General features: G+C 38.3%; 37 protein-coding genes and 1 tRNA gene. 13 read left to right on the forward strand and 25 right to left on the reverse strand.

The annotated features are described in order from the left end of the window. From QXL17_03220 to QXL17_03240, 5 genes are all read right to left on the reverse strand, one after another. Positions 1 to 437 (reverse strand): transposase family protein (locus QXL17_03220; protein MEM4258146.1); only part of this gene is annotated, 437 nt, incomplete at its 3' end. 93 nt (positions 438 to 530) lie between these two features. Continuing rightward, entirely contained in the window at positions 531 to 719 is a 189-nt protein-coding gene (locus QXL17_03225; GenBank protein ID MEM4258147.1) for a hypothetical protein, read from the reverse strand. A gap of 83 nt (positions 720 to 802) precedes the next feature. Next, positions 803 to 940, reverse strand: a complete 138-nt coding sequence (locus QXL17_03230) for a YegP family protein (protein ID MEM4258148.1) — start codon at positions 938 to 940, stop codon at positions 803 to 805. A 139-nt stretch (positions 941 to 1,079) separates the two neighbouring features. Further along, positions 1,080 to 4,178 (reverse strand): phosphate ABC transporter permease subunit PstC, encoded by a 3,099-nt coding sequence (pstC, locus tag QXL17_03235; GenBank protein MEM4258149.1) that lies wholly within the window; start codon positions 4,176 to 4,178, stop codon positions 1,080 to 1,082. A gap of 322 nt (positions 4,179 to 4,500) precedes the next feature. Continuing rightward, entirely contained in the window at positions 4,501 to 5,661 is a 1,161-nt protein-coding gene (locus tag QXL17_03240; protein MEM4258150.1) for a substrate-binding domain-containing protein, read from the reverse strand. Positions 5,662 to 5,991: 330 nt separating this feature from the next. On the opposite strand from QXL17_03240, the gene QXL17_03245 reads away from it, so the two are divergent. Genes QXL17_03245 through QXL17_03255 form a run of 3 tightly spaced genes read left to right on the forward strand, consistent with a single transcriptional unit; the run spans position 5,992 to position 10,097 of the window. Then, positions 5,992 to 7,761 carry a type II/IV secretion system ATPase subunit gene (locus tag QXL17_03245; GenBank protein MEM4258151.1) on the forward strand — a complete coding sequence of 590 codons (1,770 nt, stop codon included), beginning with the start codon at positions 5,992 to 5,994 and terminating at the stop codon, positions 7,759 to 7,761. A gap of 8 nt (positions 7,762 to 7,769) precedes the next feature. Further along, positions 7,770 to 8,696 (forward strand): type II secretion system F family protein, encoded by a 927-nt coding sequence (locus QXL17_03250; protein MEM4258152.1) that lies wholly within the window; start codon positions 7,770 to 7,772, stop codon positions 8,694 to 8,696. Positions 8,697 to 8,702: 6 nt separating this feature from the next. Continuing rightward, positions 8,703 to 10,097 (forward strand): type II secretion system F family protein, encoded by a 1,395-nt coding sequence (locus tag QXL17_03255; GenBank protein ID MEM4258153.1) that lies wholly within the window; start codon positions 8,703 to 8,705, stop codon positions 10,095 to 10,097. Positions 10,098 to 10,134: 37 nt separating this feature from the next. On the opposite strand, the gene QXL17_03260 is transcribed toward QXL17_03255, so the two are convergent. Both QXL17_03260 and QXL17_03265 read right to left on the reverse strand, forming a co-directional pair. After that, positions 10,135 to 11,421 (reverse strand): hypothetical protein, encoded by a 1,287-nt coding sequence (locus QXL17_03260; protein ID MEM4258154.1) that lies wholly within the window; start codon positions 11,419 to 11,421, stop codon positions 10,135 to 10,137. A gap of 16 nt (positions 11,422 to 11,437) precedes the next feature. Beyond that, positions 11,438 to 12,052, reverse strand: coding sequence for a hypothetical protein (locus QXL17_03265; GenBank protein MEM4258155.1), 615 nt, complete (start codon positions 12,050 to 12,052; stop codon positions 11,438 to 11,440). A 157-nt stretch (positions 12,053 to 12,209) separates the two neighbouring features. Here QXL17_03265 and QXL17_03270 point away from each other — a divergent pair, with 157 nt between their 5' ends. Genes QXL17_03270 through QXL17_03280 form a run of 3 tightly spaced genes read left to right on the forward strand, consistent with a single transcriptional unit; the run spans position 12,210 to position 14,891 of the window. Next, on the forward strand, positions 12,210 to 13,370 hold the full coding sequence (locus tag QXL17_03270; protein ID MEM4258156.1) for a hypothetical protein: 1,161 nt from the start codon (positions 12,210 to 12,212) through the stop codon (positions 13,368 to 13,370). Between the two features lie 24 nt (positions 13,371 to 13,394). Continuing rightward, a complete protein-coding gene (pstB, locus tag QXL17_03275) occupies positions 13,395 to 14,162 on the forward strand; it encodes a phosphate ABC transporter ATP-binding protein PstB (protein ID MEM4258157.1) in 768 nt (255 codons plus the stop codon). Positions 14,163 to 14,165: 3 nt separating this feature from the next. After that, positions 14,166 to 14,891, forward strand: coding sequence for a SpoIIE family protein phosphatase (locus tag QXL17_03280; GenBank protein ID MEM4258158.1), 726 nt, complete (start codon positions 14,166 to 14,168; stop codon positions 14,889 to 14,891). On the opposite strand, the gene QXL17_03285 is transcribed toward QXL17_03280, so the two are convergent. The 6 genes from QXL17_03285 to QXL17_03310 all read right to left on the reverse strand — a co-directional run bounded on the left by QXL17_03285 (position 14,888) and on the right by QXL17_03310 (position 23,185). Next, on the reverse strand, positions 14,888 to 15,118 hold the full coding sequence (locus QXL17_03285) for a YegP family protein (protein MEM4258159.1): 231 nt from the start codon (positions 15,116 to 15,118) through the stop codon (positions 14,888 to 14,890). The two genes, QXL17_03280 and QXL17_03285, sit on opposite strands and share 4 nt — an antisense overlap. A gap of 253 nt (positions 15,119 to 15,371) precedes the next feature. Further along, positions 15,372 to 16,943 (reverse strand): Ppx/GppA phosphatase family protein, encoded by a 1,572-nt coding sequence (locus QXL17_03290; GenBank protein MEM4258160.1) that lies wholly within the window; start codon positions 16,941 to 16,943, stop codon positions 15,372 to 15,374. Next, the gene (locus QXL17_03295) at positions 16,889 to 19,318 is read right to left on the reverse strand and encodes a CHAD domain-containing protein (protein MEM4258161.1); all 2,430 of its coding nucleotides are present in this window, start codon (positions 19,316 to 19,318) and stop codon (positions 16,889 to 16,891) included. Before QXL17_03295 ends, QXL17_03290 begins: the two co-directional genes overlap by 55 nt. Further along, complete coding sequence (gene ppk1, locus QXL17_03300; GenBank protein ID MEM4258162.1) at positions 19,305 to 21,518, reverse strand: polyphosphate kinase 1; 2,214 nt, start codon at positions 21,516 to 21,518, stop codon at positions 19,305 to 19,307. Before ppk1 ends, QXL17_03295 begins: the two co-directional genes overlap by 14 nt. A 56-nt stretch (positions 21,519 to 21,574) precedes the next feature. Next, the gene (gene cyaB, locus QXL17_03305) at positions 21,575 to 22,129 is read right to left on the reverse strand and encodes a class IV adenylate cyclase (GenBank protein ID MEM4258163.1); all 555 of its coding nucleotides are present in this window, start codon (positions 22,127 to 22,129) and stop codon (positions 21,575 to 21,577) included. Between the two features lie 48 nt (positions 22,130 to 22,177). Further along, positions 22,178 to 23,185, reverse strand: coding sequence for a PhoU domain-containing protein (locus QXL17_03310; GenBank protein ID MEM4258164.1), 1,008 nt, complete (start codon positions 23,183 to 23,185; stop codon positions 22,178 to 22,180). A gap of 172 nt (positions 23,186 to 23,357) precedes the next feature. On the opposite strand from QXL17_03310, the gene QXL17_03315 reads away from it, so the two are divergent. From QXL17_03315 to QXL17_03335, 5 genes are all read left to right on the forward strand, one after another. Then, entirely contained in the window at positions 23,358 to 24,215 is an 858-nt protein-coding gene (locus QXL17_03315; GenBank protein ID MEM4258165.1) for a substrate-binding domain-containing protein, read from the forward strand. Between the two features lie 96 nt (positions 24,216 to 24,311). Next, complete coding sequence (gene pstA, locus QXL17_03320) at positions 24,312 to 26,249, forward strand: phosphate ABC transporter permease PstA (protein ID MEM4258166.1); 1,938 nt, start codon at positions 24,312 to 24,314, stop codon at positions 26,247 to 26,249. A gap of 8 nt (positions 26,250 to 26,257) precedes the next feature. Then, positions 26,258 to 27,019 carry a phosphate ABC transporter ATP-binding protein PstB gene (pstB, locus tag QXL17_03325; protein MEM4258167.1) on the forward strand — a complete coding sequence of 254 codons (762 nt, stop codon included), beginning with the start codon at positions 26,258 to 26,260 and terminating at the stop codon, positions 27,017 to 27,019. Positions 27,020 to 27,029: 10 nt separating this feature from the next. Then, positions 27,030 to 27,731 (forward strand): phosphate signaling complex protein PhoU, encoded by a 702-nt coding sequence (phoU, locus tag QXL17_03330; GenBank protein ID MEM4258168.1) that lies wholly within the window; start codon positions 27,030 to 27,032, stop codon positions 27,729 to 27,731. Next, the gene (locus tag QXL17_03335) at positions 27,724 to 28,164 is read left to right on the forward strand and encodes an arsenate reductase ArsC (GenBank protein ID MEM4258169.1); all 441 of its coding nucleotides are present in this window, start codon (positions 27,724 to 27,726) and stop codon (positions 28,162 to 28,164) included. Before phoU ends, QXL17_03335 begins: the two co-directional genes overlap by 8 nt. Here the strand turns inward: QXL17_03335 and QXL17_03340 are convergent. From QXL17_03340 to QXL17_03365, 6 genes are all read right to left on the reverse strand, one after another. Continuing rightward, complete coding sequence (locus tag QXL17_03340; GenBank protein MEM4258170.1) at positions 28,159 to 28,932, reverse strand: metallophosphoesterase; 774 nt, start codon at positions 28,930 to 28,932, stop codon at positions 28,159 to 28,161. The genes QXL17_03335 and QXL17_03340 overlap by 6 nt on opposite strands. Before the next feature lie 55 nt (positions 28,933 to 28,987). Further along, positions 28,988 to 29,584, reverse strand: a complete 597-nt coding sequence (gene scpB, locus QXL17_03345) for an SMC-Scp complex subunit ScpB (protein MEM4258171.1) — start codon at positions 29,582 to 29,584, stop codon at positions 28,988 to 28,990. 18 nt (positions 29,585 to 29,602) lie between these two features. Then, entirely contained in the window at positions 29,603 to 30,472 is an 870-nt protein-coding gene (locus QXL17_03350) for a hypothetical protein (GenBank protein MEM4258172.1), read from the reverse strand. Beyond that, a complete protein-coding gene (smc, locus tag QXL17_03355; GenBank protein MEM4258173.1) occupies positions 30,462 to 34,085 on the reverse strand; it encodes a chromosome segregation protein SMC in 3,624 nt (1,207 codons plus the stop codon). The genes QXL17_03350 and smc overlap by 11 nt, the downstream gene beginning before the upstream one ends. A gap of 164 nt (positions 34,086 to 34,249) precedes the next feature. Continuing rightward, a tRNA-Phe gene (locus QXL17_03360) sits at positions 34,250 to 34,323 on the reverse strand. Positions 34,324 to 34,348: 25 nt separating this feature from the next. Beyond that, positions 34,349 to 34,669: a hypothetical protein gene (locus QXL17_03365; GenBank protein ID MEM4258174.1), complete on the reverse strand. Its 321-nt coding sequence runs from the start codon at positions 34,667 to 34,669 to the stop codon at positions 34,349 to 34,351. A gap of 157 nt (positions 34,670 to 34,826) precedes the next feature. Between QXL17_03365 and QXL17_03370 the strand changes: the two genes are divergently transcribed. Further along, positions 34,827 to 35,702: a hypothetical protein gene (locus tag QXL17_03370; protein ID MEM4258175.1), complete on the forward strand. Its 876-nt coding sequence runs from the start codon at positions 34,827 to 34,829 to the stop codon at positions 35,700 to 35,702. Between the two features lie 19 nt (positions 35,703 to 35,721). Here QXL17_03370 and QXL17_03375 read toward each other — a convergent pair whose 3' ends face one another. The 3 genes from QXL17_03375 to QXL17_03385 form a co-directional block, all read right to left on the reverse strand. Then, on the reverse strand, positions 35,722 to 35,967 hold the full coding sequence (locus QXL17_03375) for a hypothetical protein (GenBank protein MEM4258176.1): 246 nt from the start codon (positions 35,965 to 35,967) through the stop codon (positions 35,722 to 35,724). A 101-nt stretch (positions 35,968 to 36,068) separates the two neighbouring features. Continuing rightward, positions 36,069 to 36,305: an RNA repair domain-containing protein gene (locus QXL17_03380; GenBank protein MEM4258177.1), complete on the reverse strand. Its 237-nt coding sequence runs from the start codon at positions 36,303 to 36,305 to the stop codon at positions 36,069 to 36,071. 8 nt (positions 36,306 to 36,313) lie between these two features. Further along, complete coding sequence (locus tag QXL17_03385) at positions 36,314 to 36,964, reverse strand: MBL fold metallo-hydrolase (protein ID MEM4258178.1); 651 nt, start codon at positions 36,962 to 36,964, stop codon at positions 36,314 to 36,316. A gap of 140 nt (positions 36,965 to 37,104) precedes the next feature. On the opposite strand from QXL17_03385, the gene QXL17_03390 reads away from it, so the two are divergent. Next, positions 37,105 to 38,172: a hypothetical protein gene (locus QXL17_03390; protein MEM4258179.1), complete on the forward strand. Its 1,068-nt coding sequence runs from the start codon at positions 37,105 to 37,107 to the stop codon at positions 38,170 to 38,172. Positions 38,173 to 38,300: 128 nt separating this feature from the next. Here QXL17_03390 and QXL17_03395 read toward each other — a convergent pair whose 3' ends face one another. From QXL17_03395 to QXL17_03405, 3 genes are all read right to left on the reverse strand, one after another. After that, positions 38,301 to 40,211: a C25 family cysteine peptidase gene (locus QXL17_03395; GenBank protein MEM4258180.1), complete on the reverse strand. Its 1,911-nt coding sequence runs from the start codon at positions 40,209 to 40,211 to the stop codon at positions 38,301 to 38,303. 238 nt (positions 40,212 to 40,449) lie between these two features. Beyond that, positions 40,450 to 42,234, reverse strand: a complete 1,785-nt coding sequence (locus tag QXL17_03400; GenBank protein ID MEM4258181.1) for a hypothetical protein — start codon at positions 42,232 to 42,234, stop codon at positions 40,450 to 40,452. A 159-nt stretch (positions 42,235 to 42,393) separates the two neighbouring features. Beyond that, complete coding sequence (locus QXL17_03405) at positions 42,394 to 44,055, reverse strand: sialidase family protein (GenBank protein ID MEM4258182.1); 1,662 nt, start codon at positions 44,053 to 44,055, stop codon at positions 42,394 to 42,396. Positions 44,056 to 44,212: the final 157 nt, after the last annotated feature.

Genomic DNA, 44,212 nt, shown 5'->3' on the forward strand with positions numbered 1-44,212 from the left:
ATCTCCTGTTCTGTTGCATCAAGAAATGCTTTCATTTCAGGATATAACTCAAGCAGCTCTTCTAGTGTTCCTATTCTTCGTGTTCTTTTTGTCATCTTTTCTGGTATCGGAATGCAGGTTTTAAGCACTGGTTCAATGAGAGCAATGTCTCGGTAGACATTGCTTTGGTCCAGATCAAAGAGATATTCAAGGAGACTGTAGGTAATGTACAGTCGATAGTACATCAACAGCATCAGGGCTCGTTCCTTGAGTGGGAGTTTATAGGGTCTTCCTGCACCGATTGCTCGTTTTCTCTTTCTTCGGGTTAATCGTTTCTGTTCATACTGAGTATATCGCTGTTCCAGTTGCGTGTATATTTTGTCAAATTCCTTAGGTGTTAGCCCGGTGAATGTGTGGAACATCCCGGGCTTTCTTGATAATTTTTCATAGGTCAGCATCTCTACATCCCATCCGATGTAGAAGATATATGCTAGGGGTTAAAAATTGCTATTTCGCAAGAGGTCTAGTATCTATCTGGTATATGATCTGGGTTAATATCCATGAAAAATGAGAACAAGTTGTTCGATGATGTTTTCTAGAGTATACTGTGCGAAATTTCCACTGGAGTAAAGTTCTCGGAGGAACTGGAGTTGGCGTTCCCGGATCTCTGTCCATTGGTTGTTACAGCGATCATTTTCGAGTTGGATGAGTTTTTGTTCGATCCATTCGTGATGTACCATGATGTTCAATCCTCTTTGGTTTTTTATGAGCATGATACCATATGCTGAGGCGATACAACAGCTAGTTCCGCGTATTGTTTTAGTTATTCAATACCTATAAGGCAATCTTCTTCGCTTTGATATCCTACGCTTTGGACGATAATGCCGTCGTAGGGTGCTTTGAGGTGAAAATACCACTGTCCGTCTTCTTCAGATTGCCAGTATTCAATGAGCGCTACCATAGATCATTCCTTCCGTGCAGATGAACAAAAGAGCTGTTGTGATATAAAGTATTTCTCAATAAAACATGAAATCTACAGAAATCTATAGAGGCTATAATTTTTCAGTTTCTGCTTTTTATAATAGTGATGTCTTAAGTGTTTAATGTTTCATCATTCGGGATGCTCTATATGCGATTATTTTTGCGATTGAATTTAATAAAAGGACAAGAAGGATAAGGAGGAATGCTGCTGCATAGACTTTTTCAGCAAGAGCAGGGTATTTTGTTCCAAGCTGGAAGTAATTGTAAATGAGATTTGGCATGGATGCCGCAGGAGCGAGAAACGAGGTGACAATATGCGCCGTGTAACCAGCGGTGAACATGACCGCAGCAGTTTCACCGATCGCTCGGCCAATAGAGATGATAATGCCGCTAGAAATCATCGGGGAGGCTGGCGGTAGTATAATATGCTGGATAGTTTGCCATTTCGTTGCACCGAGAGCGTAGGATCCTTCACGATAGTCATTTGGTATACTTTTCAGTGCTTCAATACTACTTCTCAGCATGAGTGGAATGATCATTATCCCTAGTGTTAGACCACCAGCAAGTAAAGAGAATCCGAATCGCAGATATAAGACAAAAAAGATAAAGCCGAATGCGCCGTAGACAATTGATGGTGTACTTGCGAGGGTGTCTGATGCAAAGAGAACTATTTTTGTGAGTTTGTTTTTTGAACTAACGTACTCTTGTGTGTAGATTGCTGCCCCGAGTGCTAGTGGTGTTGCAAATCCAATCGCGATTCCTACGAGAAGAAGAGACCCTATAAATGCGTTTGCAAAACCACCTGAACCCAAGGGTTGGTGGATTTCTCTTTGGATAAGGTACTCAAAGCGTAACGATGCACCACCTTTTACTATGACGTCACCTATGATGAAAAAAAAGAATGATGCGACGAATATAACCGCACCTACAAGTACTATTATTATGATTTTTTCTTGTTGTAGTGCTTTCTTACTTGAGGTCGTAATTGTTTTTGAAAAAAGTGATGGTTTCTTATTTTTTTCCTTTTGTAAAGGCGTATTAATATATTCGATAATGGTAAATTGGTTCTTTTTTTGTGATGCGGTAGTTTTTTCTTTTTTCCTTGTCTCGTAGAGTTGAATAATTTTTTGTTTTATTTCTTGAAGGCATCGCATTTTTCTTGATTTTTGGTTCTTTTCTTTTTGTATGATGTAGATGATGATGTTGAGTAAAAAAATCATGATAAATAGGATAAGGGCAACGGTGAATAGGGCATGTCGTATTACATCAGAGTTGAATCCCCATCCAAGGGTGCTTGCGATGACTGATGACATGGTTCCTGATGGTTCTAAGATTGAATGTGGCATTTTTGTCACGGGTCCCATAATCATGAGTACCGCCATAGTTTCTCCTATCGCTCTTCCTAGTGCAAGAATAATGGAAGCAATGATACCTGATTTTGCTCCAGGGAGAATGATGCGTCTTATGGTTTGCCATCGTGTTGCTCCTAGTGCGTATGATCCTTCTTTTAATTCATTTTTGACTGCTTGAATGGAATCTTGAGATAGCGTAAGAATTATTGGTAGGATCATGATGCTCAGAATGATCGATGCGGTGAGGATAGATTCTCCGAAGAGCGATTCCTGACCGAAGAAGGGAAATATATGATTTCCTAAGATAGGTCCTAGAACTAAAAACCCCCACAGACCATAGATCACTGAAGGTATGCCTGCGAGGAGTTCAAAGAGTGATCTAAGGAATTGCGCTATTCTTTTACGGCAGTATACTGAAAGGTAGATGGCGCAGGCAAGTGCTAATGGGACTGCAAAGAAGATGGCAAGAAAACTTGTTGCAAGTGTTCCAACAATAAATGGTAGTATCCCAAATACGGGTTGTGTCCCAGATCGAAGTAGAGTTATAGTGAGGTTTTGGCGATCACCGGTTACTGCAGTATCTGTCGCTGTTACTGTTAAGAAAAGATTGATTTGTTCGCTTGTATTTGTTTCTATCTCTACAGTTCCTTCCCCAGTGAGTAGTGTTGTGTTTTGATTATGAAATCTTGTGGAAAAACGTGGATTGATGCCTTGTATCTGGAGTTGTAAAGTTTCATCTGAAAGTGTTTTTATGTTTAATCTATATGTTATACTGTTGTTTTTGGATATATATTTTATTGGTGTGTCTATATCGAAAATATTTGGGGCGTCATGGTAAATAAATGTGAAGATGTTTGTATCTTTTATCTCTGGATGAAGTTGGGAGGTTATCGTGGTTATGAGTATGTATGCTCCCTCTATTTCTTTTCCAGTATATGAAAGTCGTGGTGTGAGTATGGCTGTGATGGTTTCATTTGATTGAAGGGTTAGTTGACATGATGAGGTAGTATAGTTCCATTCAATACCTTCTGCTTCTATTGAGGGAGTAAAAATATCTGGTGATTGTATAGTGATTAGGTAGGTGTCTTGTGTTGTCCCTGTATTTTTTATGGTGAGTTGTGGACGTATAGTATCTGCATCTTGGCTGTGCCCATGATGTAGGATATTATCTGGTGTTATGTCGACCCCATGTTGTGTGCAGGTGATGTTTAACATGAACGTGATGTTTTGCGCTGTTGCTAATGAGGTAATAGTGACTGGGCAACTGACTGTTGTTTCTATGGTAGATGTTATTGAAAGGGTTATTTGTTGTGATTCTGATGTGTTTAGAAGGAAATATACTGGTTGTACCTTGATGCTCATTGTTGGTATATCTGGAATGTGTACCTGGTAGTGGTCTGTGGATCCACCGCTGTTTTTTGCATATATGTGAACATGTTTTGTGGTATATGGTTGGATGTAGAGGTCTGTTTCGTTGGTGGATACTGTGAGGTGGTATGGTTGGACTTCGGTGACGAGAGTGATTGTGTTGAAAAGGTCTTCCTGGTAGTATGGTTTCCATTCTGTTCCGGTGATGAAGTCAACAGGGTTGGTATGGGAGAATGTGTGCATTCCTTCATTTGCAACAAAAGCGATGATGAGCATAACGAGGATTGTGGTTGAAATCGAAAAAAATAACAGGATTTTTTTGATTACTCGTTCACCGAGGAAGAAGTATAACAGAAATATGGCTTCAATGATGAGAAGGATGACGAGGAAAAATGCTACAGTGATGGGTTGAGGTTCTTTAGTGAGTTGAAACGTGCTTTTAAATTGGAACAAAAGCATGAGCAGTATTATAAGGAAGAGTTGGAGTTCCCAGAGCATGTAGAAATATCTTCTTGGTTTTTTGGTGAGAATCGGGAGAAATGTTAATGTTTCGAGTAAAAGAAAAATGATGATGAGGAGGAATGAATTAAAACTCAATACAGAGGGGAGAATGATGAAGAAAAAGCTAAGAATTTGTATAACAATTAGTAAAGGTAGTCTTATCTGAATGTTTTTTACCTTCATCTGTAGAGGTGACGTGTTCGTTTTTATATAAAGAAATCACACATAATCTATAATAATCTATATAGAGCATATAGATAAAAAAAAGAGATTTGGACCTCTGAGGAGGTCCATTGTTGTTGTATTTTTGTTATGGTGTCTAGTATTTGCTGATGTATCCGCCTGCTTTGCAGATCTGTGAGTTCATCTCAGGTGCAAGGCAGAAGTCGATGAAGACTTTGATGTCGTTCTGTGGTTGGCCGACGGTGATGAAGTAGAGTTTCTTGGCGCATTCTGTCTGTAAGTTCTTTGCTTGGGTGACAAAGTTGGATGAGGTTGGGTCAACATCGATAGAATCTGCGCTGAGGCGCATTATTGGCATGCGGATACCGCTGGCTGCTTTTGCTACACCATATGCAGCGAATCCAATGCTGTTTCCATCAGCTGCGATTGTGGTAACCATAACCTGGTTGCTTTCAACATGGTTTGCAGTGATTCCAGCTTCTTCAAGAGTCTCTTTGCCGGTGTCAAGGAAGTGTTTTGAGAAGGTGTCTTCGGTCCCTGATACATCAGATCGATCATATATCTTTACTACAGTATTACCTGTGCAGAAATCAGCTGCTTGGTAAGTGTAACCAGAAACAATGACTTCATTGTATTTGGCAATACTTATCGGTACTTCATTCCACTGAATTTTCCCATCAGCAGATTGACCAGTTACTATACCATCTAACTTGGTTATTACATCTGAATATTTCTGTGGTATTGACGTTGTCGTTGCTCCTCCATTCTTATAATAGATCGCACCGATAACATTTTCGTGGATGCTGACGAGTTCAGTTCTGGTAGATGGAACAATGATAACAACCGCATCATATGCTACAACTGTCTCTACGAGTTCTTTTCCGATATCTTTTTGACCATCATTGTTCAGATCAGGGTATTTGGTCTTATCACTGGCTGATAATGGTTTTGAGGACATACCAATATCAATTGCACCGGTCCCGACCGCTGCGATACCAGCACCAGAACCACCTTTCTGAACATTTACCTTATAGTTTGGATTGGCGCCTTGGAAGTACTGAGCAGCGACTGCTCCGAACTCATACACGGTTGTACTACCACCAATGATTAATGATGCCTGTAACTCGCCGGCACCACCGGTTTTTGATTGCACATCTTTCTGCCAGCCGCTCTGCCAGACATAGAACGCACCAGCTGCCCCTACTGCAACGAGTACGAGCATCAAGGTGGCTATGATCGGCGAGACCGCCTGGGCGTTTCGCACTACCCTTTTCATGATTTGTTGTTTTTTATTCATGGTTTTGTTGCCTCCTTTTCAGGTTTTTTGTGTTTTTGTAGTTGGATCCATCCCCCAACACCGTCAGGTTCACAAATCCAAACATTGGCTACGAAAAAAGAAACCCTTCTTTCGCACCCAAGACACAGCAACAAAGTCTTTTTTTAATAAACTTGCTTAAATAAAAAATATAGAGCAAGTACAGAACCCCAAGTCAATGAGAATCACAGGAGACCCTATAGAAACTACATAGACTATGGTTTACTATAGGGTTTCTATACAGCATACTTTAATAGAAAACCTATCATAGAGAATGCTTAGATAATCGAATAAAAAGAACTGTCTGGAGGCATGCCTATACCACGATTTGAAAATATCTCAAAAATGTTCAAAAAACAGGATGAGACTGAACTTCAAGTCACCAAACTCTTAGACACCAAATACCGAGAATTACTGAAAAAGAAAGCAGAAAGCCTTGAAAAACACTTTCTGCCGAAAAGCGAAATCTCAGAAAAACTCATCCAACAAGAAGAAATCAGCTTCATGCGACGAGAATTCGAACGCAACAAAAGCAACGTCAACGTCACCTATCCAATCAACCCACCGTTTGCCTTCGTCAACATACTTTTTGATCAAAAACAAGGTGAATTCAACTATCTGCTCAAAGAACCAAAACTTAAAGACGATGAACTGCAAAAACTTGATCTCATCAAACAGAAAATCGAAACAACCATGGATGAAGAAAACCTTCCTGTTGATGAAGAAGGCATGTTTACCATTTCCAAAGAACTCAAAAGCTACCTTGAAAAACGATTCCTTGATATTATAGATCTGTATGATATTACCATTGATGAACGACGACGACCGATCATGTTGTACTATCTTCAAAAAGAACTCATCGGACTTGGTCGAAGTGATGCGATCATCAAAGACCCATTTGTCGAGGATATCGGCTGCAACGGACCAAAAACACCTTTGTACCTGTATCATCGTGTCTTTGGATCAATGAAAACCAATGTGGTCTACCCAAGCGAACTTGAACTCAACAAATTCATCCTCAAACTAGCTCAAATCTCAGGAAAACACATCAGTGTCTACCAACCAATCCTTGATGCAGTGCTTGCTGACGGTAGTCGAATCAACCTTACCCTCGGCTCAGAAGTCACCAGGAAAGGATCAACCTTTACCATCAGAAAATTCAGCTATGACCCGATATCACCTATCGATCTGCTCAGATTTGGGTCAATATCAACACTTCAACTCGCGTATTTCTGGCATCTCATCGAACATAAAAAATCACTTCTGATGAGCGGAGGAACCGCCAGTGGAAAAACAACCCTTCTCAACGCCTTATGTATGTTCATTAGACCAGAAGACAAAATCGTCAGCATCGAAGACACCCCGGAAATCCACATCGACCATCAAAACTGGATCCAATCAGTCGCCAGAAAAGGATACGGAAAAATGCTTGGAGTTTCTGGCATCTCTGGGATCTCCGGTATCTCAGGAGTATCATCATCTGGTGGTGGACCTGGAACCATCGACATGTTTGATCTTCTCGTCGCAGCACTCCGCCAACGACCTGAGTACATCATCGTTGGTGAAATCAGAGGACGAGAAGCATTTACGCTGTTCCAAGCAATTGCTGTTGGACATTCATCCATGAGCACGGTTCATGCTGGAGGTATTGAAGAACTCCTCCACCGTGTTGAAAACGAACCAATGAACATCCCTCGGGTACTGTTTCAAAGCCTTGATGCAGTTGCCTTCCAAGGTCAAGTTTTTGTCAACGGAAAACGCGTCCGACGGGTTAAAAGTATCGTTGAAATCCTTGAAATCGACCCAGATACCAACAACCTCCTCACCCATGATGCATTCCAATGGAACCCAAAAGGAGATTTTTTCCATTACAGTGGCCGTAGTTTCATCCTTGAACGAATCGCAAAAGAAACCGGCAAAGACATCCAAGACGTCATGAATGAGCTCAAACGAAAAGAACACTACCTTCAACTCATGAATAAACATAGTCTCACCTACTATAAAGATGTGAGCAAAGCAATCAACATGTACTATGTTGACCCTACAAAAGCAACCCTTGAATTAGAAGCAACCCTACGGTAAATATTTCTATGCGCCAAAAAACCAAACCATCAAACCTCAAAAAAAAACAGTATATCAAAATGTTTACAGAGAAGTACAAAGCATTCTGTTTTCGTATCCTTGGAAAATATATCAAACCGACTGAAAAGCCGGGTTCAATCCACGATAAACTCCGGATGGCAAACATGAAATACACACCCGCGGTATTTTATGCAACCATCATTATCACCGCACTCATCACCCTGGGATGCTCACTGCTCGTCTACAGTCTTCTTTTCGTCATCATTCTCGGAAATGAAACCTGGTGGTACTACACCCTTGGGTTAACCGGGTTAACAACCGGGTTAACCATCTTGATGTTTTTTTTCGTCATGAACTCAAAAATATCCTCACGGAAATCACAAATCAACCATGAACTTCCCTATGTCCTCAGTGAACTATCAATTCTTGCAAGCACGGGATTAACTCCGATTAAAATCATGCGGCATATGGCACAACGAAGTGGCGACCCAGCTATGACCTCAGAATTCCGAAAGATCATCTCAAAAATCGACGTCGAAGGAAAAGACATCATCACCGCACTCAGTGAAACCGCAAAAGAAACACCATCTCCTCTCTTCCGAGAAACACTCTGGGATCTCTGCAATATGATGCACCAAGGTGGAGACTTAGATGCATACCTGCGATCCAAAGCAGACATCACCTTGCAGATTAAACGAGACATTCAAAAAGAATTCATCGAAAAACTGGCAACCTACTCAGAAATGTATTCAAGTCTTGTCCTCATTGGCGTCTTATTCCTCGGCATTGCTGCATTCCTCCTCGACGTTATGCAGTCATCCATCGGACCATTAACCGCTGACTCGCTCCTGCTACTGCTCTCCTATGGATTAATCCCAGTTGCCCTCATCATCATAAACTCAATTATAGCTATGGCCTACTCAAAAACCGGGTAATCACCTATGCACACAACAAAAACACTCATCATTATTCTTCTGCTGTTCTTTTTCATCATAACCTTCAGTTCAGCACAAGACGACACCGAGCCACCAACTATTCTTATGATTACACCATTGGATACTGAAACCATTACCAATCAAACACCGCTCATCAAAGTAGAATATGCTGATACCTCAGGGGTCGCACTTGATCGCATCAAACTCTACGTCAACCTCATTGACGTCACCGACTGGGAAGAAACTATAATCACATCCAATTTTATCTCATACCAAGTACCTCAAATTTTAAAACTCAACAACGGCAACCACACTGTCACCATAGAACTTCAAGATATTTACAACAACCGAATCACCAAAACCTGGACGTTCACTGTTGATACCACCCAACAAACAACGAGCGAAGAAGGATTTGATCTCTTTACCATCATTACCTACATCATCTATGGAATGCTCCTCACATTCATCATCTTTATCATAACGATACTGTATTTAAAGAAAACACGACGATTCACATTTAAAAAATTCTTCATCAAACATCCAATTCAAAAAGAGGTCGTCACTCTTTACATACCTCTCCTCATAGGTTTTTTCATCATTGTATTCGGCCTTGCATATACCTCACGAAACCTCACTGAAGCACCATTCATGCCTGAATACCTTTTCACCATCGGTCTTTTCGTCGCACTCCTCCCTTATACCATCGCAGCAATCATCGAACGCCGAACCATCAGCAGATATGAACAAGCTTTTGCACAGTTTCTCTTTGAAATTGCTGAAGCGATGCGTGGAGGACTTGATCCAACCAAAGCAGTCATTGAACTATCAAAAACAAGTAAAGGAATTCTCAAAGATCATCTTCAGAAAGCAGCTGAAAATATTAAACTTGGCAGACCGTTTGATGAAGTTATGACCGTTATGGTTCGACCAATCAAAAGCGAACTTGTCAAACGATATGCAACACTCATCGGCGATGCGTCAAAAATCGGCGGAGAAACATCCCTGGTGATCTACCGAACTGCAAAAGATATGGACGATTTCATCAAAATTAGTCTTGAACGCAGACGACAACTCATCGCACAAATCACCACGATATACATAGCGTTTGCAGTACTTTTAATTATCTTATATCAACTTATTATTATGTTTCCCTCGATGGGTTCAATGAACATCTCACTGCTCGGAGTCACCTCGCTTGAATCCACCGAAACCTCATCAGCGATCAGCAGAATGACGATTGAAACCATGAAACGACGATTCCTCCATCTGATGATCATTAACTCACTTGGTACGGGAACACTCATGGGCATGCTTGTTGATGGAAAAATCAAATACGGATTAATTCATTCATTAATTTTAACAGCTGTATCGATAGTATTCTTCGCAGTACTCATACTATAAAACAATTCAAAAAAGAGAAAACTAAAAAATACTTTTTTTATTCTGTAACTGAGCCTATAAAATCACAATACGGACAACGCAGAACACCGTTTTTTCCATTCAATTCAGAGGTAAATGTTTTATGGCACATCGGACAGGAGATCTTCACCATTGTTTTATCAATGGTATCAGACCCTTCTTCTTTTGGCATGGTTGTCTGAACAGCTGGATCTACCAAAAATTTTGATTCTCCAGAAGACCTATTCTTTTTTTTTAATAGTTTTTTCTTCGTAGTCTGATCCTTTTTAAGAGAAAAACGAGATACCGTATGCTGCGGTTGTTCTTTCTTATCAGGTTTTCTCAAGGGTATCTCTTTTTTAAGAGGGATACATACCATTTCAGTTTGTTGATCCTCAGGAACCGCAAGTTTTTGCTCTTTGATCATGGTCAAAACTTCACTTACGAGAACATCATCAATCATAATACACCGTTTCTTTGCTGCATAATCAATTACGACATCAGCAAGTTTGAGTAAATGACGGGGATTTCCAGCAACTTCAAGATTCATAAACGCTATACCCCCTGGGGTGAACGGATACAATGGATCAACATCATCAACCAACCGTTTTTCCAATAAGCGCTTTGCAATCATTAACTGTGCTTCCTGATCACTCAGCGGCGATAACACAATCTTCCGGTTAATCCGCTCATGCAGCGATTGATGTGATTCCATAAGTGATTCAAAAAACATTTGATCACAGCTAATCATGATCATCACACCAGGGTTAATATGATCAATCAAGACGTGTAACACATGCAAAAACCGATCTGCATCTTCAACCTGTGCGAGATGATGAAAGTCGTTTATCAACAAAAAAGAAGGAATATTCTGATTCAACGCCTCAGCAATTACACGTCCTGCCTTGTCAGGATCATACTGTTTTTCAGCTTTTTTCCGTTTTTTCACCACTGCTTTATACCATTTCGGCGGTGCAAAAACTCGAGAAAAAAACCCAAGTTTCGTCTGCGAAATAATCAGATCAAGAATCCCTTCAACCATCCAACGCGTCTCAAAGGTCATATTTTGAAACACATAAAACGCTTTATTCCGTTTCGCTTCGTTTGCAACCAACAGCAATCTTTCTGTTTTCCCAGCACCAAGACCTCCAAGTACCGCAAGCACAGCTTTGTTTTCCTTGTAAAAAACCTCCTCACGAATTCTTGCAAGATCTTCATCGATACGCTGAGTTACATGGAAGATATCAACATTTTCTAAACTTTCACTTGATAAATCTCGAAATGGGTTACCACTAAGGCCATATCGTTCATATCCTGTCTTCACCATAGTTCGTATTCACATCCTACGTCACACGAGCACGAAGATCAACATTGATTCGTGTGCCATCAAACGTATAATAAATATTCGTTGTAAATGAATTCCGGTTCATCCATTTTGAAATCCGAATGAAACGAGCAATACCGCTCGACGTTTCTTTGGTTAAAAACTGGATAATACCATCAGCAAGATGACCAATCGTTATTTGAACCTTTTCATCAAGCATCCCATACTCCAACGTCAATAAAAGTATGGTGTTATTTTGCTTACAGAGACTATCGAGCTCCTCAAGAATCATCCGAACCTCAGATAATGATTTATCGAGAACAAGATACGAAAAAGAATCGATAATCAACACCACATCTTTTTTCACAAAATCCTTCCAATGCTGATGAGAACGTTCTTCAACTACCTGAAAATGTGACGAACCAGTATACTCCAACAGCTCAGCGCAGATTTCTTCTTTAGCTCGTGATGAGATATAAATAACTTCTTTTTTCTGTTTCTGCGCAAAACCAGCGAGAATCTGAGTAAAAATCGTTTTGATTGGATCAATCGTCCCTTGAATAACAATAATATTACCCTTTGGGATTTCATGAATAAATTGATCTAAACCAGGAATAGAAATCGGAATCCCCATAGTATGCATACCTATATTTTTTATAATATACTGCTCAATAATTATTAAACATATTGAATATAATCTATAGAAACCATACATATCTATATAGAACTATATTCACTGTATACTTTATGAGGTATAATTTTAAGATAGACAAAAAATTAACACACTCTGTATGCAACAATTTCACCATGCCACTCAAGCAGTTTCTATAATTATTGGGGCACTCATGCTTACCGTTATCGTCGTCTCAGCAGCAACCGCATTTGCCGTATTCACCAGCCAGAAACAGAAGGAACTCATGGAAGCAGAATACGCAAAACTCAAACGAGACCTTGAAGAACTTAAAATACTTTCGATATCAAATCCCTCCTATGAATCGACCTCTCAACAATTAAAAAGTATCACCTTCACCATCGCAAACCTCCACGCTGACGACTCGATTATAACATCGCTTCAAATCAACACCAATTATATCCGGCATTTTGTTGTTCAAAGATGCGATACAACACAAGAAGAATGGCAAATATCATCAGCCACTGGAGCATTCCTACTGGGCGGTCTGTATGCTTTAGATTCCACTCCTACACAGAATCCGTATATCTTCTTCGATAAAAACAATGATCATACCTACTCGATAGGAGACATCATTATCGACCTTGATTATGATAACAACGGTATTGACGCACAACCAACGTATACTGATAAAGGTGGACTGATCGCATATGATACCATGAATGAACCGTATATCTTTCGCGATGCTAATGATAATAAAAAATATGACAGTTCAAACGATGATATAATAGACAAAAATCCAGACAACAACGGCAATCCAGCTGCCCCAAACGATGGTAACCCTGGAAAACAACTGTTCCCTGAAATCAACCAACGCTTTAAAATACAATCACGAGAACAAATACTCATCAACATATCAAATATTCAAACTGATGTGTATCTCACCACTCCTATCTATCAAAACGATGCAATCACGTTTTCACTCTATACAAACCTTGGAAAAGAATTCACAAAAACATTCATTCCACCAACAGCAATCATCAAAATCGATGTAGAATCACTACCTGGAGGAAATTCCTATTACGTCCTTGATGGTTCAGCCTCAGATCATCCAGGTGATGGCTATATCATAAAATGGAACTGGAACGTAACCAACATATCGAAACAACCACCAAACAACTATCAACACTTCGCAGGACGAAAAGCCCAGGTTGATCCAAACTTTGGTTTTAACCCAACTACCTACAAATACTGGGTTAACCTCACCGTATCTGATAACTACGGAATGAAAGGGACGACTTCATTTAAATTAGAACCATAAAATTCATCAGGAAATGTTTTTCATATGGCTGCAAGTAAAAAACCAAAGATAACCATTGACGACTTGAATCTCTGGTATGGCGACAAGCAAGCACTTATCAACGTCTCACTTCAAATCCCAGAACACAAAATCACCGCACTTATCGGTCCCTCAGGATGCGGCAAATCAACTCTGATCCGATGTCTCAACCGTATGAACGACATCATCGACGACTGCAAAATCACCGGAAAAGTAATTTTTGACGGACAAAACATCTACGATAAAAATACAAACGTTGTTGAGATACGACGCAAAATTGGCATGGTGTTCCAAAAACCAAACCTCTTCCCAAAAAGTGTTTATGATAACATCGCCTATGGTCCACGAATGCAGGGAGTAACCGATAAAAAAATACTCAACCATCTCGTTGAATATACCTTAAAGAAAGCAGCACTCTGGGATGAAGTCAAAGATCGACTCCATGAATCAGCCATGGGACTCTCAGGAGGACAACAGCAACGACTCTGCATCGCACGAGCACTTGCCATAGAACCAGAAGTTATTCTCATGGATGAACCCTGCAGCGCACTTGATCCGATCGCAACAGCTAAAATCGAAGACCTCATGAACGATCTCAAAAAGGAGTACACTGTCGTCATCGTTACCCATAACATGCAACAAGCAGCACGTATCAGTGACTACGCCGCATATATGTATCTCGGAAAAATGATCGAATTTGATCAGACAAAAAATATTTTTGAAAAACCCAAAGAAGAACTCACTCAAAAATACGTCACCGGACGATTCGGATAAAAAATGATAACTATGTACTATCATGTGGTTTCTGAAAAAGGAACAAAACGACCAGAAAATGAAGATAGCTATATCATTGAACAAAATAACAACTACATTTTGTTTGCTATTGCAGATGGTGTCGGCGGATTACCCGGGGGAAAAAAAGCAAGTACTACTGCACTCCAAAGCTTTCAGAGCATTCTAAAAACACATACATCAATAGATTTACTCAACTCAATTGAACAAGTTCATCGATCAATTCTCATGGAAGGAGAAAAACAACAAAAACAAATGGCAACCACTATTGTAGCATGTCTCATTGACCGAACATCAGGAAAAGCATTGATAACTCATGTCGGCGATAGCCGAGCATACATCATCGACGACACCATATGGAAAACCAAAGATCATACTCTTGTTCAGGAACTTGTTGATCTTGGCATCATTACTGAAGAGCAAGCTCTCACCCATCCTGAACGACACCGGATCACGCAAGCATTAGGAATCACCCAACAATTACATCTACAACTTCACAGAAAACTCATTAACGACTCGATACTTCTCCTGTGTTCAGATGGACTCAGTGACTTTGTCCCTGATGCAGAACTTGCGGCAATCGCACGAGGGTACGAACCAAAAGAAGCATGTCAAAAACTCGTTGAAAAAGCACGAAAAAACGGGAGTACCGATGATATCACTGTTCTAATAGCACATATCAAAAACCAACAAAAAAATAATTTTTTTTAATATTGTTCAAGTGACTGAACCCGAACTATATGCGCTAAACAACTATTCATCTTAATATGTTCAATTGCAACAAGGCAATCTTCTTCTGATGTATATGGATCACTCTGCAGTAACAACGAACCATCAGCAGCTTTTAATTGAAAAATCCATTCATCCTCACGAAAACAACCATATTCAAATCGTGGTTTTTTTACGGTTTTATCAGATTTTCTCAAATGTTTCATCATACAACCAAGATCATCATCAACGAACAATAAGAAAAGGATTTGCTGTAGAAAAACAATAAATTGACATGACATACATAGTACGCAATACATCTATAGAAAAAACAATGCTCTATATACTTTATTGGACAAATTAATAAAAACAACTAAACAAATATCAAAAATATGACGATGCTGCTCTCCAAGGAAAGTACGTCGTATTAATGTGCATCCCGTCCACCTCACCTCCTCCTCCTTCGTACTTTCCTGTCTTTTTTTACTCAACAAGAACTTCCAAGGGCATCCCAAAGATTTTTTCAAACGCCTCACAATCAGCAGAAACACTCCACCGTTCTAACTCACACTGACCATCAACACAGGACAGAATCAATGAAAGAGTATCTTTTTTCCCTTGTTTCAAACGCACGTTTCGAACAAGATGTGCATGACTACGATCAAGTTTTTCTGCTAATCGAAGAATAAACGATAGAACTGAGACAAGCTGCTGATCTTTTCGACTTAGTTGCGTCATCATGAAATCCTTCTTTTTCGGCAATTTTTTCCGATGATATCGAACAATGGTCGCCATGATTTCAATCTCGGTTTGATCAAATCCTAACAACTCTGCATTATTAATAATATAATGAGAATGCAGATGATGACTTCTAAAAGATATGAAATTCCCGATATCATGCAACACTGAGGCATACCGCAACAACTCCAATTCAGCATCACCGTACGTATGAAGGCGCAGTTTCTTCGTTTGTTCAAACAATTGAATTGCGATACTTTCAACAGTTCGAGCATGCGTCATATTCACATTAAAGAGCTTTGCAAGTTGTAGAACACTGCTCTCACGAACTGATAAGGTGGTCCGGTGTGTATATCCCTCATGTCGTTCTAAATAATCAATAATCATACCATGGCGAAGATCTCGATAACTAACGATAAGTTCTTTGATGTTAAAATCTTCCATAAAACAGTCAAGAATTACAGCACCTGGAATAATAATATCTGCACGTTCAGGATTAATCCCTGGAACCTCCCGGCGTTTATTCAATGGAATGGTACATAACATCTGAATTGTTTTTTTCAATTCTTTATAATTTAACGTCAGATTGTTTTTGATGATATCATGACCATGATACTTAGCGGTGATTTCAGCAAGATTGATAATTGTCCCAGAACTTCCTATTGCCATCTGGATGAGTTGTGGATTCACCCGTTCAATAACACGAATCATTTTCTTTTTTACAAATCGTTTCATATCATTATACACAGCCTCAGATATTGGCTTCTCTACGCTATCTGATAAAAAAATATCTTTGAGTCGAATAGCTCCAAGACCAAGGCTTTCTAAATCAAAAAAGTTTTTTTGATCACCGATGATAATCTCGGTACTTCCCCCACCAATATCAATAAAAACCGCGATATTGTTTTGAAGATGTACGCCACTAGAAAGTCCAAAATAGATCAATCGAGCTTCCTCTTTTCCAGAGATAATACGAACGTCAACATTTGCCTCTGAGGATAAACGTTGAATAAAATCAAGACGATTGTATGCTTCACGAGCTGTTGATGTTGCAACCGCATGAATCTCAGAGGAACCAAAGCCTTTTGCCGCTTCAACAAATTTTTTCACCACTAATACGGCATAGTCAATTGTTTTCTGATTGATATATCCTGTCTTGAAAACTTTTTCACCGAGTCGAACAGATTCTTTTTCCTCACGTAGAATCGCATACGACTGATTCGGATTAATACGAACAATAATCAACCGTATTGAATTTGTTCCTATGTCAATAAAGGAAACGACTTTACCGGTCTGCTGTTCAGACGAGGTCGGCAACGAAGCTCCAACGTCCGGTTGAACATTTTTTCGAATAAATCCTTTTTTTTGTCGACTGCTTTTATTTCTAATTCTCCTATCCCCTCCATGAGACATTCAATGATCACCTTCTGCTCATAACAAACAATCTGAATATCATGAATCACCGAGGAATGTGATACATCTAACGCATCAGCAACACGTAAGAGTGCTGCTAAATATCGTACCTTTTTTTGATCCTCAGAACATAACTCGGTGAAAGGATAATGGGTGCTCTGTGGCAGTTTTTTTCGATGATACCGAGCAATACACCCGATGATATACCGTTCACGCGTTGAAAATGGAAGTTTCTGATTATTCAAAATTAGTTTTAACGATGCTTTATGATGACCAACCTGACCAAGCGACCAACCGATATCATGCAGGAAACCAGCACATTCTAGATAATACCGTTCTTTTTCTCCAAGACCATGGAGGTCTTGTAAGGCATCAAATAACCGCAATGAAAGCAAGGTTACCTGTTTTGAGTGACGAGGATATTGATCATAGTGGATAGCAATTTTTTCCACAATTTTTTTCTTCTTTGTTTGGTTCATCTGAGAACGAAATGAATTAAAAAACATCTTTCTCCGATGTGTACTTTCGTAGTGTTCCTCCTCTTCAAGAATCACGTCTAATGAAACACCTCGCAGAAACATCTGCGCAAACGATTCAGGTAGTTTTTTTTGCCGGATCGCCTCAGCCGCAGCTATCACATCATATTCAACAAGCCGCTGCTGAACCGAAAATGGATAGGTATCCACAATCATATACATAGCTCGAGCATCATAATTGCCAGGTCGCCCAACACTACCCGGATTGAGAAATAACACATTTTTAAACGATTTATTCAGGAAAACATGAGAATGACCGGTGATAATCACATGCGCTCGAGCGATTTCAACTTGTTTCTGCAGATAACTGTCAGGAGATGTTTTTTCGATAGCCTCATGCTGTGACTCAGGGGTACCGTGATACATCGCAAAAATTTTTTCACCAATCATAAAACGTGACTCTTTTGGTAATTTCTTTAAAAAATCGATGTTCTCTTTTGATAAATTCACCCGAGCGTAATGACGAGCGATTTCCTTCACATTATCGTTTTTTATAAGAGATTTTGCTTTATAGTGCAACACCTCATCGTCATAATTTCCTAAAATATGAAAACCAGGGAGTTCTCTTAAACACGACACGACTTCATCAGGATATGCACCATATCCAACAGCATCACCTGCATGGAAAAAAAGTGAAACCTTTTGTTCTTGTGCATCTCGAATAACCGCTGAAAGAGCATGTAGATTCCCATGCACATCAGAAAGAAACGCAAGCCTCGTCCGATACTCTGTGGGAAAAATAAAACGATACGTGACAAAATCAGAAAACTCATCAAACCATTTACTGTCCCTCAGCTGATGCCAGGTGGTAGTAAGTTCTGCAAATTGTTCCTGTCGTTTTTCTCGAATATAATACAGAAACAATAACAGTCCTCGTTCTATATTGGTGATGGTCTCAATTGGTATTTTGTTGAGTAACATTTTTTCTTTTTCAACGTCAATAAAAGTCGGGATGTATTCAATCCACACGTCATAATCATGCAGTAATCCTAAACTGTCCTGGAGATTTTTCACCACATCAAGCTTATTTTTTACTAACTCATCTGCATAGAGTGGTTGAAAAATTTCAAGCGTGTACCGCAGTCGTTTTGCGGCAATTCGTAGTTTATGATGTTTTTTAACCGCGGTTTCATCTTCAAGACAGGAACTTAGTTTTATGAATTCCTTATATCTCTTTTTAATTCTTTTATGCGCGTCGATAAAAATATCTACCGGGAGATCTCCTATCTCAAACTTTTGAGAACAATCATACAACTTTGAACATGCATCCTTCATCTCACAAAGAATATTGTGTTGTTTTAACTCATCCAGCGTTTTTTCAACAGATTTCTGGAGCTCCTCTCGATACTGACGATGATGCTGTACAAGATATTCTACACCTGGGCGCATATTTTCTTCAGGAAGTTTTAACAGCAGTTGAGCTAGAAATTCTATTTGAACGTCAGTATCACGAGCAACGCCAAGTGATCGAGTGATGTTTTTAATAGCAGTGTTCCATCGTTTCCATTCTGAAGCTGAAAAAACATCTTTAAATACGAATAGAGCAGCACGAATACGCCGAGATGTCACCCGGAGCTTATGAACAAATTCTATATCATGTTCTTGATAACCGCTTTGAATGATCTGTTCCATCGTTTCAACAAAGCGATTCAGCGATGCTCCGGCAAACCGTGTATCATATCGATCTGGTGATGTTCTATCCTCTGATGACATAAGAACTGTTTCGTGATTATTCACGTTCATGCCATATGCCTCGATGATCCACTAACCATTGTTGAGAATTCAACATTTCTTTATCATCTGTTGGATGGACCCGCACGTACACGCCATCAGGAAGTAAACGACGGGCTTTAACGGTGTCCTTCAGATGAATCTGCAACATATGGGTAAGAATCGCTTTCCGTAATCGGGGATCAGGAACAGGAAATAACACCTCAACACGGCGATCAAGATTCCGAGGCATCATATCAGCACTTCCGATGATCAGTTCATCATTTCCTCCATTTCTAAAATAATACATCCGAGCATGCTCTAAAAATCGTCCGATAATTGATATTTCAGTAATATTTTCGCTAATATCCTTAATTCCTGGTCGAAGACAACATAATCCTCGAACATTCAAATCAATTTTAACACCGGCCATTGACGCACGGTATAATGCTTTGATAATCTCAGCGTCGACAAGTCCATTCATCTTCAACGCAATATATCCATTTCCTTCTTTTTTATGAATCTCAATCTCACGTTCAATACGACGGATCATCTCGCGACGGATCATCTTCGGAGCGACAATCAACGTTGAATATTCATCCTTAGAGGAATACCCAGTTAATGAGTTAAACAGATCAGAAAGATCAGCACCAACAGCAGGATTACACGTAAAATATCCTAAATCTCCATACACCCGTGCAGTAATCTCATTGTAATTACCAGTGCCAATATGACAAAAACGAATAATCTTATCTCCTTCTTTCTTCACCACTAAACAAATTTTTGCATGAACCTTTAAATCAACTAATCCATACACAACATGGACTCCGGCTTGTTCTAACGACCGCGCCCAGTTGATGTTATTTTCTTCATCAAATTTTGCTTTTAATTCAACAAGCACCGTCACGTCTTTACCATTTTGCCGAGCCTCCATAAGGACGTCAATGATTGGAGATTTCTTTGCAATACGATACATCGTAATTTTAATTGCTAACACATTGCGATCATTTGCTGCTTGTTTCAAAAAATTAATAAAAATATTGAAACTGTCATAGGGATGATAGAGGACAAAATCTTTTTTTGTCAGTGCATCTAAAATATTTCTATCTTCGCGAAGCTCAGGAGGGGTAAACGGTAAAAATGGCGTATCCTTCAATGCAGGTCGATCAATCCGTAACAACTGCCAGAGATCAACCAATCCAAGCGGTCGGTTCACTGGATAGACAAAATCGTGAGATAGTCCAAGATTTTTCATAAAAAGAGCTTGGAGTTGCTGCGGCATTGACCCATCGACCATAAGGCAAACAGGAGAGCCAACCTTCCGGGTCTCGATACTTTCTTCAATGGCTGTTAATAAATCTGCTGCTTGATCCATTGAAATTGAAATCTCTGCATCACGAATGACTCGAAAACTATATGCTCCAACGATGTCTAAGCCAGGGAATAACACTTCTAAATTTGTTGCAATTAAATCTTCAAGCAATACATACTCCAAAGGAATTACTTCTTGTTCATTGTGAAGTTGATTTTTTTCTTCATTTTGCTCACTTGGAACAGGCACGAAACGAGGAAACAAATCTGAAGATATTTTTACACGCGCATATTTCTCCTGGTTTTTTGCATCTCTGATAACGACTGCAAGATTTAAACTTAGATTAGATAAAAAAGGAAAAGGATGTGAAAAATCTAAAGCAAGTGGTGTTAATGTTGGGAAAATCATCTGTTCAAAATATTTTTTCAACGCTGTTTTTTGTTTTTTTGAAAGCTTCTGAACCTTTTTTATATAGATTCCTTCTTTTTCTAAGTCTGAAACGATTTCATTCCAGCAGTTCTCATATCGTTCAAAGAGCTGCGATACCTCTTTTCTGATTGTTTTTAGTTGTTCAGTCGTTGTCATACCATCAAGGGGAACTTTTAAAGCACCTCGAGATAATTGACGTTTCAAACCAGACACCCGTACCATGAAAAACTCATCGATATTACTCCCGCAGATAGCTAAAAATTTTGCTCGTTCCAGTAACGGATGAGTTTTATCGCACGCCTCTTCAAAAATACGTTCATTGAGCCGGAGCCAACTCAACTCTCGGTTAATATACAATGCAGGATCATCGAGTACGTTATCTTGAACGCTGCGTTGTTCTAATTGATCTTCAAGTTCATCAATCGGTATAACTTTTTTCTGGATGAGACTTAACTCAGGATCTTCGTTCATTTTTAATGAATCTCGGTTCATAGTGATCAATACCAACTCTACATACCAATGATAATTTTAAATGTATTGAACATAGTCTATATAGAGATGACATGTATTGAATTTCTGTCTTTTTTTGAATAGTATTGAACAACATCATAAAAATTCCAGGGTTTGCAATCTGCTTTGTTAAACCCTAACTTCCGAGCGCACTCATAGATACTTGTTTTGGTTTCCGCCTCAATTTCAAGAAACGGAGGAATATATGAAAATTCATCCGTGTGAATATCTATCTCACAGAGGATATTATTATATTTGTAACTGATACGGTGCTTATGAACTGTTAATAATTGTTGAAATCCAAGATATTCTAAGATTGTTTTCATATTCTCAAAATCTGAGATTTCCACTTCGTATTCCTGCATGACCTTCATGGATATATCATGCACCGATTGTTTTAACGTAAGCAAGGTCTTTGATCCTTTTTTCCTCAAACGTAATAGATTTTTATTTTTTGTTAATCGCTGATCTGGAAAATCAAAAAAAACAGTAACAATCAAACCATCGAATATCTTTTGTGCTCCGAGGGATAATAATTTTTGTTCTACAATTTTTTGATTGATCTCAAGAATTTTTACTTCGATTTCTTTCATATCATATCCAAGAATCGAAAAAGTTATTAAATATATATCGAAAATAAGCTATTTATCTTCACCACTGAGATAGTTAATAACTGTTTCAGAAATATTTTCAGAATATTCTCCAATTCTTCGGATACTTTCTGTAAGATAACCGACTGAGAGTGCAACAGAACTTCTTTGTTTCAATGCAAGCGTATTAATTTCAGCACAGAGATTTTCTAATTTTTCGACAGTTTCTATATTGTCATTTGATGCCTTAATATCTTTTCTAAAAAAAGAGGTGATACTTTTGTTAAATATTTCAAGCGAGAGCATTGCAGCCTGAATGATCTGTTCCATATTTTTTTTATCAAGATTACTTTCAAGAACTGTTGGAATGTTTTCTGATATTTTAACAGTATGGTCACCGATCCGTTCAATAATCCTGCTAATCAAATAGCAGGTTGACGAAAATTTTGTAGTAATATTCATTTTTTCAGCAAGATTTACATTTTGTAAGAGGATATTATGCTGGCGAGCAACAAGCCAGTTTAACCGGTCAACTTCATTTTCACGAGAAATAATTTCTTGTGCAATCTCGCTATTTCTAATTTGTAATGCACGAATAGCATCTTCATGCATTCCTTTTACAATAATATGCATTCTTTTAATAGTTCTATCAAAAGGCATTTCTGTTGGATTAAGAAGATCTTTTAGGACAACCATAGTATCTGTTTCTTCAACAACTTCCTGACCGATTGCCATTTGCGTAAACGTACGAATAACGCGCCGAATCGAAGGGGACATACGATGTTGTGTTGTTATTTTTATGAGTGTAAAACCAGCGATATACGCTCCAATAAGACGGCGAAGTAAGAAATTTTGTTGACTTTCTTCAGGTATATTGATTTCTTTAATTTTTTGTATAGATTCTTGCGTCATCTTTGGGGTGATCAAAAGCGTTCCATCAGATTGCATAAAAATACCTAGTGGATCATTTTTTTTGATTTTTAATGACTTAATCCATTCTTTGGGTAGGGTCATAACATACGAAGATCCACCGGTAACTTGCACACGTCGAACATCCATAAGTATTCTCATTCCTATAGATACATCAGGTATTAATAAAATTTTCTATAGCACTATATTGAAATTATATTTCTATATATAACAATATAGTATATGTAGGTAAAGTATATATTAATTTGAAAAGGTGTAAGGTTGGGTGATTTATATAAACGATAACAACAAATTTGGAAAAATGTTAGTGATAAGCCTTATAGCAACCCTGCTGATAGCTGTCGTCGCACTCAGCGGTTGCACCGGACCAGAAACAACTCCCGAAAAACCAGAGACATTAGCAATCGTTGTCGTCGGCCGTGACAGCGCATCGGGAACCAGAGAATTCTTCTGGGAACACGTCATGAAAAAAGAAAATTTCACAACCACAATGCTTGAAAAAAATTCAAACGGAGCAGTCTATCAAACCGTTTCATCAACAAAAGGAGCAATAGGGTATGTAGGTCTTGGATATCTCGATGAAAACGTAAAAGCACTAAAAATCAACGGCGTTGAACCAACCATAGCAAATGTCATCGCAGGTACCTATCCAATATCACGAGCTCTCAATATGTTTACCAATGGAGAACCAACTGGAATAGCAGCAGAATTTCTCAAATATCTCGACAGCGATGAAGGCCAAGCAATTGTAGAAAAAGAGGGTTTCGTCCCAAAAACTTCAACAGGAGCATACAGCAAAACAGAAGGTCTTACAGGTAGTATTACTATTGTCGGCTCAACAACCGTATTACCGATTGCTCAACTAGCTGCAGAAGAATTCAACGATCTGTATGGAGCAACCCTCGTAGCAGTCAGTGGAGGAGGATCCAGCGTTGGTATACAATCAGTCGGCGAAGGTTCAGCAACAATTGGTATGGCATCTCGAGAACTCAAATCAAGTGAAGCAACAAAATACCCAAACCTCGTCAAACATGTTGTATGTAACGATGGAATCGCGATCATTGTCCATCCAACGAATAATTATGTCAATGATCTAACCCTAGAACAACTGAAATCGATATATAAAGGAATAAACACAACCTGGAATGAGTTTATCTAATCAGTATCTTAGACGGTGGATACGACTATCTGAAATTTCCGTATCCACTTTTTAATTTTAATATACATAGAACAGATTTTGGGAGAAACACCAAAAATGAAGAATGTTCATAAAGGAGGAACGCCTTCTCACTCACCAAAAAAAAATTTTAAAGAAAAGAGTATCAAATCAATTTTCTTCATTGCAGCAATTTTTGGTGTTTTTGTCATATTTTCCATTCTCCTGTTTCTTTTCAAAGAAGCATATCCACTACCAACAGATATATGGAGTTTTCTCTCAGGAACCAAATGGAGCCCAACAGAATCACTCCTTTTTGGCACGTATCCCCTGATCATTGGAACCCTTCTAGTAACCTTAGGAGCAATGATCATAGCAATACCAATCAGTATTGGAGGAGCAATATTTATTGCTGAACTTGCATCAAGCAGACTTAGATCATTCATAAAACCAGCAATAGAACTCCTCGCAGGCATACCATCCGTTGTCTATGGTTTTTTTGGATTAATCATACTAACCACTTGGATAAAAGACTTTTTTGGTGTACCTACGGGAGAAACATGGCTTGCCGGTTCAATTATTCTTGGAATCATGGCAATTCCTACGATCACCACCGTCGCAGAAGATGCAATCAAAGCGGTACCTCGCGAACACCGAGAAGGTTCTCTCGCGATGGGAGCTACCCGTTGGCAAACCATAAGTAAAGTGGTCATACCATCAGCTTTATCTGGAATCACTGCTGCAATAATTCTCGGAATCGGCCGAGCCGTCGGAGAAACGATGGCAATCCTTATGGTCTGTGGAAACGCAGCTATCATTCCAACACCACTCTGGAATACCTTTTCACCAATACGAACTCTTACCTCAACACTTGGAATAGAAACCGCAGAAGTTCCTGTCGGCAGTGCACATTATCATGCATTATTTGGTATCGCTGTTCTTCTCTTGATTATCACCCTGTTCATTAACCTTACAGCAATCTATCTCTTAGGATCTATTCAAAAAAAACATTCAGCAACCCACTTCAAACAAAGATCATTACTTTATATCACCATACGTGACAAATTGAAAAAACTTTCAATATCATTCGTAATACTGGTGCTCATAGGTCTCTGCTATCTCATTCTTGGTATTTTGATAGCCTCAGTACTTGTTATTGCATCAGGTTTCTTGCTCTACTATCGAAAAAAAATTTCAGAAAAAATAAAGCAAAAAATCATGTTTTCAACACTTGGAATCTCAATACTTACCATTATTATTTTACTAGGTATCATCCTAATCTACATTATTATCAATGGTCTCCCTGCAGTATCATGGGATTTTTTAACTGAACCACCAAAAAGACTTGGCCGAGAAGGGGGTATTTCCACCGCACTTATCGGCACCCTCTATCTAGTTGGAGGCGCTATAGCAATAGCACTTCCTATTGGCGTTGGATCATCAATTTATCTCACTGAATACACCAAAGAAAACCTCGTTACAAAAATCATCCGAACGGCAGCAGATCTTTTAAATGGCACTCCATCGATTGTCTTTGGATTATTCGGATTTGCATTTTTTGTCTTGTACCTCAAATTTGGCTTTTCATTAATCGCAGGCCAAATAACTCTTGCATTCATGATTATTCCTACTATCCTCCGAACTACAGAAGAAGCATTACGGAGCGTACCTCAATCAATTAGAGAAGGAAGTTATGCGGTTGGCGCGACGAAATGGCAAACCATTCGCAGAGTCGTTCTTCCACCAGCAGCACCAGGTATCATCACCGGTGCTATTCTCGGTATTGGTCGAGCTGCAGGTGAAACAGCACCGATTATGTTCACCGCTGTCGCTTTTTCCTCTTTTTTTCCATCATCACTCTTTGAACCAGTAAACGCACTCCCCTATCATCTCTATATCATTGCTACCAATGTACCTGGAGATGCAGCACGGGTAGCTGCCGGAGGAACTGCGTTAGTCCTCCTTCTTTTAGTAATCGGTTTTTATTCGGTAGCAATCATTATTCGAAATCATTATCATAAAACTATGAAATGGTGAAACACACTATGGAATATAAAGAAATCATTAAAACAGCAAATCTCAGCCTCTGGTATGGAGAAAAACAAGCGTTATTCGATATCAATATGAGTGTATTAGCACATCATATCACCGCACTCATTGGACCATCAGGATGCGGCAAATCAACGTTGATTCGCTGTTTTAACCGCATGAATGACGTAATCGACAAATGTAAAATAACTGGAAGTATCTATTATCATGGAAACGACCTTTATGGTCCAACTGCCGACCCAGTAGAAATCAGGAAAAAAATCGGCATGGTGTTCCAAAAACCAAACCCATTCCCAAAATCAATTTATGAAAACATCGCATATGGGCCTCGAGTACAAGGCAACACGAATAAAAAAGAACTTGATCACATCGTTGAAAAAAGTTTAAAGATCGCGGCACTCTGGGATGAAGTCAAAGATCGACTCCATGAATCAGCCATGGGACTCTCAGGAGGACAACAGCAACGACTCTGCATCGCACGAGCACTTGCCATAGAACCAGAGATCATCCTCATGGATGAACCATGCTCTTCGCTTGACCCAATCGCAACAGCTAAAATCGAAGATCTCATGCTTGAATTAAAAAAAAAATATACGGTTATTATCGTTACTCATAACATGCAACAAGCAGCACGCGTCAGTGACTACACAGCGTACATGTATTTAGGAAAATTAATCGAATTTGGAAAAACAGAACAGATATTTGAGGATCCCAAAGAAGAACTTACTGAAAAGTACATCACTGGAAGATTTGGATAAGGTGGAAAAAATGGTTGAAAAATTTCATAATGAACTCGCGGAGGCAAAAAAAGATGTCGATGTCATGGGACATTTAGCAAAAGATATGCTTTTCAAGTCAGTTGAATCACTGAAAGATCTCGATAAAGAGAAAGCAGCATGGGTGATTTCAAAAAAAATGGATCTTGCAGAGATGGATGATAAAATCGAAGAAAAAGCACTTCGATTAATTGCGTTGTATCAACCTATGGCACGAGATCTTCGTGAAATCGCTTGTATTCTGAAAATGATTACGTATCTGAATAGAATCGGTCGATATGGAAAAGATATCGCAAGACTTGTTTCAGAATTTGAAAAAGAAGGACATGTTAAAAAACTTGTAAGTCTCCCTCATATGGCTGAAATTGTTACAAGTATGCTCAACGATGTTTTATATGCCTTTGAAACTGGAGATATTTCCAAATTTAATGATTTCATTGACCGAGAAATAACCGTTGATGAATTACGATATTCAATCTTCAGAGAATGTCTCAGTTATATGATGGAAAATCCTTCAGTAATTACCCGGTGTACACATTACATCATGGCTGCTCGTTATCTTGAACGATGTGGCGATCATGCATGTAAAATTGCAGAAAAAATTATATATATGGTTACTGGAGACCGCGTTGAAATCGATTGCCGGGAACAATCATCGAAACCTTGTTTCACTGGTGGAAAAAAGCATGGATAAAAAAAAAGTATTATTTTTATGTACGCATAATGCTGCTCGTTCGCAGATGGCTGAAGGATTACTTCGATCGTTATATGGAAATTTGTATGAAGTGTATAGCGCTGGTGTCACACCAAGTCAAGTACATCCCTCGGCTATTGCGGTAATGAAGGAGATCCATGTTGATATTTCGTCACACCGATCAAAAAGTATCGATGAATTCAAAACTATTTGTTTTGACTATGTGATTACTGTGTGTGATCATGCGAAAGCAACTTGTCCTTTTTTTCCAGGAAAAAAAATTATTCATCATAGTTTCAAAGATCCGACAACCTTATCAGAGTTTAGAAAAATTCGAGACGAGATCAAAACGTGGATTCAAACAACATTTAAAGATCCGAATACTCTTGATCACATACCCTCCTATCTATCGAATAGTTCTATAAAGTTATAACCAGGTACCCCCAGTATCATAATATTTGTTTGTACAGCAACCATCTGAGAATTTAAACTCAATCATCTTTTTTGTTGTATCATTAGTGATATCAACTACATAAATTGATATCATATCATCGGTGATATCAATTATGTTGAACGTATTTCCAAAATAAGCACGGGTTCGAGTACATGAAAACGTACCTGCGTTCACCAATAATGTTTTATGAATTTTTACTCCCCACGGAACATGACGATGGCCCATGAGAACCAATGGTACCTCTTGTCGAAGGAGAATATCTAGTGTCTCTCCTGCATCATCAATGATATTTGTCTCACGCCCTGAATTTGGAACTGGAATCACATGATGGTGAAATCCTATAATCGTCAGTTTATTTTTATGTAAACCTTGCTCGATTATTTTATGGCGATTATATCCCAAACGACCAGTATCTTTATCTGGTTCACTTGACGCCAAACCGATTAATACAATGTTATCCTGAGAATGAATAAAATCTGTTTCTCCAAAAAATTTTGGAAATAATTTATATCCAAGGTTTCGCTCATCATGATTACCTGGGACAATAAATTTTTTATGCCTAATACGACCCAATTGTTGTTGTGCTAACTCATATTCAGACAACAATCCCTCTGTAGTCAAATCTCCCGTAACAAAAACAAAATCAGCGTCGATCCGATTAACTAACGTTACCGCTTTATCAAAAATTTTTTCATGAAAATCTAATCCTTTTGTACAATGAATATCAGATATATGAATTATCTTCATAGTTTCATTTGAACTAAGAACAGATTAAGTAGTTTTCGATAAAAAGGCATATACGCTACTTTGTTTCATTTGCTGAAACAGGTGTTTGTTTTTTCTCTTCAGTTGAAGGTATTTTTTGTGTAGAAGTATCAGCTACAACAGAACCAATAACTTTTTTAGCTAAAAACTCACGGATCTCTTCTGGTTTTGTCGAATCAATACCAAAATACTCAGGAAATAACTTCGATGTTGTCAACAACTCAGTTGAACCATGTGGTTTTGAATTAACCAGCCGTAAACTAATCAATTCATCGACATGTTCATAAATCTTCTCACCCACCATATGTCGTAGGTTTGACTGGAGAACCGGCTGATGAAATGCTATCAACGCAAGTGTTTTTAAAAGATCAGTTTTTATTTCAGGTTTTGCAACCATCATAGATTGATCGACAAATTTTTTTTTCACTTGCATCGCATATTTATTCCCTGCTTTAACGATTTCAATTGAAGTCTCATCTTTCCTTTGAATGTTGTAAACAGTAATTAACGACTCAAGGGAGTCAACTACCTGTTTTTGTGTTAATCCGGTTGTCGTTTTTATCTCTTCGATACTCAACGGTTTTCCCGCAGAGAACAGCACAGATTCAACCAGACGATCTTCTTTTAAACCCATTCTATAACTCCCATACCTCTACGTATTATCTACTGTTTTAATATATATTTCTCCAAACGGAAATCTTTTTTGAGATACAATAATTTTTCGTTCATAGGCCAAGAATAAGAGAGAAAGGAAAACCTTAATTCTTTCCTCATTGTTGATTGTTTCACACAGTTCTGTAAAACGTATCGATGGCTTATGAAATGTTTTTATTTTTTCCCAAATAGACACAATATCTTCCTCAAGATGATCCTCATGGGCTGTTCCGCGCATTGCTTTTCGCGCTTTTTCAGATAGACGCAATCGTTCTTCTTTCCGAATCTGTTCAAGGAGTTGAAACTCTTCTGCTTCTTTTCTTGCCTCATCAAAAGCACTTAAAAGTTCCATCAATGTTACTTTTCGCTGAGCATCCCGTCGAAGCGGTTCTTCCAGGGGGGCCTGCGGCATATTCAGTAACAGATTCGTATACGAATAACCATCATCACTTTGTGTCCATGGCATGGTTGGAATATCCTCCCAACCAAAACTCTGCTCAAGCATCTCCTCAGGCTTTTTTTCCATAGAGACAACCAAAGAATCACTCTGTAATCGAAGCACCTTCCAAGCCATATAAATAATTCTACCAGCAGTCATTAAATCAATACGTTCCTTTTTCGCGCGTTGCAGATACAGAGAAGAAAAATTCACAAGGTCAATATCCCAGGGATTCATATGATGATTTAATACAAGATCAAAAACCAGATATATTGAACGATCAAACGGGTTCTCAATGGATACTGAATCACCAGTAGCAGCAGTCTTTACCATTTCAAGATATTCATTGATTCTTGACGCATCATTCATATCATCAATCAAAGCCTTATGAAATAACAAATGATTCACAACACTGTTATCAATGTCCATGAGTATGCATCTCCGTTACTAAAATCTCTCCTTGAGGACCGACCGATTCAGGATCAATGTTTGCAATCATCTCAGATATGCCTGAATCATGCATGGTCACACCATATATGTGATTCGCTTCTTTCAACGCGATCTTTCGTAAAGAAACACTAATAAACTGAGAGTCATCAGATCGTTGTTTAATCATGCGAGACACAATTTCAGCATTTACACCATCAAGAAACATATCGATCTCATCGAGAACATAAAAGGGACTGGGATCATAATACTGGATAGCAAAAATTAACGCAAGTGATGCTATACTTTTTTCTCCACCGGAAAGAGCAGACAATCGAAGTACTTTTTTGCCATGTGGCCGAGCTTTAATAGTTAAACCACTCGTGAAAATATTTTCAGGGTCTTCAAGCACAAGCTCAGCTTCACCACCTTCGGACAACTGGGCATACATCTCTTTGAAATTTTTATTAATTTGATCAAAAACTTCTAAAAACCGTTCTTTCTTCTTACTTGTAATCTCATCAACAAGTTTTATTAAATTCTTCCGCTGATCTTTCAAATGAGTTACATCTTCGTCAAATTTTTTCTTTCGTTCTTCTTGATGCTCATATTCTTCAAGTGCACGCATATTCACTGGTTCAAGTTCTTGCATTTTTGATTCAATCTCACGAACCGTCTGTTTCAACGCTTCAGTATTAGGAAGATTTGTACCATCAGTGATAGTAACTTGATATAATGCTATTTCCTGATCAATCTCCTTAACAGATTCCTCTAAAGTTGGCAATCGATATTTTGACCGAGAAATAAGATCTATATATGATTCAATTTTCGTATTTATAGTATCTAAATCATGTTCAATCGTCACTGTTTTTTTATACAATTCATCGCGCTTCTGTGCCAAATCCCTGATCTTCCCAGACATCTGTTCTTCAACGGTAATGAGTGCTTTCAGCTCATTTTGAATTTTCACTTTTAATTCTTTTGCCTCTTTAATTGAAGTTTTTAACGCTTCAACGTTTTTATCAATTGATTCAATCTTTTGAACAACCTCATTTTTCCGCTCTATCACAAGCTCAATTTTTTTATTCAACGTTTCATGATCAGAACGAAGCATCAGCAAACGTTCCTGTAATGCTTCAACCTCTTTTTCCAAGGTTCTAATCTGTGTTGCACGTTCTTTTTTTGTCGATTTTAAAAGATGTTTTCCTTTCTCTTCTTTTTCTTGATCTAATTCGTTTAATCTTTTTTCAATATCAGAGATCTTTAGAAGTATCTCATTTTTTTCAACTTCACATTGTTGTTTTTCTTGTACTTTTGTTTCCAGATCTCTATGTAAAATATTTAATTTTGCGGCAAACTCTTTTTTCCTCAGCTCCAGTTCTTTTTGTTGGGTATCGCCAAATTCATTTGTTTTCAAAGTACGTAACGAATCTTCTAATTCGGTAATCTCTTTTTTTACCAAAGCAAGTTGCTCAGAAAGAGAATCCTGACTTGCGATAGCTTGCTGTAATTGTCTTGATACTTCCTCAAATTTCGAACGATCAACACCGCCGAAAGACAGCTGGATATTTGGAGGACTCCCTCCGATCATTGCACCACTCGGTTCAACCAAATTACCTTTCATGTCTACTAATCGGACGCCGCCCATCAACCGTCGTGCATCAGATAAAGAATCAACGATGACAGTATCGCCAAATACATACCAAAAAGCAGCTTTGTACTCATCACGAAACCGAACAAGATCAAACGCAAAACCATGTGATTTTTCATCTTTTACTGCAAGTAATGCTTGTGCGCGTGGTTTTCCAAGAATCATTTTATTTAACGGAAGAAATGTTGCTCGACCAAGTTTTTTCTTTGCAAGATATGCGATTGCCTCCGCAGCTGCGGTATCATCATCGACAATAATCGATTGCAGTCGAGGGCCAGCAGCTATTTCAAGAGCTTGTTCATATTTTTTTTCAACGTTGCCTAGCTCAGCAATCGTCCCACGAATTCCTCTGAGTTCTCCTGAATCCCGAGCCGATAACACAGAGGTAACCGCCTGATTATATTTTGAATACACAGTTTGTGCTGCATCAGATTCTGCTTGAAGCTGCGCTTTTTCTCGTTGTAGCCGCAACACGGCCTTTTCAAGATCAGACAGTTGTTCAGACAATTCTGATTCTTGCTTCTTTTTTTCAAATAATTTTTTTTCAATATCTTTAACTTGTTTCGTATTTTGTGTTTTCTCTTTTAACACTTCATCTTGTTGCCATTGTATATCTTTAAGTTCAAACTCATACGTAGCTTTTGTTTCCTGCATCTCCGCGATTTGAACATCACAAGCATGAATTTTTTCTGTTAATCGGTCATGTTTCAACTGATATTCATGGAGCATCGATTGTTTTTCATTAAATTCTTCACGCATCTTTACAAGATCACGGGTAATCTGCAGTGATGTTTCATCGGATTGAGCAATTTCATCTTTTAACGAAGTTAATACTGAACCTTTATTCTGATGTTCTTCTTCTACAATCTGAAGCGTTGATATCAGTTCTTGCTGCTGGTTCGTTAATTCATTTAATTCTTTGGTAATCTGATCTAACATTGTTTCATGATTCTTTTTCTCGTTTTTCTGTTCAAGTATCTGATCATTCGCATAATTGATCTTTTCATCAATCTTTATCTCCTCGGCATGAAGCGCATCAACTTTATTTTTGATTTCTCGAGCTTCTTCACCACCGGCTTCACTTATCTTTTTCTCAAGATCACTAAGTTTTTCTACGGATTCAGCATGCTGCTTTTTTAAAATTTCACGTTGATCGATCAGTTTTTTCTGCTCATTTTCATACGATTGAATCTGACGATTAATTTCAGCGATTTGCTGTTCAAATTCTTGTTTCTTCTTATATGCTATTTGTGCTTTTGTCTCATATAACTTATCTTTAAGTTCTTTATAGCGATACGCCGCATCACGATCTTTTTTCAACTGTCGTATTTGATTAGTTATCTCATTTAAAATAATATTTATCCGTTCGAGATTTTTCTCAGCTTCCATTCTTTCTTCTTCAGCTTTTTTAATATCAGCATCAAACGTACTGATACCTGCAATATCATCGATTATTTTACGGCGATCAATTGAACTCATCTCAACAAGATTAGTTACATCTCCTTGTTTCACGATATTGTACCCATCGCCAGATATACGAGCATGCGTTAACAGGTCAATAAATTCAGATTGCGAAGCAGCACGATTATTTATATAAAAATAACTATAGTAATTGTCAGGGTCATCCTTTAATGGAGCCCGTTTTATCATTCTTGTTAAAACAACCTCATCTGAATTAATCGGCATTTTCCGCTCATGATTGTCAAAAACCAATGACACTTTGCAATATTTTTCAGGGTTTTTATGACGCTTTCCACCGTTGAAGATTAAATCAGTCAGCCGGCCAGCTCTCATAACTTTTGAGCTTTTTGGACCCAAGACAAATAAAATCGCATCAACCATATTACTTTTTCCAGATCCATTCGGTCCAGTAATTGCAGTGAAACCTGGAAACAGAGGAACTGTTAACTTTTTTCCAAATGATTTAAAATTTTCCATTTGCACTTCTTTTAGGTACACATCCATCCCTTTCCACGAGGTGAAGCCCGAAACATCACTTTTTCCCTATATCTTAGTACATCCCAATACTGATAACGAAAAAATGTATATAAATATTATCAAGGACTTTCTCTGGACAATTACTTAAAAATTTTGGTGAACTTTTAAAAAATAACGAGATATATAAAAAGTGCCGCAGGAGGGGATCGAACCCTCGACATCACGGTCTTCAGCCGTGCACTCTCCCTAACTGAGTTACCGCGGCAAGAGAAAAAGAATAAAAAATATTTTTAATCTAATTCTTTAACGAGTTCATTGATAACATCACTCATTTCCTTGAGTTTTGTTTTTAATAACGGGATCGCTTGTTTAACACTTTCCGTCGTAACCGCACCTTGAGGAGATGGCTCAATGAGCCCTTCTTGTTCTAAAATCCGTAACGAATATCGAACCATATGTTGTGGGTGTTTTGTAAGATCAGATAACTTAATAATTCCTGCAGGCTCATTTTGTTGTAACGTTTTTAAAACCTGTACATGCCTTCTTAAAATATCTAATTCAGTTTCTATTACATTAGTTAATACAAACCGCTCTTTTTTTTCATATTTCATAGTCAAAAACCCCATAACACTTGTAGACGTGTTAACACACATAATAAAATTCTACTATTTAAAACCTATTTTTTGAAAAATCAATACGGGCGACCGTCAGATTCCTACATCATCGAAAATTACATTAAAAGAAACTCTTTTCAGTTCATGGATACCTATGTATCTCATAACAAAATGGTTTGGAGTATTCCTCTACCAAGAACAACAACTACAGAAATATATCTTGTTTCCAAACGATGATCAAGAACTCCTCAAACGCATGTATTGCATCGAACAAAAAGAACTCTTAAACGAAGAAAAAAAACTATTAAACACCCATCATAGTCTGATAATCGTTCAAGAAAAACGACTCGCAACAGTCGGAGAATATGACCCGTATAACGCTTTTTTCCAAAAGATAACAATCAAACCAGAAGATTTCAATTTTAGTCAAGATCATCTCCACAGACTCATGATGAATCTTACAGAAAAAAAAATCAATAACCAATTACAATCAAAAGATCTTGAAATCATACAACTAGTTGAAACACTTGACGACCTTATACAAACAGCAAATCTCTTTTCAGAACGACTTGCCGCATGGTCGCTTTTAAAAACCAACGATTACAAACATAAATCCTTTGAGCAGCTCGCTGAAACAGTAAATGAAGAAATACAACGATTAGAACAACAGATTCAAACAGAAATGACCGTGATCGCACCAAACACAACAAAAATTATTGGTCCGCTCATCGGAGCTCGACTGATTTCAAAAGCAGGAGGACTGCAAAAGCTTGCATGTTTACCTGCTTCAACGATCCAAATTCTTGGCGCTGAAAAAGCTTTATTCCGCCATAAAAAAGAAGGAGGAAAACCACCTAAACATGGTATCATCTTTCAACATCAACTAATTAATACGGCTTCCAAAGAAAAACGAGGCAAAAGAGCACGCATTCTTGCAAATATTCTCTCAACAGCAATAAAAGCAGATGCTTTCACAAAACGTGATATCTCACATCAACTACTTTCACAGCTTCATACTAAACTCCAATAACAAGTCAATTTAAAAAGACCTATTGACCTTGTTGTTTTAAAAGCTCAAATTGTTCTGCTTGAATTTCTTTAATAATCTTCTCAATATGATGAATCGCATGTAACAATTTATAGATCTCTTCATCTTCAGGAGACGGAGGAACTGCTTCTTGAGGTTGACCTTCCCTTTTTTTATGAAAATCAGATGCGATATATCTTTCTTTTAAAATATCTCGAGCTTGTTTTAATATTTTAACCTGCTCAGATAGTAAAGTCACATCTTTCATACGGATCCTGCTCATGAAACCTCATTAAAGCTGGTATTCGTTATTCTGATACACAGTAATAAATATTCAAATAAATAAAAGATTTGGTCAATTTAAAAAACTCATTTTTTCTTGATTCGATCAAACAAGATAACAGAATTATATTCAATTCTTAGAATTCGATGATACGGAATCATCGCTGAGCTTGTTTCAAGAAAGGATTTACCAATAGCTTTAATATCAGTCCCCTGAATACTCCGAATATTTCCAGGAGCACCTCGATGCAGGTACCAGATTTTCACCTGATAAATATCCTGGGTCCATTTAATTTTATTTAATACATCACGAATATCATGCATATAAATCGCTATTGTATCTTTGAAAGCATTTCTAACGCCTGTTGTACATGTTTATACCCATAGCGAAGGATATATTCCCCATGACCCGGGTATAAATCAGATATCTCAAGAGCTGCTAGTTTTCTGATCGAACCGAATAACGCTTGTTTGTTGCCACCTATAAAATCATACCGTCCAAAACCACCATATGCAAAAACAATATCTCCTGAAAACAAGGTTTTGCTTGTTTTTCCATAGAGACATAGTCCTCCTAAACTATGACCCGGAGTCGACAGAACCAAGTACTGCTCGTCACCAAGTACTATTTGCTCTTCTCCATATAATGGATGATCCACAAGAATTTTTGGCATTTCAATTCCGAGAATATCTGCAAATTCACTAACCCCTGATTTTAAACTTTCAATTGCATGAGCATGTGCAAAAATGGTAACTTTTTTTGGTAATGCTTGTAGAATGTTTGATACACCACCAACATGATCAAAATGCTCATGGGTCAGAACAATTTGGTCAATATCTTGGATATCAATATATCTTTGTATCTGGTCAAGCACATACGTTTTATTCATTCCAGTTCCAGTGTCTATAACAGTTGTTTTCGTACCAGGAATGATATACACATTTGAATCATATCCTTTTCCAGAAATAGCGTATACAACCATACATATACGAAAGATGTAAGTACTGATAAGCATATCGTTCCTGTTTTTATATTATTACACTTAAAAAAATTCAAGAAACAGTAACAATTAAAAAGCAAGAAACTGTTTACAGGGTAATTCTTTGGGGAGTTTGAACAAGTATGGCTACTGATAATATTGTCCACATTGTTGGAACGGGAACTATTGGAGAGCCATTAATCGGGCTTCTCTGTGACGCAAAAGATGATCTTGGTATTGATGAAGTAACCTTTTATAAGCATAGTCCTACTCTTGAAGATCGACCAAAGATCAAAGGACTTATCAATCGAGGTGCAAATCTTGCTATCAGCGACGATAAAAAGAAAGAATTTCATGACCTCGGCATCGACGCTATGTACGAAGCTGAAGAAGCAATACGACGAGCATCAGTTGTCATCGACTGTACCCCAAAAGGTACTGGTCTTCAAAATAAAGAAAAATATTACAATAAATACAAAAGCAAGGTTAAAGGATTCATGGCACAAGGATCAGAATTTGGCTTTGGAAAAATGTATGCCGTTGGCATCAACGACGAAGCGATCACATCGAAGGATCAATTTATCCATATCGTCAGCTGCAACACCCATAATATCGCGGTCATAATTAAAACGCTTGCTCTTGAAAAGAAAAAAAATCATCTGAAAGAAGGGCGTTTTGTCTGTATCAGACGAGCAAATGATATCAGTCAATCAAAAAGCTTTATACCCTCTCCAGAGGTGGGAAAACACGATGATCCAAAAATGGGTACGCATCATGCCGTCGATGTCTACCATCTCTATAAAACACTCGGGATTGAATTAAATGTTTTTTCAAGTGCAATGAAACTCAACACCCAGTATATGCATTGCATCTGGTATGACGTAAAACTAGACCGAAAGATAACAAAAGATGATGTCATCCAGCGGTTTATAGATAACCCCCGTGTTGCAATCACCTACAAAAAATCAGCGAATCTTGTGTTTTCCTTTGGTCGTGACCATGGACATTACGGAAGAATTCTTGATCAAACTGTAGTTGTGATTCCAACCATTCACGTGGTCAACGACACCGAAGTCATTGGTTTTTGTTTCACCCCGCAAGATGGAAACGCACTGCTGAGCAGTATTGCAGCAACAGAACGATTCTTATACCCAGACTCATATGAAGAAAAACTTCAATGTCTCGGTGCGTTTTTACTTCAAGAAGTATAACCTGCCAAGAAAAACTTCAGTACCGTACTCCCCCAGAACCCTAAATAAAGTGTTTTATTTGACTGCTTTTTTTTCTAAAAAATGATGATTCTAAAAAAGGTAAAAAAAAGGAAAAAAGTGGAGTAGGTTTATGGGTATCCACCAAATTGGAGACTTGGATCACCAAGCAGGGTGAACGCCTCAATTGTTTTTCGATCGATATTATCTGTGTTAATACCACCAATGATGGTGATATAATCTGATATTGCTCGATCATGGCAATCTCCTGCTTTTGTCAGACCTTGAACAGTATACGCATGGTAGAAGCGTGGTTCAATCCAACCACCAAGACCTTCGGTTGTATGTTGATCAATATACCCATATCCTAGACTACTCATGCCAATCGTTCCGATGGATCCACCTTTTTTCTTAAGTAAAAACCACGATGACCAGTCTCGAGGTACCCATTCCATATAGTAGAATCGATAGGAATTTTTTGAATGGTTTTTCCATAAGCCGAAATAACTCATGAACCCATAGGTTCTGATACCGACCAGAATTTCTGACATCGTGGTGTTAAACTGGGCATTATGACATCCTCCAACGAGGACAAACGGTGTTTTTTCTTTGTTTGTTAATTTTTGGATATGTTTTAAGGAAAGACCGTTAATCCAGATTTCTTCATCTTGGGGTGGATGGGTTGACCAGGTTGATGGATTTCCATGACCTGCAAAATGAACAAAACCAGCACCCGCACTAATCGCTTCGATAACATCTGATTCTCCTGTTAACGTTCCTTCGGAAGTCCAGAGTTTTTCAACAGCATATCCAATATTTTGGAAGTTTGTTGCAGTAAGACCTGTCTCGATTTCTCCTTCATAGTATGGATTGGACGCTGGGAAGGTATCTCCAGCGATGCAAATCACTTTTTTAAACCATGACGCCGGTTTTTCGCCAGTCTCATAAGCAATAATCTTGTTGATGATGTTTTTTAATTCAAAACCATAATGGAACGACAAACGACCAACATGCACATCAGGATATCCATCGATGATATCTTTTTTAAAGTTGAGATATTCACCGAAAATCTGATTTCCGTTGGAATCCCAATCATCAAACGTCACATTTGATCCAACAATTTTGTAAATGTCTGCATAGTAGAGATCAGCAGCAAAGCCACTCTCCCAGCCATCATCATTGTTGTTTCTGAATTCAGGTACAATCCATTGTAATGTCTGCCCTTTGCGTCCACCACCAAGAAGAACATAGCTGATACCATCGATTTCAATAGCATCTTTAATCCGTAGTTTTATCTGCTCAGGCAGATTCCGACCAGTGGTATACGTTGCTTTAATGTTTTCCACGGTATCAATTATCGTCGCAATTCCTTTTGCATTTTTATGTGCAATCAACGGATCAAAGAGAGAGAAAAACTTCTCTGAAGTGATGATCAGCATATTCGAACCTCGACCAGTAAAGTATGGTTTTTCTGGTGGAATATAGCTGACGTCAATGTCGATTTCACCTGAAGGAACATAAATAATATTCTGAGCAGGTGAATACTGCGGTGTTATACGTACGGTGAGATAGACAACATGATTATTGTTATTGTCAAGGCCGATACCTTGTGTTATGGTATAGGGTTCAGAGGGATAGAGATCGTTGCTGGAATAAACAGTAGCATCCATAGAAACCTGCGGAGAATACATATCTGCCAGTTCTTTGGATAATGGTACTTTGTGTGGTGCTGGTTCAAGTGGTGCAGCTAATTGATAAGGCTGCGTAGTATACTGAACTTTAATGTTGGAAAATTGTGTATTCGGTTCAAAGGTCTGTGACCAAACCAAGACCGGTATCATTGGTTTTCCGGTTTCCATAAGATATGATGCTTGCTCAGGTATTCGAACACGCACAAATTGATCTTTGTGTTGTATCATTGGTTCCGATACAAAAAGAACACCATGCGTTCTCTGAGTTTGAGGCGTATTTGGCAGTGCAACAGCTCCGAGTCCAGAAAGGACTAATATTCCTACTATAAGTATTGGTAGAATATTCTTCATATTTCATATCCCCAATAAATATTATACTCAGATAGTATATAAACTTACCGTTGATCTCCCCGCGTACGTACCAACTGAAGAAACGTACTTTAATCGACGTTTAACAGGAAAAAAGTTGACAAAATCTAGTTAAATTGGCCATATCATCGATAACTTTAATTTATTTCAACTATTTTATATAATATGATAAAAAATGTTGCATTTCATTTAAATATAAAAAAAGAAAAAAAGAGGGTATTTATTTTATGATGGTAAAGATGATGAATTGAGTACCATCTTTGGTTTTTTCAACTGATTTTCCCTCAGCGCAGGTTGCTGTAACTAAGACCTGGATTGAACCAAAGCCAAGAATTGTTCCAGTTGGGCCAATCGCCTTTTCTTCATTGACAGCAAGCGTCTCAATTGTATCGGTGATGGTTTTGTTGATTCGTCCCAGGATTCCACCGGTGACTTTGATCGTCCAGTCAACATTGGTTGCTGGCGCATCTCCGGTATTCTTTAACACTGCTGCAGCTCCTTTCAAACCACCAGTAATTGATGTCACGTCCAGTTTTGGCTCTGATGGCGGTGATGGCATTCCTTCAAGCGGTGAAAAATATATGTCTTTATCGGCATTTCGACTGTCTACCCATACGATGCCTGCTCGGTGAATATCAACAGAGTTTTCCGCTTCAACAACAGATCCAGCAACATCGTTTATTTGTCTTGGAGTCGTCCATGTTGTACCATCATCGGTTGAATTCATAATATAAAGATTCCCATCATGAATGTATGAACAAAAGAGAGTGCCACCGGCATCGTAAATATCAGGGAATTTCCCACTTGCTATTGTTGTGATCGTCCAATCAACACCATCATTACTACTTGAGGCAAATTTCACATTTCCGGCATCATCCATAAATACAATAGCAATATGTCCATCGTTTCGTCCCGCGATTGCTGGATTCGTTCCTTCTGCAATATACTTTTGATAATGTGTGTATTCGATATCAGCATCGTTTGTATCCGTACCAACTACTTTCTTCCATACAATCTTATCTTGGTTATTTACTTTATCATGATATTGCCATGTAAGATGCATTCTATTATTGCTCAGAAGAATATAATCAGGATCAATGGCTGGAGCTGTTTTTAAACACCATGTTGGAGCTCCGGGTCCTTCTCCTTGTCCATCAAAATAGGTAGCAGTACCACCAGGAGGCGTCTGTCGAATATTATAATTTGTATACGAAGGACAATTTATGATATCATATTCATGACCGCCGATTGTTTCATGGAAATGATATACAAACATCTGGATGATACCATCATAGATTCCCACTTGATTAAAGCTATTTGGTTGATGGAAATAACCACCATCTGAAATAACTGCGTATTTTACTTCGGTTGTTGACTCCGGTGGATCTGAAACCCAATATGAGAACTCAGCATAATTTGGATCTTCCGGATTACCAGTAATATTAGGTATTTTATAAAATCCAACATACTCAGTTCCATCCATATCTTTTTGTAAAACAACACCAAAAAGTCCTTTGTAATCATTTGCTTCTGGTCCTTGGATTAATGCGATATCTGAAGAGAAAATATCTGGGACTTTTACCTGTTCTTGAGTAAAGAACGATTCATAAATAATCGCATGTTGTTGAAATTGATCTTGATCAGGAGGAGACGAAGAATACGTTATTCCGATGTTATATCCTTTTTTATCGCCTTGATCATCAGTATCCTCGTTGTAATTTGTCCAGGTAATCACAATATGTCTCGTGGCATCTAATGTAATTGCAGGCGATGTATCATCCCCATCCGATTCATACCAATCGGGAGAAATTAAAATATTCCCCGATGAACGTGCTATTTTTTGATAATTACTTGGACATACTTGTAAAGATCCTAGAATATTGTTTTGATATTGTTTTTTAATTTCTTCTTGGTTAGTCATAGCGGTCGATGGCGTGATTAGAAGAGTCACGGCAACAGCAATAACTACAATTGCTCCCATTATTGTCTTATTTTTTTTCTTCATAATATCATACCTACCCTCTTATAATTATATCTTATTATTATTATTATTTATTATTATTTTAATATGTTATATATAAACATTTCGTAAAAAGCCTGTTTTCAGGTCAACTCTGAAGAAAAAAAGAGAACAAAAAGAAAAAAAGAGGGTAGATGGTATTTTTTATTTTATAATGGTAAAGATGATGAATTGAGTACCATCTTTGGTCTTTTCAACCGATTTACCCTCAGCACAGGTTGCCGTAACTAAGACCTGGATTGAACCAAAGCCAAGAATTGTTCCAGTTGGACCAATCGCTTTTTCTTCATTGACGGCAAGCGTCGCAATTGTACCAGTAACTTCTTTGTTAATCCGTCCCAGGATACCACCGGTGACTTTGATACTCCATGCGACACTAGTTGCTGGCGCATCTCCGGTATTCTTTAACACTGCTGCAGCTCCTTTCAAACCACCAGTAATTGATGTCACATCCAGTTTTGGATACTGCTGAACCTCTCCAAGTTGCTGGAAATAAATATCAAAGTCATCACCGCGGTCATCAACCCAGACGATACCAACTGAATTCATATCAACAGCATTTTCTTGTTCAACAACGGAACCATCCACATCATTGATTTGTTCTGGTGTTCCCCAGGTTGCTCCACCGTCGGTTGATTCAACAACAAAGAGATTTCCTTCATTGATATATGCTGCGACAAAAGTACCATTGATAACACAGATATTTGGATATTTTCCAGCTGCTGCAACAGTTACCGGTGTTTGCCAGGTTTCTCCATCATTCGTGCTGTAGATACATTTTACTGCATCACCATCAGTATACACCACGGCAACATGGATGGTTTCCCCAGCAGTATACGCAGCAATGGATGGATTTGTACCCTCTGCAATCGTATCCTGGAAGGGAGTGTATTCGTAGTCTGGCTCTTGGGTTGAAACGATTTTTTTCCACACGATTTTTGCAGGTCCTTGTGGATCGTTATACTGAACTACAGTATGGAAATGACTGGGAAGGTTTGCGATATCTGGATCACTTGCTGGTGCTGTTTTCTCCATAGATTGTGCATCAAAGAACCCAATACCTTGTTGTCCAACAACATCGGTATGGAAGCAAATCGGGCAGTCCATGATATCGTATCCACCATAGATCTCGTGATGGATATACATGTTGTACGGTCCCCAAACATTATACCCTTGTGATGGAATATTGACATTGTAATAGGAGTCATCATCGATACTTGCATATTTTGGATCAGGTGCCCCATTCGTCCATGTGTAGAACTGCCAATTTTCATAATTAGTATAATCGTCTATCTGAACACCACCTGCTTCTTCAGTATCGTAGGCCATGAACACTCCAATCATCTGTAAACCATCATGATCATATCGAGCGGTATCACCATAAAATAATTGGGTTGGTCCGGTTAACGCGATTACAACTCCTTTATTCCACCAATCTTCTTGATCTGAAGGGGTTGTAGCATATGCATACCCGAGATTCCAGGTGGATACATCTTCTTCATTGGTCCATGTGACAAATGGATACCCGTCAGGTGTCAGAGCAATGTTTGGTAATCGATCATCCCCAGGATACCACCCAGTGATTGCTACATCGTCATCGGCATTAATGATTTGTGTATCTGGTTTATATTGAGCAGTATAAACTGCTTTGATTTCTCGACGTACGACATTGTTTGGGATCCATGCTGGTTTCGAGGATAGTTGCGGGTTAGTTATTGCGGTTGCACCAGGCAAGATAAATGCAAGAGCAACGGCAAAAACTAGAACAGCCTTCACGAATACTTTTGCTTTATTTTTAGACTTCATAGTTTTCCCCGTCACATATTATGATTTTTATGTATTTATAATTTTCGCTTATAATTAGGTGCTGTTAACTTTAGCATAAAACCTCCATGCGGAGTACATACAGAAACCGTTCGAATTCTGTAGGAATGACAATACCTTATTCAGCAAGAATAGGTGA

It is taken from the genome of Candidatus Thermoplasmatota archaeon, assembly GCA_038884455.1.
GTDB lineage: Archaea > Thermoplasmatota > E2 > DHVEG-1 > DHVEG-1 > JAWABU01.

Bases quoted from the DNA above. Each gene is read 5' to 3' on its own strand.
- QXL17_03225 (MEM4258147.1), bottom strand. From the start codon at position 719: ATGGTACATCACGAATGGATCGAACAAAAACTCATCCAACTCGAAAAT.
- QXL17_03230 (MEM4258148.1), bottom strand. From the start codon at position 940: ATGGTAGCGCTCATTGAATACTGGCAATCTGAAGAAGACGGACAGTGG.
- pstC (MEM4258149.1), bottom strand. From the start codon at position 4,178: ATGCTCTGGGAACTCCAACTCTTCCTTATAATACTGCTCATGCTTTTG.
- QXL17_03240 (MEM4258150.1), bottom strand. From the start codon at position 5,661: ATGAATAAAAAACAACAAATCATGAAAAGGGTAGTGCGAAACGCCCAG.
- QXL17_03245 (MEM4258151.1), top strand. From the start codon at position 5,992: ATGCCTATACCACGATTTGAAAATATCTCAAAAATGTTCAAAAAACAG.
- QXL17_03250 (MEM4258152.1), top strand. From the start codon at position 7,770: ATGCGCCAAAAAACCAAACCATCAAACCTCAAAAAAAAACAGTATATC.
- QXL17_03255 (MEM4258153.1), top strand. From the start codon at position 8,703: ATGCACACAACAAAAACACTCATCATTATTCTTCTGCTGTTCTTTTTC.
- QXL17_03260 (MEM4258154.1), bottom strand. From the start codon at position 11,421: ATGGTGAAGACAGGATATGAACGATATGGCCTTAGTGGTAACCCATTT.
- QXL17_03265 (MEM4258155.1), bottom strand. From the start codon at position 12,052: ATGGGGATTCCGATTTCTATTCCTGGTTTAGATCAATTTATTCATGAA.
- QXL17_03270 (MEM4258156.1), top strand. From the start codon at position 12,210: ATGCAACAATTTCACCATGCCACTCAAGCAGTTTCTATAATTATTGGG.
- pstB (MEM4258157.1), top strand. From the start codon at position 13,395: ATGGCTGCAAGTAAAAAACCAAAGATAACCATTGACGACTTGAATCTC.
- QXL17_03280 (MEM4258158.1), top strand. From the start codon at position 14,166: ATGATAACTATGTACTATCATGTGGTTTCTGAAAAAGGAACAAAACGA.
- QXL17_03285 (MEM4258159.1), bottom strand. From the start codon at position 15,118: ATGATGAAACATTTGAGAAAATCTGATAAAACCGTAAAAAAACCACGA.
- QXL17_03295 (MEM4258161.1), bottom strand. From the start codon at position 19,318: ATGAACGTGAATAATCACGAAACAGTTCTTATGTCATCAGAGGATAGA.
- ppk1 (MEM4258162.1), bottom strand. From the start codon at position 21,518: ATGAACCGAGATTCATTAAAAATGAACGAAGATCCTGAGTTAAGTCTC.
- cyaB (MEM4258163.1), bottom strand. From the start codon at position 22,129: ATGAAAGAAATCGAAGTAAAAATTCTTGAGATCAATCAAAAAATTGTA.
- QXL17_03310 (MEM4258164.1), bottom strand. From the start codon at position 23,185: ATGGATGTTCGACGTGTGCAAGTTACCGGTGGATCTTCGTATGTTATG.
- QXL17_03315 (MEM4258165.1), top strand. From the start codon at position 23,358: ATGTTAGTGATAAGCCTTATAGCAACCCTGCTGATAGCTGTCGTCGCA.
- pstA (MEM4258166.1), top strand. From the start codon at position 24,312: ATGAAGAATGTTCATAAAGGAGGAACGCCTTCTCACTCACCAAAAAAA.
- pstB (MEM4258167.1), top strand. From the start codon at position 26,258: ATGGAATATAAAGAAATCATTAAAACAGCAAATCTCAGCCTCTGGTAT.
- phoU (MEM4258168.1), top strand. From the start codon at position 27,030: ATGGTTGAAAAATTTCATAATGAACTCGCGGAGGCAAAAAAAGATGTC.
- QXL17_03335 (MEM4258169.1), top strand. From the start codon at position 27,724: ATGGATAAAAAAAAAGTATTATTTTTATGTACGCATAATGCTGCTCGT.
- QXL17_03340 (MEM4258170.1), bottom strand. From the start codon at position 28,932: ATGAAGATAATTCATATATCTGATATTCATTGTACAAAAGGATTAGAT.
- scpB (MEM4258171.1), bottom strand. From the start codon at position 29,584: ATGGGTTTAAAAGAAGATCGTCTGGTTGAATCTGTGCTGTTCTCTGCG.
- QXL17_03350 (MEM4258172.1), bottom strand. From the start codon at position 30,472: ATGGACATTGATAACAGTGTTGTGAATCATTTGTTATTTCATAAGGCT.
- smc (MEM4258173.1), bottom strand. From the start codon at position 34,085: ATGGATGTGTACCTAAAAGAAGTGCAAATGGAAAATTTTAAATCATTT.
- QXL17_03365 (MEM4258174.1), bottom strand. From the start codon at position 34,669: ATGAAATATGAAAAAAAAGAGCGGTTTGTATTAACTAATGTAATAGAA.
- QXL17_03370 (MEM4258175.1), top strand. From the start codon at position 34,827: ATGTATCTCATAACAAAATGGTTTGGAGTATTCCTCTACCAAGAACAA.
- QXL17_03375 (MEM4258176.1), bottom strand. From the start codon at position 35,967: ATGAAAGATGTGACTTTACTATCTGAGCAGGTTAAAATATTAAAACAA.
- QXL17_03380 (MEM4258177.1), bottom strand. From the start codon at position 36,305: ATGCATGATATTCGTGATGTATTAAATAAAATTAAATGGACCCAGGAT.
- QXL17_03385 (MEM4258178.1), bottom strand. From the start codon at position 36,964: ATGGTTGTATACGCTATTTCTGGAAAAGGATATGATTCAAATGTGTAT.
- QXL17_03390 (MEM4258179.1), top strand. From the start codon at position 37,105: ATGGCTACTGATAATATTGTCCACATTGTTGGAACGGGAACTATTGGA.
- QXL17_03395 (MEM4258180.1), bottom strand. From the start codon at position 40,211: ATGAAGAATATTCTACCAATACTTATAGTAGGAATATTAGTCCTTTCT.
- QXL17_03400 (MEM4258181.1), bottom strand. From the start codon at position 42,234: ATGAAGAAAAAAAATAAGACAATAATGGGAGCAATTGTAGTTATTGCT.
- QXL17_03405 (MEM4258182.1), bottom strand. From the start codon at position 44,055: ATGAAGTCTAAAAATAAAGCAAAAGTATTCGTGAAGGCTGTTCTAGTT.